Here is a 54,913-nt window from a genome sequence, read left to right as displayed (position 1 = left end):
AGAGCAACTCCTGAGCGAAGGCCCGTTGCGCAGACGCAAAAACGGGCAGTACACCCAATAGAGTGCCTGCCCGCTCAGGAATTCCAACAGCTCGTCAGAATCAGGTACGCGGCAGTGTCACACCGCGCTGGCCTTGGTATTTACCGCCACGGTCCTTGTAGGAAACTTCACATTCCTCATCGGACTCAAGGAACAACATCTGCGCCACGCCCTCGTTGGCGTAGATCTTCGCCGGCAGGGTCGTGGTGTTGGAAAACTCCAGGGTCACGTGGCCTTCCCATTCAGGTTCCAGGGGGGTCACGTTGACGATGATGCCGCAGCGGGCGTAGGTGCTTTTACCCAGGCAGATGGTCAGCACGTTGCGCGGGATGCGGAAGTACTCGACGGTGCGGGCCAGGGCGAAAGAGTTCGGCGGAATGATGCAAACGTCGCTCTTGATGTCGACGAAGCTCTTCTCATCGAAATTCTTCGGGTCGACGGTGGCCGAGTTGATGTTGGTGAACACCTTGAATTCGTCGGCGCAGCGCACGTCGTAGCCGTAGCTGGAAACGCCGAAGGAAATCAGCCGGTCGGCGCCTTCGCCACGCATCTGGCGCTCTACGAAGGGCTCGATCATGCCGTGCTCTTGCGCCATGCGGCGAATCCACTTGTCCGATTTGATGCTCATGGCGGGTTTCCTGAAATAGCGAGGTGGAAAAAACTGTCCGGCATCTTACCGGGCCGCGGGGCGGGTTCAAAGTGCGAGACGCAACTCTCGCCGATCCGCCTTGATTTCCGGGCTCTGACGGCTATCGCCATTGCCGTCAGTCATTAAAACCGAGAAACCTTCGCAAAGACCATTGGCACGTTTCGGAAAAAGGGGTAAGGTGGCGTCACTGTGTTGCTTGTGTCACTGAGAATCTCTACACGATATGTTGAATTTCGATCCAACCATCTACAAGAATTTTTCCTGCTCTTTGCACTCAGTCTCGGCCAGGGTTCTTCCTGAGTCGCAGTTATCTTTGTTCAAGGAGTTACACCATGTCTAATCGCCAAACCGGTACCGTTAAGTGGTTCAACGATGAAAAAGGCTTCGGCTTCATCACCCCACAGTCCGGTGACGATCTGTTCGTTCACTTCAAAGCTATCCAATCCGACGGCTTCAAAAGCCTGAAAGAAGGCCAACAGGTTTCTTTCATCGCTACCCGCGGTCAGAAAGGCATGCAAGCTGAAGAAGTTCAAGTTATCTAACTTGTCCTTGCTTTAGTAAAAAGCCCCGCCCTCAAAAGCGGGGCTTTTTTGTGCCTGGGTGTTTTTGGAAACCGAAACCAGTGTGGGAGCGAGCCTGCTCGCGAAAGCGACGGATCAGTTGCATCTATGGCAACTGGTGTACCGCTTTCGCGAGCAGGCTCGCTCCCACAGGGTCTGGTGGTGGAAACCGCGGGTTACCAGGTCACGCCAAACCCGGCGGTGTAGCGCGTCTTGCTCAGGTCGCTTTCTTCGGTCCCTTCGATGACATCCTTCTCGGCCTTGAGGTTGAGCGATGCCCAGTCAGTGACCTTGTAGCGCAACCCGATTTCGGCGTCATAGGCGTATTCAGCCACGCCGGACAGCGGCTTGCCCACTTCGCCGTTGGTAAACAGCTCGACGCGCTTGCCGATCAGGTAACGGTTGTAGTCCCACTTCATCGCCACGGAATAGAAGTTGTCCTTGCCGCCGTCGCGGTATTCATAATCGGTGCGGTTGAGCAGCGAACCCAGTGAGAAAGCGCCCAGTTCGTCGTCCCAGAACTGATAACCCGGACCAGTACCGACCACGCGCTGGCGTGCCAGGTCTTCGACCTTGTCACGCTTGTAGTTCAGGCGACCTTGCCAGAACCATTTTTCCGTGAGGAAGCGGTCGAGGGAATACTCCAGCCGCCAGTTGTCAGCCGACACCACATCATCCTGAAATTCGCGGTTGTATTCGCCTTCGGCGGTGTGCCGCCATCTGCCGTGGCGCGCCGAGGTCTTGAAGTCGATGTCGTAATCGTCGGTATCGGCTTCCGCGCGCTGGTAATCCAGTGCGGCGTCGACATTGCCTTTCCACACCAGATCCTCGACCACCGGCTTGGGCTTGAGGATCTGCTGGATGCTTGCCAGCTCGACGGTCTTGGGCGCATCACCGTTGGCCAGGGTCACCTTGCCATCCTCGGCCGCCTGCAACGCCTTGGCTTTTTCGCCGGTATAGGCATCCTGCTTGACCAGCAGTTGCTGGTCGCTTTCAAGCGTCTTGACCTGCTTCCAATCAATCGGGATCGCGCCCGCGTAATCGGTCTGGATCAACAATTTGCCGCCGTCGAAAACGGTTATCTTGCCACTGAGCTTGTCGCCGTTCTTCAACCAGACGGTATCGGCAAGCAAAGGCATGGAGGCACTGGTAACAGCTAGGCACAACAGGGTTCTGGACAACATAAGCGATAATGGGCTCAAGTTTGCGAGGAAAAGGCGGCATTATCCCCCAGGATGACACCTCAGCAACGACTGACCTGCATAAGGATGATGAGTTCATTTATCAATTGGCCCGGCAGGCACTAATCTACAGACGGACATTTCCAGGAATCCTCCACGTGACCGACACCCCAGCGGCCCCCGAGAACGCCGCCCAGATCCGCCGCACCACGCTTTACCTGACCCTGGCCCAAGTGCCGGCCGGCCAGGTCGTCACCTATGGTCAGCTCGCCGAAATGGCGGGTCTGGGCCGCGCCGCGCGCTGGGTCGGACGAACGCTCAGCCAGTTGCCGAACGACACGAAGCTGCCGTGGCATCGAGTCCTCGGTGCCGGTGGTCGGATCAGCCTGCCGGCAGGCAGCGCCTCGGGGGACGAACAACGCGCACGCCTGCGCATGGAAGGGATCAGTGTCCTGAATAATCGTGTTGATATTCAGCGTCATGGCTGGCGCCCGGTAGAGCACAGCGGTTAGAGTGCGCGCTTTGTTTTCGCAATTTTTGAGGCAGACTCCAGCCCATGCCCCGTAAAACCTGGCGCGCCGCCCTTGCCGCCTATGCCAGTCCTTCGACGCTCGTGCTGTTGCTGCTTGGCTTCGCCGCCGGCCTGCCTTACATGCTGGTGTTTTCCACGCTGTCGGTCTGGTTGCGCGAGGCCGGGGTGGCCCGCGAAACCATTGGTTACGCAAGCCTGATCGGCCTGGCCTATGCCTTCAAATGGGTCTGGTCGCCACTGCTCGACCAATGGCGCCTGCCATTGCTCGGCAAACTGGGGCGTCGACGCTCGTGGCTGGTGCTCTCCCAGGCCCTGGTGATCCTCGGCCTGGTCGGCATGGGCTTCTGTGACCCACAAAAACACCTGTCCTGGCTGATCGCGATTGCCGTCATCGTGGCCTTCGCCTCGGCCACCCAGGACATCGCCGTCGATGCCTACCGACTGGAAATCGCCGACGACACCCGCCAGGCCGCCCTGGCTGCCAGCTATATGTCCGGCTACCGCGTCGCCGCGTTGCTGGCTACCGCCGGCGCGCTGTTTTTCGCCGAGGGGTTCGGCTCCACCGGGTTCAGCTACAAACATTCGGCCTGGGCCGGTACGTACCTGCTGTTTGGCGTACTGATGGTCCCGGCGCTGCTGACCTCGCTGTTCATGCGCGAGCCGCCAGTACCGTTGCGTACTCAATTGCAAGCCGGGCGCTATACCTTCGTCCACCAGTTGGCCTCGGTATTCGTGTTGATCGTGCTGCTGGTGTCGGTCCCGGCGATGTTCACCCAGCTCTACAACACCGACTTTGCCAGCGTGCTGTTCGAAGGCGTCAGCCTGCTCGACCTGCTGCTCCAGGACCGCGCCTTCCTGCGCGCCATCCTCTATATCATCCTGACCGCCCTGTGCCTGTCGTCCATGGGGCGTCGCGGCCTGGCGCCGGTGCTGACGCCGGTCAACGATTTCATCCTGCGCTACCGCTGGCAGGCCCTGCTGCTGCTCGGCCTGATCGCGACCTACCGGATGTCCGACACGGTCATGGGCGTCATGGCCAACGTTTTTTATATCGACCAGGGTTTCACCAAAGACCAGATCGCCAGCGTCAGCAAGATCTTCGGGCTGATCATGACTCTTGTCGGCGCCGGCATGGGCGGGCTGCTGATCGTGCGTTTCGGCATCCTGCCAATCCTGTTCATCGGCGGCGTGTCGTCGGCCGCCACCAACATCCTGTTCCTGATGCTGACGGACATGGGTGCCAACTTGAAGATGCTGATCGTCACGATCTCCCTCGACAACTTCAGCTCCGGCCTGGCCACCTCGGCGTTCGTCGCCTATCTGTCGAGCCTGACCAACCTGAAATTCTCCGCGACCCAATACGCCCTGCTCAGCTCGATCATGCTCTTGTTGCCGCGCCTGATCGGCGGGTACTCAGGGGTCATGGTGGAAAAATTCGGCTATCACGATTTCTTCCTGATCACCGCGTTGCTCGGCGTTCCGACCTTGCTGCTGATCGCCTTGCACTGGTATCAGGAGAATCGCCGAGAGGGCTCGACGCCTGAATCGGCGCCAGAGTCGGAATCGCCGCCGACCCGGCCCGCTCAAGAGTTGTAGGAAATCTCAACAGGCGCCGACGAAAGCGGCGCCTGAATCCGGCGACCGGCCACGCGCCTGTACGCCAGGGCATCTCGCCCGTACAATGCTGCGTCACTTCTCGTCATCAGCAACCGACAACGGCCAACCATGCGCACCAGTCAATTTTTGCTCGCCACACAGAAAGAAACGCCTTCCGACGCCGTCGTGATCAGCCACCAGCTGATGCTGCGCGCAGGCATGATCCGCAAGCTCGCCTCCGGCCTGTACACCTGGCTGCCGATGGGCCTGCGGGTGATGCGCAAGGTCGAAGCCATCGTCCGCGAAGAAATGGACGCCGCCGGCTCTCTGGAAGTGTTGATGCCGAGCACCCAGCCGGCCGAGCTGTGGCAGGAGTCGGGGCGCTGGGAGGAATACGGCCCGGAGCTGCTGCGCATCAAGGACCGCCATGGTCGCGATTTCTGCGCGGGCCCGACTCACGAAGAAGTGATCACCGACCTGATGCGCAACGAGTTGAGCAGCTACAAGCAACTGCCAATCAACCTGTATCAGATCCAGACCAAGTTCCGTGACGAGATCCGTCCACGCTTCGGCCTGATGCGCGGTCGCGAATTCATCATGAAGGACTCCTACTCGTTCCACGCCGACCTGGCCTCGCTGCAAGTCACTTACGACCGCATGCACCAGGCGTACTGCAACGTGTTCACCCGCCTGGGCCTGAAGTTCCGCCCGGTTGAAGCCGACAACGGCTCCATCGGCGGTGCCGGCTCCCACGAATTCCACGTGCTGGCCGAGTCCGGCGAAGACGACATCGTCTTCAGCAACGGCTCCGACTACGCCGCGAACATCGAGAAAGCCGAAGCCGTGCCACGGGAAACCTCCCGCGCCGCGCCGGCCGAAGAATTGCGCCTGGTCGATACGCCGAACGCCAAGACCATTGCCCAATTGGTGGAAGGCTACAACCTGCCGATCGAACGCACCATCAAGACCCTGATCGTGCGCGCGGAAGAAGAAGGCAAGCTGATTGCCCTGATCATCCGTGGCGACCACGAGCTGAACGAAATCAAGGCCGCCAACCAGCCTGGCGTCGCCAGCCCGCTGGTCATGGCCACCGATGCCGAGCTGCGCGATGCCATTGGTGCCGGTGCCGGCTCCCTCGGCCCGTTGAACCTGCCGTTGCCGATCATCATCGACCGCTCGGTGGAACTGATGAGCGACTTCGCCATCGGTGCCAACATCGATGACAAGCACTATTTCGGCGTGAACTGGGAACGCGATCTGCCGGTCCCAACCGTCGCCGATCTGCGCAACGTCGTGGCCGGCGACCCGAGCCCGGACGGCAAAGGCACGCTGGAAATCAAGCGCGGCATCGAAGTCGGGCATATCTTCCAGCTGGGCGACAAGTACAGCAAGGCGATGAAGTGCGAAGTGCTCGGCGAGAACGGTAAGCCCGTCACGCTGCAGATGGGCTGCTACGGCATCGGCGTGTCCCGCGTGGTGGCTGCGGCCATCGAGCAGAACAACGACGAGAACGGCATCATCTGGAGCGACACGCTGGCGCCGTTCCAGGTTGCCCTCGTGCCGCTGCGCTACGAAACCGAACAGGTTCGCGAAGCGACCGACAAGCTTTACGCCGAACTGACGGCCGCCGGCTTTGAAGTGCTGCTGGACGACCGCGACAAGAAAACCAGCCCCGGCATCAAGTTCGCGGACATGGAACTGATCGGCATCCCGCACCGGATCGTCGTCAGTGACCGTGGCCTGGCCGATGGCAACCTGGAATACAAGAGCCGTACCGAGGCCGAGGCGCAAGCGCTGCCGGTCGCCGACGTGCTGTCCTTCCTTCAGGCCCGTATCCGCCGCTGAGACCAGATAGAGACGTCATGTTCAAGCGAAACACCTTAGGCCTCGGGGGCGCTGCACTGTGCGGCGCCCTGCTGGTCAGCGGCTGCGCCAACCAGATGTCGCAACGCAACGAGCACGAAGAACGGATCGAGCGCAAATTGCTCGACCATAGCCTGCAGATCGATGTGGGCGAACCCAAGGTGCTCGACCTGCCGCAGCGGCGGGTGCGGATCAACGAGCAGAAGACCTTCGAGGTCACCGAGTTCGAGGTCACCCGCCATTACGATCGCTACACGCCGTACCAGCCTTGGCGGGAGGTCTATGAGATCCCGCTGGGCGCGGTGGCGGTAGTGGCCGGCATCGGCGCGAACGTGGTCAATGTATTCGCCCTCGGCAGCTTGCCGGACAGTGCGACCCGCGACTGGATCAGCTACGGTTTTGCCGGACTCAATCCGTTCATGAACGTGCCTTCCAATGGCCGTGCCCAGCAGAACCTGGCAGGTATCGATGAAGTCCAGCGCGACAAACGCACGGAGCATTCGAGCCTGCCCTGGAGCGAGCGTCCGGTACAGGTGAAAGCCGCCCGGCAGACCTTCGAGCTGAGCACCGACCGTAACGGCGTGTTGCGCTTGAACCTGCTGGAAAGCCCGTTCGCCGAGCATGACCTGAGCCAGTTCGGCAAACTGCAGATCAGTGTGACGGATGCCCAGGACGAGGTGCACACCGACTCATCCCTGAGCGTCAGCAGTACGTTGCGCAGCAAACTGGTCGAAGCCCACGCCTTGATCTACGACGACCTGGAAGACGACGAAGTGAGCCAGTGGGTTCATCGGGTCAAGCGTCTCTCGGAACTGGGGCTTGAAGAAGAGGCCAGCGAACTCGAGCAGAGCCTGATCGAACTGACCCGCAACGATCCGGAACTGCAGGCCGAATTCATCAAGGCCCTGACCAAGGATGGCGGGCGGTTGGTGGCGGACCCGGGCGCGAGCTGACTCTGGAGTGCACCCAGTGGTGAGGGACTTGCTCCCTCAGCACTGGGTGTCATGTATTTCCTGAGGCCAGCGGCGTCACCGCTCAAACAACTCCAACTGCTCAAACCCGCCCCGCAAGTCCTCCAGCCGCACCCCTATCCCCAACAATCGCACCGGTTTGCCGCCGCGGTTGAACGCCTGGGTCAACAGTAGCTGGTAACTGCCCAGGTCCCGCCCTGCCCCGGCCTGCTCAAGGGTGGTCTGGGTGAAATCATGGAATTTCACCTTGACGAACGGCTTGCCCGGCCGATAGCTGCTGTCGATCCGCGCCATGCGCCCGCCCAGGGTCTCCATCAGTTCGGGCAGTTTGTCGAGGCAGCTCTGCAGATCAGGCAAATCGACGTCATAGGTGTTTTCCACGCTGATGGATTGCCGCCGGCTGTCGTTGTGCACCAGGCGCTCGTCAATTCCACGGGCGAGGCTCCAGAGTCGCTCGCCGAAACTGCCGAATTCACGCACCAGTGCCAACTTATCCCACTCGCGCAAGTGCAGGCAGTCAATAATCCCGAGCCTGTTCAACTTTTCGGCGGTGACCTTGCCGACGCCGTGCAGCTTGCTCACCGGCAGCGCCGAGACGAAATCTTCCACTTGGTCCGGCGTGATGACGAACAGGCCGTTGGGCTTTTTCCAGTCACTGGCGATCTTGGCGAGAAACTTGTTCGGCGCCACGCCTGCGGAAACAGTGATGTGCAACTGGTTGGAAACACGCCGGCGAATATCCTGGGCGATGCGCGTGGCACTGCCGCCGAAATGCGGACTGGCGGAGACATCCAGATACGCCTCGTCCAGCGACAGCGGTTCGATCAGGTCGGTGTAATCGCTGAAAATCGTCTGAATTTCCCTGGAGGCCTCCCGATAGGCGTCCATTCGCGGCTTGACGATGGTCAGGTCGGGGCAGAGCTTCAGCGCGTGGCCGGAAGACATGGCTGAGCGCACACCGTAGGCCCGCGCCTCGTAATTGCAGGTGGCGATGACCCCACGCCGGTCCGCCGAGCCACCGACCGCCAGGGGTATGCCGGCCAGCCGCGGATCATCGCGCATTTCGATCGCGGCGTAGAAGCAGTCGCAGTCGACGTGGATGATTTTGCGTTGCGTCATATAAGCAGCGGTACATGCGATGGATCGGAGCGCCAGTATCTCACTCGAACCTGTACATAGCACCAGTAGTTTGAAAGATCCTTCGACAGATCTGGAAAATGCCTACATGAATGTGTTTCTTCAATCGCAGCGAACCGCCCAATAGAGCGCCAGGCCTTGCCAGGCCTGCGTCACAGCGCTGTCATATTGCCTTGGCGCAGGCTAACCGATTGAAGCTGAACAGGTTTTTCCAGCAAAGGGGTTGACAGCCGGGCGATTCGCTGTAGAATGCCCCCACACAGACGCGGGATGGAGCAGTCTGGTAGCTCGTCGGGCTCATAACCCGAAGGTCGTCGGTTCAAATCCGGCTCCCGCAACCAAACATCAGAAAAGGCTACTCGAAAGAGTGGCCTTTTTTGTGCGCGCCTGTTTTCCCCTGCCGGTGCATTCCATGTCACTACGGCCATCGCAAAACGTGGAAGTTGTAGGACGATTTCCGTTTGTTTTCGCGCATTTAGGTGAACCGGCCGCTTATTTCATCCGGCGCTCTATTAACGGTTGACAGTCCGGCGTTCGCCTGTAGAATGCCGCCACACAGACGCGGGATGGAGCAGTCTGGTAGCTCGTCGGGCTCATAACCCGAAGGTCGTCGGTTCAAATCCGGCTCCCGCAACCAAATATCAAGAAAGGCTGCTCGAAAGAGCGGCCTTTTTTGTGTGTGCCAAAAAAGCCTCATTACAAATATTTTGTAATTATTTTCCGCCGCAGGGATTGGTAACTTGGCTGGATACCCCCATCCTGTCGCGCATAGCTCAAGAGGTGATTGATGCGCGCCCACTCGTCTGACCCACAAGACACTGTCAATGCGACACAACCGATCAAGGCCGAGCGATTGCGCTGGCTGGACCGGATCAGCCAGTACCGGCAACCGATCGGCCTCGCCGTCACGCTGCTGCTGTTTGCGATTGCCTTGATCGCCTGCCGTCACCTCCTGAGCGAACTCGACCTCTACGCCCTTCACGACTCGATCCTCGAGGTGCCGCGGCCGGCGCTGCTCGGTGCGATAGCCGCCACCGTGGCCGGTTTCATCATTCTGCTGGGCTATGAATGGTCCGCCACTCGCTACGCCGGCGTGAAGCTGCCCACCCAAACCCTGATCCTCGGCGGCTTCAGCGCGTTTGCGATCGGCAATGCGATTGGCCTGTCGCTGCTGTCGGGCGGTTCGGTTCGCTACCGCCTGTACGCCCGCCACGGCCTGGGGGCGGCGGATGTCGCCCACATGACATTGTTCGCCAGCCTGTCACTGGGTTGCGCGCTGCCACCACTGGCGGCACTGGCGACGTTGAGCAACCTGCCTGCCGCCTCTGCCGCCCTGCACCTTCCCGCCACTTTGCTGGGGGTGATCGCCGTTGCCGTGCTGCTGCTGACCAGTGCGCTGGCCATCGGCATCTATCGCCGCCGCCTGCCGGAACAACCCTATCGGGATGCCCTGCTGGTCAAGGCCGGTCGCCGCACGCTGCGTCTGCCGGGCCGCCGTCTGACGTTCCTGCAACTGATCATCACCGCGCTGGATGTCGCCGCCGCTGCAACGGTGCTCTATCTGTTGCTGCCGGAGGCGCCACCGTTCGGCCCCTTCCTGCTGGTTTACCTGCTGGCGCTGGCCGCCGGCGTCCTCAGCCATGTGCCGGGCGGCGTCGGGGTGTTCGAAGCGATCCTGCTGGCCGCGTTCGCCGACAAACTCGGGGCTGCGCCGCTGGCGGCCGCCCTGCTGCTGTATCGCCTGATCTACGTGCTGCTGCCGATGCTGGTGGCGTGCGTATTGTTGTTGATCAATGAGGCGCAACGGCTGTTCCAGACCCGCCAGACCCTGCGGGCGGCGTCCGGTTTCGCGGCACCGATCCTTGCGGTGCTGGTGTTCCTGTCTGGCGTGGTGCTGCTGTTTTCCGGCGTGACGCCGGAGATCGACACGCGCCTGGAGCACATCGGTTTCCTGATCCCGCATCGCCTGGTGGACGCCTCGCACTTTGGCGCCAGCCTGGTGGGCGTGTTGTGCCTGTTGCTCGCCCAAGGCCTGCGTCGCCGTCTGTCCGCAGCCTGGATGCTGACCACTGTCCTGTTGCTGGTGGGCGCCCTCCTATCGCTGCTCAAGGGTTTCGACTGGGAAGAAGCCACCCTGCTGACGCTGACCGCAGCCCTGCTGGCGGTCTTCCGGCGTTCCTTTTACCGCCCAAGTCGCCTGACCGAGCTGCCGTTCTCGCCGTTGTTCCTGATTGCCAGCCTCTGCGTGCTGGGCGCGTCGATCTGGCTGCTGCTGTTTGCCTATCAGGATGTGCCCTACAGTCATCAACTGTGGTGGCAGTTCACCCTGGATGCCGACGCGCCGCGTGGCCTGCGCTCGCTGCTGGGTGCCGCGGTGCTGCTGGTGGTGGTGTCCCTGACCTGGCTGCTGCGCACCGCTCGGCCGGTGATTCATCTGCCTACGGCTGAAGAACTGGAGCGCGCCCGGACGATTCTCATGGCGTCTTCGCAACCCGACGGCGGCCTGGCCCTGACCGGCGACAAGGCGCTGCTGTTTCATCCCAACGATGAAGCCTTCCTGATGTATGCCCGCCGTGGCCGCAGCCTGGTCGCGTTGTACGACCCGATCGGGCCGACCCAGCAACGGGCGGAAATGATCTGGCAGTTTCGTGACCTTTGCGACATCTACCACGCTAGGCCAGTGTTCTATCAGGTGCGTGCCGAGAACCTGCCCTATTACATGGACATCGGCCTGACCGCGATCAAGCTCGGCGAAGAAGCGCGGGTCGATCTCAAGCGTTTTGATCTCGAAGCCAAGGGCAAGGAGATGAAGGACCTGCGCTACACCTGGAATCGCGGCACCCGTGACGGCCTGTCACTGGAGATCCATGAACCGGGCCAGGCGCCGATGGACGAACTCAAGGTCATTTCCGATGCCTGGCTGACCGGCAAGAATGTGCGCGAGAAAGGTTTCTCCCTGGGGCGATTCAGCCATGATTACCTCAAGCACTTCCGCATCGCGGTGATTCGTTTCGAGGGGCGTCCGGTGGCGTTCGCCAACCTGCTGGAAACCCATAGCCATGAGCTGGCCAGCCTTGACCTGATGCGCGCTCATCCCGAAGCCCCGAAGCTGACCATGGAGTTCATGATGGTCGGCCTCATCCAGCATTACAAAAACCATGACTACGCCCGCTTCAGCCTCGGCATGGTCCCGCTCTCGGGCCTGCAACCGCGTCGCGGCGCGCCATTGACCCAGCGCCTGGGTTCGATGGTGTTTCGCCGTGGCGAGCAGCTCTACAATTTCCAGGGCCTGCGCCGCTTCAAAGACAAATTCCAGCCTGACTGGGAACCTCGTTACATGGCCGTGCCCGCCGGACTCGATCCGCTGGTGGCGCTGGCCGATACCGCCGCCCTGATTGCGGGCGGCCTGACTGGATTGGTGAAACGCTGATGATGCAACGCTCCTGGCGATACGTAGTGGCCGCCCTGCTGGTGATGGCGGTGATTCTCGGTGGCGGCTACTGGTACTGGAACCGCCCGGCCCCGCAACCGACCCTGGAACAACTGGAGCCGGCCGACGGCGTGCCGATGACCCGAGTCATCCCCGGCACCAAGGCACGCGCCCAGGTGCTGGTGGCGGTCAACGAGGACCAGAAGCTCAGCGACACCCAATTGACGACCCTCAGCCGCAGCGGCTCGGCGCAGATCGTCCAGGTGATCCTGCCCAAGGACTGCATGCTTCAAGGGCGCGCCTTGCAAGCCGGCCTGCGGCAGCTGCACGGCCCGGCCACGCTGGTCAGCGGCATCGGTCCCGGCGCGGTGCTGGCCTGGCGCTGGCTGGCTGAACAGAAGGACGACAAGGCCCAGGCCGTCTCGGTCGACCTAGCCCTGGAAAAACCCGGCTGCACCCACCTGCTGCCCAAAAGCGCCGCCCATGGTCGCTGGCTGGTGGCATGGAACGATAACCCCGACGATACCAGCGCCGCTTTCGTGCGCGACCAGAAGAATGCCGAAACCAGCATCAGCGACTACGACATCAACCTGGCGCAGGTACTCAACAACGAGCTGCGCAAGATCCTGGTGGGCGCCGACAAGGGCAAGGGCGGCCTGAGCATCCCGGTGGTGGAAGTCCCCGCCAGCCAGGCCCGGGACACCGTGACGCTGTTTCTCTCCGGCGACGGTGGCTGGCGTGACCTGGACCGCGACGTGGCCGATGAAATGGCCAAGGTCGGTTACCCGGTGGTCGGCATCGACACCCTGCGCTATTACTGGCAGCACAAGAGCCCCGAACAGAGCGCGACCGACCTGACCGAGCTGATGCAACACTATCGCCAGATCTGGGGCACCAAACGCTTCATCCTGACCGGCTATTCCTTCGGCGCCGATGTCCTGCCGGCAATCTACAACCGCCTGCCGGCGACAGAACAGCAACGGGTCGATGCGATTATCCTGCTCGCCTTTGCCCGCACCGGCAGCTTCGAAATCGAAGTCGAGGGCTGGCTCGGCAACGCCGGCACCGAAGCCGCCACCGGCCCGGAAATGGCCAAGCTGCCGGCGGAAAAAGTGGTGTGCATCTATGGCGCGGAAGAAGCCAACGAAAGTGGCTGCACCGACAAGACCGCCGTAGGCGAAGCCATAAAGCTGCCCGGCGGCCATCACTTCGATGAAAACTACCCGGCCCTGGCCAAGCGGTTGATCGATGAGATCAACAAGCGGCAGACCACACCTGCCGCGCAGTGAGCTGATACACAGCTGACAAAAAGCCCCTGCCACCTCACGGTGCAGGGGCTTTTTAGTCGGCCGCCTGGTATCTCCCTGTGGGAGCGAGCTTGCTCGCGATAGCGTCCGGTCAGCTTACCTTGATGTTGAATGTCCCTGAGCCATCGCGAGCAAGCTCGCTCCCACAAGGGGCAAGGAGCAGGGAGCTCGCCTTGCTATCGGGCCTTGGGCCTACATCTCCACCTGCGTACCCAGCTCGATCACTCGGTTCAACGGCAGATTGAAGAAGCGCAGGTTGCCGTTGGCGTTCTTCAGCATGAAGGCGAACAGCGACTCGCGCCAGCGGGCCATGCCTTCGAGCTTGGAGGCGATGACGGTCTCGCGGCTGAGGAAATACGTCGTGCGCATCGGGCTGAAATCCAGCTCGTCCAGATGGCAGAGCTTGAGCGCCTGGGGCACGTCCGGTTCGTCGGTGAAACCGAAGTGCAGGATGACCCGGAAGAAGCCCTCGCCGTAGGCATCGACCTCGAAGCGCCGCTGCGACGGTACGCGGGGAATGTCCTCGTAGACCACGGTCAACAACACCACTTGCTCGTGCAGCACCTGGTTGTGCAACAGGTTATGCAACAGCGCGTGGGGCACGGCATCCGAGCGCGCGGTCAGGAACACCGCGGTGCCCTGCACACGATGGGGAGGTTGCACGCGGATGCTGCTGATGAAAACCGGCAACGGCAACGCACCTTCGTCCAGGCGCTCCACCAACAGTTGTTTGCCGCGCTTCCAAGTGGTCATCAGCACGAACAAGGCGATACCGGCAATGACCGGGAACGCGCCGCCCTGGATGATCTTCGGCACGTTGGCGGCGAAGTACAACCCATCTACCAGCAGGAAACCGAACAGCACCGGCACCGCTAGCAACGGCGGCCATTTCCACAACAACAGGATCACGGCGGAGACCAGGATTGTGGTCATCAACATCGTACCGGTGACCGCCACGCCATAGGCTGAAGCCAGCGCTCCGGACGACTCGAAGCCCAGCACCAGCAGCACCACGCCGACCATCAACGACCAATTCACCGCACCGATGTAGATCTGGCCCTGTTCGGCACTGGAGGTGTGCTGGATGTACATACGCGGGATGTAGCCGAGCTGGATTGCCTGGCGCGTCAGCGAGAACGCGCCGGAAATCACCGCTTGCGAAGCGATCACCGTCGCCAGGGTCGACAGGCCCACCAATGGCAGTAATGCCCAGCTCGGCGCCAGCAGATAGAACGGGTTGCGCGCCGCTTCAGGGTCGCCGAGCAGCAAGGCGCCCTGGCCGAAATAGTTGAGCATAAGGCCCGGCAGCACGAGGATAAACCAGGCGCGAGCGATCGGCTTGCGACCGAAATGCCCCATGTCGGCATACAGCGCTTCAGCCCCGGTCAGCGCCAGCACCACCGCGCCAAGGATCGCCACGCCCATGCCCGGGTGGACGACAAAAAAACGCACGGCCCAGGCCGGGTTCACTGCGTTTAATACTTCCGGATGCTGGCTGATGCCATACACGCCCAGAGCGCCGAGCACGAGGAACCAGGTCACCATGATCGGGCCGAACAGGATGCCGATCCGCGCGGTGCCGTGACGCTGGATCAGGAACAACGCGACCAGCACCACCACCGAAAGCGGCACCACCCAGTGATCGATGCCTTCAAATGCCAGGCCGAGGCCTTCCACCGCCGACAGTACCGAGATCGCCGGGGTGATCATGCTATCGCCATAGAACAGCGCCGCACCGATCAGGCCGCAGATCACCAGCAACGTGCGCAACCGCGCCCTGCCGGCCGCCGCCCGCCGCGCCAGGGCGGTCAGGGCCATGATCCCGCCCTCGCCCTGGTTGTCGGCGCGCAGGACGAACATCATGTATTTGATCGACACGACCCAGATCAGCGACCAGAAAATCAGCGACAGAATCCCCAGCACCCCGTCATGGTTGACCGGCACGCCGTAGCCGCCGGAAAACACTTCCTTCAGGGTATACAAGGGGCTTGTGCCGATGTCGCCATATACCACTCCGACCGCCGCGACCAGCATGCTCAGCGGCTTCGTTGCCGAATGCTCGGCAGTCGCCGCCTGACTACTTGCATGACCCATCCAACACTCCTGATTCCCAGACCTGTCTTCTCTGTAAAAGAAGCCGTACGCTTTGTGCCGCAGCATGCGCTGTTTTACGCTTTGTTACAGACGTTTTGTTGACTGTAGCAATCGCCAGAAGGCAAAGGCGCGAAGCATAGCGCAGCACTCGTCGTTTTTCCCTGCATAAAGCTGGTCAAGTGCGCCCGCCATGGATAGAATTGCGCACTTTTTGATCAGAGGCGCGTCAGGCGCCCTGTCTCGCACGAGACGATCCCCCTTATACCGAGGTTAGACATGTCCACCACTCCCGCGCCAGCCAACCCGAAGGTTGGCTTCGTATCACTGGGTTGCCCGAAGGCTCTGGTCGACTCCGAGCGCATCCTGACCCAACTGCGCATGGAAGGTTATGACGTGGTGTCCACCTACCAGGACGCCGACGTGGTAGTGGTCAACACCTGTGGCTTCATCGACTCCGCCAAGGCCGAATCCCTCGAAGTCATCGGCGAAGCCATCAAGGAAAACGGCAAGGTCATCGTGACCGGCTGCATGGGCGTGGAAGAAGGCAACATCCGCAACGTGCACCCGAGCGTGTTGTCGGTGACCGGTCCGCAGCAGTACGAGCAAGTGGTCAACGCCGTGCACGAAGTCGTGCCGCCGCGCCAGGACCACAACCCGCTGATCGACCTGGTGCCGCCGCAAGGCATCAAGCTGACCCCGCGTCACTACGCCTACCTGAAGATTTCCGAAGGCTGCAACCACAGTTGCAGCTTCTGCATCATCCCGTCGATGCGCGGCAAACTGGTCAGCCGTCCGGTCGGTGATGTACTCGACGAGGCCCAGCGCCTGGTCAAGTCTGGCGTCAAGGAGCTGCTGGTGATTTCCCAGGACACCAGTGCCTATGGTGTCGACGTGAAATACCGCACCGGTTTCTGGAACGGCGCGCCGGTGAAAACCCGCATGACCGAGCTGTGCGAAGCGCTCAGCAGCCTCGGCGTCTGGGTCCGCCTGCATTACGTCTACCCGTATCCGCATGTCGACGAGCTGATCCCGCTGATGGCCGCCGGCAAGATCCTGCCGTACCTCGACATCCCGTTCCAGCACGCCAGCCCGAAAGTGCTCAAGGCGATGAAGCGCCCGGCCTTTGAAGACAAGACCCTGGCACGTATCAAGAACTGGCGCGAAATCTGCCCGGACCTGATCATCCGCTCGACCTTCATCGTCGGCTTCCCCGGCGAAACCGAGGAAGACTTCCAATACCTGCTGAATTGGCTGACCGAAGCCCAGCTCGACCGCGTCGGTTGCTTCCAGTACTCGCCGGTCGAAGGCGCACCGGCCAACGACCTGGACCTGGACGTGGTCCCGGACGACGTCAAGCAGGAGCGTTGGGAACGCTTCATGGCGCACCAGCAGGCGATCAGCTCGGCCCGCCTGCAAATGCGCATCGGCCGTGAAATCGAAGTGCTCGTGGACGAAGTCGACGAGCAAGGCGCCGTCGGCCGCTGCTTCTTCGACGCCCCGGAAATCGACGGCAACGTCTTCATCGACAACGGCAGCAACCTCAAGCCAGGCGACAAGGTCTGGTGCAAGGTCACCGACGCCGATGAGTATGATTTGTGGGCTGAGCAGATCGGTTGATTCAGGCCTGCACTTAAAAAATCATGAAGCCCTGCTCTGTAACAAGATGCGGGGCTTTTTTACGGCTATCGTATGCAGACATAACATTTCCACCATAAGGAACAGGCGGACATGCGTCAGCATTCGGTCATCCACACACCGAAACCGAGCGATTACGAGGAATTGACCCGGGTCTGGGAAGCGTCGGTACGCGCTACCCATGACTTCCTGCCGGACAGCTACATCGAGCTGCTGAAGAACCTGGTACTCACCCGTTACCTGGACGCGGTGATGCTGATCTGTACTCGCGACCACCGTCAACGCATCACCGGGTTTGCCGGTGTGGCGGCCGGCAAGATCGAAATGCTGTTCATCGACCCGCAACACCGTGGCCAAGGCCTGGGCAAACAACTGCTGCGCTATGCCATGGAGCACCTGAACGCCAACGAGCTGGACGTCAACGAACAGAACCCGCAAGCCCTGGGCTTTTATCTCAAGCAAGGCTTTGAAGTGGTCGGGCGTTCCGCACGGGATGGCATGAACCAGCCGTACCCGTTGCTGCACATGCGCTACAAACAAGCCGACCTGAAGGCCGGACGCGGCTAAAAGCTGCCTGAGGCAAATGGACCCGCGATTAACCGGCGCCAGACAGGTACAATGCCCACCCTCTTTTTGTTACGGCCCCGTCATGACTGACCCGATTCGTCTCTCCAAACGCCTCATCGAACTCGTCGGCTGCTCCCGTCGGGAGGCTGAGCTGTTCATTGAGGGCGGCTGGGTCACCGTGGACGGCGAAGTGATCGACGAGCCGCAGTTCAAGGTCACCGGCCAGAAGGTCGAACTCGACCCGCAAGCCAAGGCCACTGCGCCGGAGCCGGTGACGATCCTGCTCAACGTCCCGGCGGGCATGGACGTCGACACCGCCATGGCAACCCTCGGACCGGAGACCCTGAGCGACGAACATCGCTTCGGCAAGCGCCCGCTCAAGGGCCATTTCCTGCGCCTGACCGCCAGCGCCGACTTGCAGGCCAATGCCAGCGGCCTGCTGGTGTTCACCCAGGACTGGAAGATCCTGCGCAAGCTCACCGCCGACGCGGCCAAGATCGAGCAGGAATACGTGGTCGAAGTCGAGGGTGAAATGGTCGCCCACGGTCTTAATCGCCTGAACCACGGCCTGACCTACAAAGGCAAGGAATTGCCTGCGGTCAAGGCCAGCTGGCAGAACGAAAACCGCCTGCGCTTCGCCATGAAGAATCCGCAACCAGGCGCCATTGCACTGTTTTGCCAAGCGGTCGGCCTGAAGGTCGTCGCTATCCGCCGCATCCGCATCGGCGGCGTGTCCATCGGCAAGGTGCCGTTGGGCCAATGGCGCTATCTGTCCGCCAAAGAAAAATTCTAGACACGACTTTACTGGCGCCGCACCGAGCTGGGGCGCCCACTGCCGATTGATCAGGACTGCACACATGATTCACAACGACGTACTGCGCAGCGTGCGCTACATGCTCGACATCAGCGACAAGAAAGTCATCGAGATCATCAAGCTGGGCGGCCTGGACGTTTCCCTGGAAGACCTGACTGGCTACCTCAAGAAAGACGAGGAAGAAGGCTTTGTGTTCTGCCCGGACCTGGTCATGGCGCATTTTCTCGATGGCCTGGTGATCTTCAAGCGCGGCAAGGACGAAAGCCGTCCGCCGCAGCCGATCGAAGTGCCGGTGACCAACAACATCATCCTGAAGAAACTGCGCGTGGCGTTCGAGCTGAAGGAAGACGACATGCACGCCATTCTCAAGGCCGCCGAGTTCCCGGTGTCCAAGCCAGAGTTGAGCGCGCTGTTTCGCAAGTTCGGCCACACCAACTATCGCCCTTGCGGCGACCAGTTGCTGCGCAACTTCCTCAAGGGCCTGACGCTGCGCGTGCGCGGCTGATCCATGAGCTACAACGTCTCCCCCATCGGCTTCGTCCGCTCCTGCTTCAAGGAGAAGTTCGCCATTCCGCGCCAGCCACACCTGGCCCCGGCCGCGCGTGGCGTGCTGGAGCTGGTGGCGCCGTTCGACCAGGGCGAAGCGGTGCAGGGCCTGGAGCAGGTCAGTCATGTCTGGCTGCTGTTCCTGTTCCACCAGGCCCTGGAGGAGAAACCACGATTGAAGGTGCGTCCGCCCCGACTGGGCGGCAACAAATCCATGGGCGTATTCGCCACCCGCGCCACCCATCGCCCCAACGGCATCGGTCAGTCAGTGGTGAAGCTGGAACGGGTCGAAGCAGGTCGGCTGTGGATTTCGGGCATCGATCTGCTGGACGCGACGCCAGTGCTGGACATCAAGCCCTACGTGCCCTACGCCGACATCATCGGCTCGGCGACGAACAGCATCGCCAGCGCAGCGCCTGCATTGATTCCGGTGCAATGGGCGGACTCAGCCCTGCTTCAAGCCCGCGAGCATGCCCTGCGCCTCGAAGAGCCGTTGGTGGAGTTGATCGAACAATGCCTGGCCCAGGATCCACGTCCGGCGTATCAGGTCCCCGCAGCCGAACGGGAATACGGCGCGCAGTTCTGGGACCTGGATGTGCGCTGGCATTATCCGCAGCCGGGGTTGATCCGGGTACTGGAAGTGATCCCGGCGCAGGAATAATCGCCGGAAACAAAAAAGCCCGCGCGGCCTTGATCAGGCGGCGCGGGCTTTTTTGTGGGCTACTGCCGAACCGAGTTGCTTTCTTCGCGAGCAGGCTCGCTCCCACATTTGGTCGAATTGTTACAAAACCTTGTGGGAGCGAGCCTGCTCGCGAAGGCGGTAGGTCAGCCACCGCATAAATCGCGGTTTATTTCTCTACAAACGCCCGCTCGATCAGGTAATCACCCGGCTCACGCATACGCGGCGAAACGGTCAGGCCGAAGCTGTTGAGCACTTCGCTGGTCTCGTCGAGCATGCTTGGGCTGCCGCACAACATGGCGCGGTCGTCCTGCGGGTTGATCGGTGGCAGGCCGATGTCGCGGAACAGCTTGCCGCTGCGCATCAGGTCGGTCAGGCGGCCTTCGTTCTCGAAGGGCTCGCGGGTCACGGTCGGGTAGTAGATCAGCTTTTCGCGGAGCGCTTCGCCGAAGAATTCGTTCTGTGGCAGATGCTCGGTAATGAATTCGCGGTAGGCGACTTCATTGACGTAACGCACGCCGTGGCACAGGATCACTTTCTCGAAACGCTCGTAGGTTTCCGGATCCTGGATCACGCTCATGAATGGCGCCAGCCCGGTGCCGGTACTGAGCAGATACAAATGCTTGCCAGGCTTGAGGTCGTCGAGCACCAGCGTGCCGGTAGGCTTCTTGCTGATGATGATCTCGTCGCCTTCCTTCAGGTGCTGCAGCTGGGAAGTCAGCGGACCGTCGGGAACCTTGATGCTGAAAAATTCGAGATGCTCTTCCCAATTCGGGCTGGCAATCGAGTAAGCGCGCATAAGCGGGCGGCCGTTGGGCTGCTGCAGGCCGATCATCACGAACTGACCGTTCTCGAAGCGCAGGCCCGGATCGCGGGTGCACTTGAAGCTGAACAGAGTGTCGTTCCAGTGATGAACACTGAGGACACGCTCGTGGTTCATGTTGCTCATGTACGGGGGACTCCTGGAAATGATGCCTGCGCCGATAATCTGCGCAATTGCATCGCATTCTAATCGCGGCGACAATATCTGTTAAATGGATTATTAAGATAAGGGTTATCGGTTATATCGATATGCGATTTACTCTACGTCAACTTCAAGTCTTCGTCGCCGTCGCCCAGCAGGAAAGCGTGTCCCGTGCCGCGGGCCTACTCAACCTGTCGCAGTCGGCCGCCAGCACTTCCATCACCGAATTGGAGCGCCAGTCCAGCTGCCAACTCTTCGACCGCGCCGGCAAACGCCTGAGCCTCAACGCCCTCGGCAAGCAATTGCTGCCCCAGGCAGTGGCGCTGCTGGACCAGGCCAAGGAGATCGAAGACCTGCTCAACGGCAAATCCGGCTTCGGCTCACTGGCGGTCGGCGCCACCCTGACCATCGGTAATTACCTGGCGACCCTGCTGATCGGCGGCTTCATGCAGCGCCATCCGGAAAGCCAGGTGAAGCTGCATGTGCAAAACACTGCCAACATCGTGCACCAGGTTGCTCATTATGAAATTGATCTGGGTCTGATCGAAGGCGACTGCAGCCACCCGGACATCGAGGTGCAGAGCTGGGTCGAGGATGAATTGGTGGTGTTCTGCGCGCCCCAGCATCCGTTGGCCAAACGCGGCCAGGCGACTATGGAGGAGTTGACCCGCGAAGCCTGGATCCTGCGTGAACAGGGTTCCGGCACTCGCCTGACCTTCGACCAGGCCATGCGTCACCACCGTAGCGCGTTGAATATCCGCCTGGAGCTGGAACACACCGAAGCGATCAAGCGCGCCGTGGAGTCCGGCCTGGGGATAGGCTGTATCTCGCGCCTGGCCCTGCGTGACGCTTTTCGCCGCGGCAGCCTGGTGGCCGTGGAAACCCCGGACATGGATCTGGCGCGGCAATTTTATTTCATCTGGCACAAACAGAAATACCAGACGTCGGCCATGCGTGAGTTCCTGGATCTGTGCCGCGCATTCACCGCTGGAGTGCAGCGCAGCGACGAGATCGTCCTGCCCGCCATCGCCTGAAACTCAGAGCAGTACCAGGCCCCACACCAGGGCAATCATCGTCAGGGCGACCAACTGGGCGGCGCTGCCCATGTCCTTGGCATTTTTCGACAGTGGGTGCAGCTCCAGGGAAATGCGGTCGATGGCCGCTTCCACCGCGGAGTTCAGCAACTCCACGATCAGGGCCAGCAGGCACACCGCAATCAGCAAGGCCTGCTCGACGCGGCTGACGTTAAGGAAGAACGACAGCGGAATCAGGATGACATTGAGCAGCACCAGTTGACGGAAAGCGGCTTCGCCAACGAACGCCGCACGCAGGCCGTCCAGGGAATAGCCGGAGGCATTGAGGATGCGTTTCAGGCCGGTTTGGCCTTTAAAAGGTGACATAAGGTAGGCACTGATCGAAAGGAATGGAGAAGCTAATGGAACCGCAGTCAAAAAAGCGTGAATTCAGACACTACGACTGCGGCGAAATTGACTCGAGTTGTTGCAGCAACAAGGCCGCCTGCGTTCGGGTGCGCACGTTGAGTTTACGAAAGATCGCCGTAACGTGGGCCTTGATAGTCGCCTCGGACACATTCAGCTCATAGGCAATCTGCTTGTTCAGCAGGCCTTCGCAGACCATGGTCAGCACCCGGAATTGCTGTGGCGTGAGGCTGGCCAGCCCTTCGCTGGCGGCCTTGGCTTCCGCGGAAACACTCACCGCCTCGAACGCCTGGGGCGGCCAGGATACATCGCCATTGAGGACGGCCTTCACCGCTCTTTGAATCATTTCCAGGGAACTGGACTTGGGGATGAACCCGCTGGCGCCGAACTCGCGGGCCTTGACCATCACCGAGGCCTCTTCCTGGGCCGAGACCATCACCACCGGAATTTGCGGGTATTGCCCACGCAACAGCACCAGGCCAGAAAAACCATACGCACCAGGCATGTTCAGATCCAGCAGCACCAGGTCCCAGTCGGCCTTTTCAGCCAATCGGCTTTCCAGTTCCGCGATGCTGGCCACCTCCGTCAACCGGACATCCGAGCCAAGGCCCAGGGTCACTGCCTGATGCAACGCGCTGCGAAAGAGCGGGTGGTCATCGGCAATCAGGATTTCGTATGTGGCCATTTTTCCAATGATCCTGTTTTTAGTGGCAGGCCCGATGCATTCGCGCCTCGCCGAACAACTCAAGACACCGCCATGCAGCGGTATCAACAGGGGGCACGTTCAACGCCAATCACAGCGTTTCAAACTCCAGCCGCACCCTGGTCGGCGCCAAGCATGCCCAGCGAAGCCGGGGTGGTCAAGCAGCACGGTCACGGCCTTATCCAGTATGGGCCACTACTCGTCCAACAGCGCAGGAGCCGCGCGAACGAAGGGCTGCAGCTCGGCATGGGCCGGCGTGGACTCGTTCACCTCCTGCTGGCGCTTGGCGCCGAGGTAATGCTGGCTGAACACATCGAAATAGGCGTCCAGGGCCGACGCCGCGTCGCTGTCCCCCGCCAGTTCCAGACACAGCGCCGCCACTTCGGCGGTACACAGGTGTTCGCTGCGGGTCGAGCGACGCAAGCGATAACGAGACAACTTGTCGGGCAACAGGCTCAGAATGGGCAATCGGTCAAAATACGGGCTTTTTCGAAACATCTTGCGCGCTTCCGTCCAGGTCGCGTCCAGCAGAATGAACAACGGACGCTTGCTCTGATCGAGCGCCACCGTGTGGGTGACACGGGACGGTTCGACATACTCGCCTGGAAACACCAGATAAGGCTGCCATTGCGGGTCGTTCAGCAAAGCCAGCAATTGCCCGTCGACCTCGGTACGCGACCAGATGAAGGCATGGTTGTCGCGCACCACATCGGCGATCAGCCAACCGGTATTGCTCGGCTTGAAGACTTCCTTGTTGGTCATGATCAGGCAGACCCCGGAACGGGTCTCGACGCTCGGGCGCCAGGCACACAGGCAATGGCTTTCGATCACCCGACACGCGCTACAACGAGGCGCGCGCCAGCCACGGGCCTGGAGCGGCTTGATGCCCTCGTCGACGCGCTGGTCGCGCAGGCGGGCTACGGCGTTGGGGGCATGGATCATAGCGGGCGACGCCCACGGACAAGAGAATTCGACACGAACAACACTCGGCAGGACAACAAAGCCCGGCAGTCTACCAGAGCGCGCAAGCCTGTACCGTCTACCCGGGCTCCCCTATAATCGCCGCCACTGAACGCACAGTCACGTGACCGGTCGAACCCCCTGTCACTGAACCAGGAGAGTTTCATGCTGCGCCTTATCGTCCCAACCGTTGCCGTTCTGCTGGCGACGTCCATCAGCGCTCAGGCCGCGTCGCTGAAAGAACTCGAACTGAACAAGATGCTGCAGAACGTGGCCACGCAAAGCAGCGTCGGCACTCCGCGCGCCATCAACGAAGACATTCTCGACCAGGGTTATACCGTCGAAGGCACCGAGCTGATCAACCATCTCAGCGTGCAAAGCAGCCACGCCCAGAAAATGCGCGCCGACCCCAAGGCGGTCTACTTCCAGCTGGGCTCCACGGTGTGCACCAACCCAGGCTTTCGCAAGTTGATGGCCAAGGGCGCAACCATGCGTTACGAATTCACCGAAGTTAAGACCAATCGTCCGGTCGCCACCGAACGCTTCCAGGAATCGGACTGCCCGAAACCGGCCAAGACCAAGAAATAATCAACCCGAGCTGGCGCGCCGCTGCTCATCGTCGGCGCGCAGTTCCGCCACCAGCGCCTGCAGATAGCGCGAGCGCCATTCCCTGCCCTCCAGCCGACGGCAGCACTCCTCTTCAAGGCTCACCTGATTGGCCTGAGCCGCTTCCAACAGCATCAGGTACAACTGCTTGTCGAGCTCCAGAATTACCCTGGTCATTTGTCCCGCCTCCCTGCCCCGAAATGCTTAACTCCGGCGTGGACGCCCAACCCTGGACGTCGAATAACGTCGGCACGCTTGTTATTGAGTAAATCAGAGCGGGACGTAGCCAGTCGGTGAACTGACGAGCGGCGCATTACCCACTATCAGAGCTGGAAACGCCGGACGGCTTCGCGAGCAGGCTCGCTCCCACAGGAGTTTGCCGAACGCACACCTGATGTTCACTGAAGATCAATTGTGGGAGATTCTATGGTGCAGGACTAGCCCCTAAATGCCTTTTGGTAAGTATTCGCTCTGGTTCTTCAACAGAGCGAATACCACTCGGGCAAGCTTGCGGGCCAGCGCTACCAATGCCTCGGTTGTGCTGAGCCCTCGGGACCTCAAACCCTCGTAAAATCCCTTCCACGCCGCTGTGCGACTCGCCGACATCGCGGCGTTGTGCATCAATCGGCGTGCCTCCGGATCACCTCGCTTAGACAGGCAGCGGCGTCCCTTCTTTTTTCCCGAGTCCGATATGCGCAGGTCCAGACCCAGAAAAGCGATGAAGGCATCGGCATTTCTGAAATCTCCACGTTGAAACGACGTGAGCAAACGGGCACCGCTTAACAGACCGATGCCTTCGACTTTCATGCAGCGCTTGAGCTGACTGCCCAAACCGGCTGCATCCAACTGCGTCTGGATTGTTTTCTCAAGCAAAATTTCGAGTCTTTGCATGGCCTTTATCTGGTTCTCAAAGGCCGTTTTGAGCAACGGTTCGTTCGACCAGCTTTGCTTGAGGCTGACACGCGCCTGAACCAAGGCTGCCCGTCGCCGGAAAAGGCTTATAAGCCTGCAATACAGGGGCGATGGCGGGGACCAAGGGTGCAACTGGTGGCCTTCGTTGTTCAAGTAGCGAGCCAACAACCGAGCATCCAGCGCATCGGTTTTAGCGCGCACTTTCACCCCTTTGCGGTAATGACTGAGTTCGTAACCGCCGATCATATAAATCACACAGCCATGCGCATAAGCCAGATCGGCGAAGTCCTGGTGATAGATATTCGTGGCTTCGATGGCGACATCCACTGGCGCAGGTAATGCCTTGAGCCACTTCTTGATATCAGCTTTGGTGTTGGGGATCGTTTCGAGTCGATCGGATTGGGCGTGATAAATCACCAACTCATCTTTGGCGACATCCACACCTACGATCGGCTGGGCGGTGGCGACGGGCATTGCCATTGAAAATCCTCCGGGCTAAGGTTTGAACACTTGAAGGGTTCACCCAGAGGCGCAGGCTTGTTCCTATCGTCGGTCTAGGCCAGATGCATTCTTTATCGGCGCTTGGGTGAAAGGAGGAGGGGCGAAATCTCCCACGGTCTGTACTGCGGCTAACAGTCAGAATCGAGCCTAGTCCCTCCTCCTCCCTTCAAGTCCTACCATACAAGCGAGCCTGCTCGTGATGACGGGTTCCAACAAGGCCAGGTGACGGTTGCAAACCGTCATCTGCGAGCGCCATGATCAACAAGAGGCTAGATTCAAAATATCGCCTGTTACCGGGCAGAACGAGGCTGCCCTTGCCAATACCCTGACGCTTGATTTTTTTCATCCAAGGGAAACAGCAGAATCCGTTGGCTGGCTTGATCGCCTTGCTGCAATTTGCGTCGAGCCAGGTTGAATGCCCGGGCATACGCCGGGCTGACGACGGCACAGGAAGTGCCGTGGCCCTGACGAATATCTCGTTCGGGCCAGGTTCTGTTCAGAAGGAGAAGCTGAATGCCTTACAAACCGAATGACCTGCTCAGTCGGCATTTTGAGAACCATGGCCACGACCTCACCCGCAAGGTCGAAGAGCAACTCAACCTGGTATCACCCAACAGTCCCAATCTCCCCATTTACCGCGACATGATCCTGACCGTGCTGCGCATGGCCCAGGAAGATCACAACCGCTGGAACGCCAAAATCACGCTGCAAGCACTGCGCGAACTGGAACATGCCTTCCGCACCCTCGAACAATTCAAGGGCCGTCGCAAAGTCACGGTCTTTGGCTCGGCCCGAACGCCCATCGAGCATCCGCTGTATGGCTTGGCGCGAGAACTGGGGGCGGCGCTGGCCCGGTCGGACATGATGGTCATCACCGGCGCAGGCGGAGGCATCATGGCCGCCGCCCATGAAGGCGCAGGCCGCGAGCACAGCCTGGGTTTCAACATCACCCTACCCTTCGAACAACATGCGAACCCGACCGTTGAAGGCACGCAGAACCTCCTCCCGTTCCATTTCTTCTTCACCCGCAAGCTGTTCTTCGTCAAGGAAGCAGACGCGTTAGTGCTCTGCCCAGGTGGTTTCGGCACCCTTGATGAAGCATTGGAAGTCTTGACGCTGGTGCAGACGGGCAAGAGCCCATTGGTGCCGATAGTGCTGCTGGATGTGCCGGGAGGTAAATTCTGGCAGAGCGCCCTCGACTTCATCCATGAACAATTGGGAGAAAACCGCTACATCCTGCCCACCGACATGAAGTTGATGCGCCTGGTGTACACCGCCGAGGATGCGGTGGAAGAAATCAATCAGTTCTATCGCAACTTCCACTCCAGCCGCTGGCTCAAGCATCAGTTCGTGATCCGCATGAATCATGCGCTCACCGAACAGGCGATGCAGCAGATGCAGGTCCAATTTGCCGATCTATGCCTGAACGACTGCTTCCATCAGCATGCCTACAGCGGCGAGGAGCCGGAGGAGGCGCCTTTCAGCCACCTGACGCGCCTGGCATTCACCTTCAACGCCCGCGATCACGGTCGACTTAGAGAACTGGTGGACTATATCAACCTGCCGGAAAACTGGGCCCAGCCTGCCGCCCAGCCCCACCCGCTGACCTGGGAACCAATCGAGGTGACTTGAGCCAAAAAAAAACGGCCCGCTATCGAAATAGCGGGCCGTTTTATCTAGTCATCCATGCTACGACCGCTGAACAGCCGATTGATCATTTCCATGGAGTATCCTCGATACGCCAGGAAACGCCCTTGCCTGGCCCGCTCCTTCGCATCAATGGGCAGATGCCCTGAGAACTTGCGACGCCAGGTATCGATTAACTGTTCCTGCCAATCGATATCGCTTTCACGCAAGGCAAGTTCGATATCCGGTCGTTGCAAGCCACGCTGGCCAAGTTCTTCGCGAATACGCATCGGGCCATAACCAGAGCGGGCGCGATAGGAGACAAAGCTTTCGAGGTAGCGCGATTCCGACAACAGCCCCTCTTCCGTCAAGCGGTCCAGGGCTGTGTCGATCAATTCATCAGAGGCACCGCGCTGGCGCAGTTTACGCGTCAGCTCGACTCGACCGTGCTCGCGTCTGGCGAGCAGGTCCATTGCGGTTCGCCGCACTGCGACGAGGGTATCGAGTACGGCGGTCATCGGATCGATCAGATGTCAGCGTCAGCCAGATTGTCTGCAGTCTCGCGGTTGGCCACGGCCTTGACGTCTGCAACCGGACTCAACAATTTGTCACGCAGTTGCTTCTCGAGAGCTGCCGCGACTTCCGGGTTGTCCGCCAGGAACTTGGCCGAGTTGGCCTTGCCCTGACCGATCTTGGTACCGTTGTAGGCATACCAGGCGCCAGATTTTTCGACAAAACCGTGCAGCACACCCAGGTCGATCATTTCACCGTTGAGGTAGATGCCCTTGCCGTACAGGATCTGGAATTCGGCCTGACGGAACGGCGATGCCACCTTGTTTTTTACGACCTTGACGCGGGTTTCACTGCCGACAACCTCATCACCTTCTTTCACCGCGCCGGTACGACGGATGTCCAGACGAACCGAGGCGTAGAACTTCAGCGCGTTACCACCGGTGGTGGTTTCAGGACTGCCGAACATCACGCCAATTTTCATGCGGATCTGGTTGATGAAAATCACCAGGCAGTTGGCATTCTTGATGTTACCGGTGATCTTGCGCAGGGCCTGGGACATCAGGCGAGCCTGGAGGCCCACGTGCATGTCGCCCATTTCACCTTCGATTTCCGCTTTGGGTACCAGTGCCGCTACGGAGTCGACGATGATCACGTCAACCGCGTTGGAGCGCACCAGCATGTCGGTGATTTCCAGGGCCTGTTCGCCAGTGTCCGGCTGGGAAACCAACAGGTCATCGACGTTGACGCCCAGCTTGCCGGCGTATTCCGGGTCCAGGGCGTGTTCGGCGTCGACGAAGGCGCAGGTCGCACCGGCTTTTTGAGCCTGGGCGATCACGGACAGGGTCAGCGTGGTTTTACCGGAGGATTCAGGACCGTAGATTTCAACAATACGACCTTTTGGCAAGCCGCCGATGCCAAGCGCGATGTCCAGGCCCAGGGAGCCGGTAGAGATGGAAGGAATAGCCTGGCGGTCCTGATCGCCCATACGCATTACGGCACCTTTGCCGAATTGACGTTCGATCTGACCCAAGGCCGCAGCCAAGGCTTTCTTCTTGTTGTCGTCCATTAAAGTCCTCACGTAATCAATAAGGCCTGACGGCCAACACCTGTATAAGTAGCCAGTATTATTCCACAGCGATTCAGGATCGCCTACCCCTGATTTGAGATTTCTGTGGCGGCATGTTGTAACAGCCCGTCTAGCGCGGCCTTCACCGTTTGTCGGCGGACCTCGTCGCGATTGCCTGGAAAGAAGCGCCGCTCGCTGAACACCGCCTCGCCAACGCCCCAGGCGAGCCATACGGTGCCCACCGGCTTGCTCGGCGAGCCTCCGTCCGGCCCGGCCACGCCGCTGACCGCCACGGCGAAACGCGCCAGGCTTTTCTGCTGGGCGCCCCGCGCCATCGCCTCCACCACCTCGCGGCTGACCGCGCCGACCTTGTCGAACAATTCGGGGGACACACCCAACTGCTGGGTTTTCTGGCGATTGGAATAGGTGACGTAACCGGCTTCGAACCAGGCCGAACTCCCCGGGATCCGCGTGATCGCCTCGGCAATCCCGCCACCAGTACAGGATTCGGCGGTAGTGACATGGGCATTGAGCACCTGCAAGCGCCTGCCCAACTCAGCGGCCAGTCCGGTAATGTCATCCATGCTGCTCTCCTGATTCGACGCGGTTGGCGCCTACCGTACACCAGCAGTCACAGCTTGCAAGGTCCGGCAGATTACCGGACCAACGCTCTTACATAAGCCTGGCAGGCCTGCAAGGCGATCAGTCCACGGTCGCCCTCGTCGGTGATGGCGATAATTCGTTGAGCATGCGCCGGGTCAAGTCGGGCGCGTGGGGCGCCATTATCCATGCCGCCGGCGGCGGTGGCGGCAGGCACTGCACAACCGGCGGCAACATCGTCGGCGTCGAGGAGGACTGACAGCCGGACATCGGCAGTAGCAAGGCGATCGCGCAGGCGATCCTGGTCACGTTGGGCATCGCTCAAGGCTCGGTAGTGGGTTTGTTCGCTGGCGGAGAGTTGCCGTTCCAGGACGAGCCGTTTGTCCTGCTCGGCCTTTTGCTGCATCGCTGCCGCCAGGGTCATCCGATTGAGCGTCTCGGACTGCGACTGCGCCAGTTGCGCCAGTTGCCTGCCGTACCGCCAGTCCTGGAGCCGCCACGCCAACATGGCCGGACCACCGATCAGCAGCGCCACCAATACAACGACACCTAGCGTCCGGCAGGAAAACGGCATCAGGCCGAAGGTTGGCATAACACTTCCCTCGCCCGCGCCCAGAGTTGCAAGCGATCCTGCAAGCCATTCAGGCCACCATTGATGCGGCGGGTAATACGGTTGAACTGGTCACGATCAGCCAGCTCATTCAAACCGTTCTGCGCCCAGAACCAGGCGGCGGATTGCGCCGCCCATTGCGGTTGTTCGAGCAGTTCGGGTAAGGCCAGCAAACGTTCGTCGCCGAACAGCCCCAGGCTGCAACGAAGGTAATTGTCGTGGCCGGTAATCTGGATCAAGCCCCGGCCGCGATACTTTTGTCCGTCACCGTCGGGCTGGGTCGAGTTGCCCAGGCGAACGGCCAGGGCTCCGGTGTCGTATTTGCTCAGGTATTGCTCCCCACCCAGCTCCCGTACATAACGCAACTGCCCCGATTCGTGACCGACCTGGGCCAGGAATGCGGCGATGCGCTTGGGAGTGTCAATGCGATAACGAGACATCGCGGTGTTCAACGCTGGAATAAAAACGCCCGCTTGGGCGCGGGCGTCGGGCATGATCTTGATAAGTTGCTGTTGCGTAAGGTCCATGTTCGGGTCATCGCATATACATGATCAAAGCTGCCCGGCCAGCCAGGACGGCGCGGCCGGACGGTGTTCGGCGGCTGGAAAGTACTCGTCCTGTGGCCATTCCCTAAGGGCCCGGCGATAAGCCTGCAACTGCGTGTACTGCGCCTGGTCCAGCGTCGTGCCACCGCCGTCGTCCATTTCGTCGCGGTCGCGCGCTATGAGGCGGTCGGTTGCGGTGAGCTGGGCGTTACGCCACGCATATTCATTTTCCGAAGCCTGGGCCAATGTCAGAGCAGGGGGATCTACGAGAATGGGATAACCGTTGTCGGGGTTGGCTGAAACACGCTTGGGTGAAATGGCAAGTTGCTGAAGCAGCGACAGCCAGTAAGCCTTGGGGATTTCAATCACGTCGCCCGGGATATCGGAAACATTGATTCCAGGAGCATAGGCTCCGCACGTGCTTGGACTGAACAGCAAAATCAAGTCGTTCATTCAATAACCCTTCGCAAAATAGTAAACGCCCCATCCAGCGCTGACGTGCCCAGAATAGTCCCGGACTTTCAGGCGCACGCCTTGGCGGGTAGCGGTTCCACTTACCACCATCACCATCGCTCCATCACCGCCCACATGGTTCGCCACAACCGAAACAAAAGTATTGGGGAATGAAATCGGGAACGTAACAAACACCTCCCCATTGACGTCAGTTGTACCGTAACCCCACTGGTCGATGTTTCCGCTCGCGTACCTTTGGTAACCCGGATTTCCCAATTGACCTGAAAACAACGAGGTGTATTTCAAAAGAACGGTGCCGCCGATCAACCGCCATTGATTGTCCAGCTTGACGAACTCTGCCGTTTCGCCACGGCCCAGATCGATGGGTCCAAGAGCTGAAGATGAAGGTCCCAGAGTATCGGTAGGCGAGGCTGTCGATACCTTCACCGCGGTCCCTACGTTGATAAGCGTGAGCGTCGCCCCATGCAAGATTCCCACTGTGTTGGGGAGCGTGACGTCGATTGCGGTGGCACTGGAAAAGCTGACGGCACCGCCGACATGGGCCGGTGTCAACGCGGTACTGACTGCGTACGCGAAAAAACCGGAGTATTGAATCCCGCTACGCCTTACGAACTCCGTCGTCGCCACGGATCTGTCGTTATCGAATTGCGGCGCGGTGGTGAACAATTCGCTGCCACGCAAGGCCGTTAACAATTGATTGTTCAATTGTTCCGACGGCGTCTGCCCGGCAGCTTGAATAACATTAAGCAACTCCAGCGTTACACCATTGCCCCAGCTGGCAGGAATCAACGATCCCGGCGTTCCCGCCAAAGGATCTTCATCCACGAACCTGCCATTCGATAGACCTGCGCTGGGCACACTTTTTGGATAGTCCACTTTTCACTCCTGATGGGCCAAAGATAAAAAACAGGCGAGACAAAGCCTCGCCGGCAATACGCGGTGGCGCGATTGATTGAGAAAGTTTGAGAGCCTGCCCCAGGCTGGTTAAACGGCAGGCTCGGGCATGACAGGCCAAGTGATAGCGGCTGGAAAACCAGCTTGATGCTGGATACGATTCAACTCGACGCTATAAAGCTTCCACTCCATCAGGGCCAGTTGCTCCTGGTCGCTGGCGTCGCCGATGTCTTCGGCGTACTGAAGCGGGGCTATACGCAACATTGCGTCGCGCAGAAGCGCATCCCGTTGGGCCAGAACCTGGCCAGTGATGTCGCTCAACTGCAAGTCAACGTCGAACTCCCAGGTGTGATTTTTCCAGGTATGGTAATTACCTGGCCATGGCTCAGTTGTGAACGCTTCCGGCAATTCCCCCAGTTCGTTCCAAATCTGCTGGCCGCCGTCTTTCTTGCGGTAGACCAAGCCGCGACGGTCAATAACCTCTCGGGGCACATTGCTCACCAGCGCCCATGTGCGGCCACCTTCCGGAGGGGGTAGTTCAAAGGAAATTGCCACCGCATTACTGGGGATCTGAACGCCAATACCTGGCGTTACGGGAAACTCCACGGGTCCGGACAACGCGCCGGCTTTATCGAAAAGATAATAAAACACAGACACCTCAGATGAGTTTGATCCGCGCCGGATAAGCGACATTGCGCGGGCGCGATTTGAATGAGTAGAGCAGCGTGTTGGCCGTATCTACCTGGAAACTGGTCCCGGTAGGAAATATCGGACCACCGTTTACAAGGTCTCCAATGATTTTGATTTCCTCACGGGTGTTGGAACCGAATCCGGTAAGGCTGTCGGACCATCTTGATCCAACCGCACCAGCCCCTTGGCCCCCCAACGCATAGGAGTGAACAGTGCCGGTTTGAAAGGCCCCCATCGCCCGTCCAGGATCCACGGAGCGCCCTTCGTCCAAGATCCGCAAGAATTCACCTCGTCCTTCCGGGGCTCGGAAAGTGAGAACACCATCACCAGAACTCCATTTGCCTTCACTGCCTTCCCGAGTGGCCTCGGTGCCGAGCATTCCGGACTGTTGGGCGTGATCCCACAGCCAGGGCCACTCAGCACGTTTCATGACCGTGCCGTTTAGCGCACCGTAACCACCCGGGCTGAGTTGGATAGTTGTTTCAAAAAACGGCCGCCCCAAAGCTGTGTTGTCAAACCTTCCCATGGGCCACCAACTGCCGGCACCGTCACTACGTAGATGCCACCAGTCACCACTGCCCATCAGCACGAGAAATGGATAACCGGCGGCCGAAAGATGGGTGTGAAATCTGATCCGATCAGCCCCGCCGGCCTGAACCACAAGACGATTGCCGCTGTTGTCCAGGCGCCGAACGACGACATCTCGAACACCCAGCGCAGCGTTGGCCGAGGGTAACCCGATGGTCGTAGCGCCAGCGTTGGCGTCAATCAATACAAGGCCAAGCTCATTTGCCATCAGCGTTTTCGACAGGGCCAACCGCGTGATTACCGAACGCATGGGGTTGGTCATACCGATGATCTTCTGAATAGCTTTGAAAAGCTGATTGGTGTCCGCTTCGGAGGGCGCGATATCGGCGCCAGAAATCACACCGAGGATTTCTTGGGTAACGCTGTTACCCCACACAGCCGGAATCAAGGATCCCGGCGAGCCTTCGACAGGATTTTCATCCACGAACCGACCGTTCACCAGCCCGACGCTGGGAACACTTTTTGGATAATCCATGTTTTGTCTCTCTATGAGATGAGAATCAAGCCCGAAGGCGTAGCGTCCGGATGGCCGTGAGCGCGTCATCGGCGGCTTGAGTGGCAAGATCCGTTTTGCCCTTGGCTAGGCGCGCGCGAATCTGCGCCTTGGCCTTGAGGCGCAACTCGCGGAGCGTCAGCAGGTTCGCGTCGAATTCGGCGGCCTTGGCGAGGATCTGATCCGCTGCCTGCCTGGCTGTGCGGCCCTTGACGACCCAGGCAGAAACCGACAACGGAACAGCTTTTTTCGGGTAGCCCTGATCCTTGAACGCCTGCGCTTCAAGGGCCGCTTGTTGATATTCCAGGGCCCGTAACGGATCACCGGCCAAAACGCGACGGGCGCTGTCGGCTGCGGCATCAATCTTTTCGCACAGGCGCTCGCCTTCCAGGCGCAGCAGTTCAGCGGCGCTCTCGTCGGTCAGTATCCATGTACCGTCCTCCCAGATATGGGCCGCAGAAGGTGGAGGCGAACGCAGCCCTTCTTCGTACTGGTGCAATTCTTGGATGACTTTCATCGGATCAGTTCCCAGGACAGATGGACATTAACTGCGTTGGTGAAATTGATGCCGATGCCCACGCTGTAGTCTGTCAGCGCTTGGTGCCCTTTGATTCCCATGCTCAAGAGCAACTCATCGCTGTCGGCAATGGTTGCACCCAATGTATGTTCGGCCTGATATGACTGCCACAGCGAGCGCAATTGGGTATGGTCGAAACTGGCCGTGGCTGTAGAGACCGTCACGTCGTTGACAACGTTGCTGGAGAAAATCACGCACATTGCCATTGGTACACTGGTAGGGTTCGCCCATCCACCTGCGTTGTTGCCAGGGTTTTCCGAAATGGGTGACAGATAGCTGTAATTGCCTCCGACCCATCCAGCCGGAGCGAACATAAGTGATGTCACCGCGTTCGGTGGAGGTGTCGGATTACCCGCCACAAGCCGCGCCGCACGCGCATGCGGATCCAGCGGTAGATACACCACCCCGGTGCCATTTACCGTTTGCGTCCAGGTCAATTGAGCACGGTTGTAAATCGTGCGGATCGTCGGCAGGGAGCCAGGCGTCCCGGTCACCACCCAGGCCAGGCACATGTCCAGGGGGGTCGATGGGAACCCACCGCCTGCCGTTCCGTTGACGGTGCCTTTCAGGGATTCCGGAGCAAGGTCATACAGGCTTCCCCGCTGCACATAGAACGTCAGCGCATCACCGACTACCTGCGTTCTTAAAAAATAACTGGCGCTGGGCAACAGATCGGCGCTGCTCCAGGCCGTCGTCACGTAGGTACGTGTCCGCCCCAACCGTCCTGCTACCACCTCTTGCCCGATGCTGACGTACACACCCGCCGGAATCGAGACACGTCCGCCACTGGTGGGCAGCGCTGCTGGAGTGACGGCCAAACGGTTGTCCGCCGTGGCAATCGTCGGCAGCGGCAACGCTGTGATCGGCAGAGCGAAGTCCTGGTTCCAGCCCTTGGCGGTTACCGTCCGAATCGCCGCGAGCAATTGATCGCTGCGGGTTTCATCCGGCGTCAGATCTCCCGCCTTGATGACGTTCACGATCTCCTGCGTCACCCCATTCCCCCAATCCGCCGGAATCAACGATCCCGGCGTCCCGGTCAACGGGTTTTCATCGACGAACCTCCCATTCACCAATCCGGCGCTGGGCACACTTTTCGGATAATCCATCCGTCTACTCCCTAGTCATAATTGATGTGAACCTTGGTATGCGCCGGCGCGCTGCGGTGAATCAGGCATTCCAGCGCCGAGCCCGGATTGACGCCAAAACGTTCGCCCCAATAGCTCGCACCAAAGCGCCGTCCGAGCAGCAGCCGGCCGCCGGTGTTGAGGGTCCACATGAACTGCGCCTGCCACGTTCCGAAGTGCGCTTCGCCAAACCGTGCGCGGCCCATGCGCGGCGCCTTGAGTTCGGTAATCGTTGCGTTGGGGTAGCCCTGGCTCCTGGCGATTTCCACGTAATAGGCGATGGCCTGGCTGCCCACCGCCAGCAACCGCCGTCGCACCGCCAGACGGCGATCGTCATACAGCGGCGTGGCGCCAAGGCACGGATCCGGCAGCTCCATCACCCGTTCCCAATCCGGCACCAGCTCGCTCACTCCCGCCGGGTCCATCTCGTTGAGCAGGTCGGCGGCGCGGGCATCCAGGCGCGCCAGCTCCTGGGCGATGCCTTGCAGCACTTCGTCCAGTTCCGGCACGCGCTCCGGGTCCCACGCCGGGCCGCTGGGCAGCAGGCTGCGCAGTTGGGCCTGGTATTGTTCGGCGGTTCTTATCCCAGCCATGTGCAGCCTCCGAAGGTCAGCAACTGGTTGCTGGCGGCGACCACATCGGCGGCGGGTGCGCTGAGCTTGTGGTCGGTTTCGCCGGTGGCGCTGCTGATCGCTTCGGCGATATGACTCAGCAACAGCGTTTCGCCGAGGCCGGCTTCGCGGTTATGCAGGTCGCGCAGTTGGGCCTCGATGGCGGCGCGCACCGCGCTGGTGTCCGGGGTGATGCGCAGCTTGTAGTTCACCGGCACCTGCGTCGGGGCCAGCACATGCAGTTCGGCGGTCACCGGGCGCAAGGGCTCGATGTAGGCCCGCACTTCCTCCAGTTGCTCGGCGTTGGGGATCGGTTGCGGATCGTCGTCGCGCATCACGAACAGGCCAACGGTCCCCGGCCCCAGGTAACTGCCGCGACACCAGGCGCGGGTAACGCCGGGACATTCCAGGGCCCAAGTCTCGTAGTCCTGGGCCGAACCGCCGTGAGGGATGACCCGATAGGAACGGATCACCCTCGACCGGAGGGATTCAAGGCTTTCCCGGGCGACACCGCCGGTCAGCCCTGGCGCCAGCACGGTGAAGCTGTTGCCGATGCCCAACAGCGGCTGCACCGGCGTGAGTACCAGGCCGGCATCGGCATTGCCCAGGCTACCGGCCTCCAGCGCCGCAATGGCAGTGGTGTTCAGGCCATTGCTGGTGGTTCGCGCGGTGGTCACTTTATAAGTACGGCCATCGGCCGCTTGCAGCAGCGTGTCGGCATCCAGCACGGCACCCGCCGTGGCGGTGAAGCTGACGCTGCCACTGGCTACCTGGGCGGCCTTGCGCGCCTGGTTCAGGCGCAGGGCGGCGATGCGTTCCAGGGTCGATTCATCGGCCTTGTCCGGCAGGATCTGCTCGGCGATCCAATCCAGATAGCCATACAGGCCATAGGCGGCGCCGCCGAGGGTACGCGCCAGGACCTGGGCGTCGGACTGGCGCAGCGAATCGCTGGCCAGGTCGCTTTGGGCGCGCTTGATCAGCACCGGCAGCGAAGGGGTTTCAAACGGCATAGGTCACCTGCCAACTGTGGTCGGGGTTGATGTCCAGGCGCTCGCCATTGGCCAGGGTCAGGACCGTGCGCAGGTTCAGACGCTGGGCGTCGAGGCGTTCGCTGATGATGTCGATGGCGCTGCAATGACCGTCATCGATCAACCATTGCAGCGCCTCGCGGGCATAGAATTCGGCGTCGAGTTGGGTCTGGCGGGTCAGCTTGACCCGCCGCAACAGCCACAGCCGTGAGCCGATGCGATCGTCGGCGACCGTGGGAAAGGTGTCGCCCCACCAGCCGAAACGCTCGTCGTCATCGACAGCATCGCCCGCGGCGGCGCGGCGCCAGGTGAACAGGCTGATCAGCACCGAGCGGGTCAGCGCGGCGTGCAGGTTCTGGCTGATGAACATCACTGGCCTCCCGCCGGCGCACCGGTCTGGCCGTTGCCGGCCTGTACGCCGACGTGCACGTGCTTGATCTGGCTGATACCGCCGGCGATCTGGTCGCCCTGGGAAACGATCTTGCCGGTGTGGTTGATGACCGGGCTGTCGATGTTCACCGCGCTGCTGGCGCGGATGTTCAGCGTCGCGGTCTCGATGTCGATGACACGGCCACGCTTGAAGTGAAGCTTGTCACCTTCATCGGTGTAGAGCGCGACTTCGCCCGGGGCCAGGGCCTTGAGACGAAAGCGCCGATCGGCGACCACCAGCACCACCGCGTGGGAGCGGTCGCCGCCGAGAAACGTGGCGATGCCCTCGGCGCCGGCCAGCGGGTTGCTGGTGAAGCCGTAGGGCTCGAAATGCTCCATGTCGTCGCTCACTTCGCCAGCGGTGAGGCGCATTTGCAGTGATTGCAATTTATTCGCCGAATGGGCGAGCACGACAGTGCCGCGCGCCAGGAGGCGGGTCAGTAGGCTCATTGAGTTTTTCCTTCGGAATCGGGTTTAACGGCAGAGCACTGTGGGAGCGAGCCTGCTCGCGAAGGCACCGGCACATTCAACATCGATGCAAGCCGAACCACCGCTTTCGCGAGCAGGCTCGCTCCCACAACGGATTTGCGCAGGGCGGGTATCGGCGTCGGGCTCAGGTCTTGGGTGGCACCGGGTTGGCGTCGAAGGTGTGCGGCGGGGCGACTTGCAAGGTGGTGATCGAACCCTGGGCGGACAGCGAATAGGTGACCTTGGAGATCAGCATGTCAGCGTCAAACCCCAGCACCGGATCGATCACCCGCACCAGGGTGTTGTGCCGCCAGAGATCGCCGTTGGCCTGGCGCCAGCCCTGCACGCGGTAGGTGGTGGTCAGGGCGCGGCCGCTGCGAATCGCGCTTTCCCAGTCGGCCCGTTGCTGGGCCAGCGCCGGGGTCAACTGAGCACTTTCGCTGATGACGGTCACCCGCTTGCGCTTGAAGCCCAGGTCAGTGGCGGTGCCCGAGACCTCGCTCACCGCCGCCCCGCTCTGCTGGTCATTGCCTTTGTGCTGGCCGATGACCCGGTATTCGGAAAATACCTGGCTGTAGTCCATCGGCGCGTTGCCCGAAAGAATATTCTTGCCCAGTTCCAGCACATCGCTGGCCCGCCCACCGCTGCCGGGCTTGGCCAGCAGCACGCGACCTTGCGGGTCATCGGAGGAAAACACCCGGAACAACGTCAACAAACGGTCGATGGATTGAAACACCGTTTCTCCAGGCACGATGCTGTGCTCGCTCAGGCGCGCGGTTTCCGGGATCTCGCTGACCACCCCCACGGCATAGGGCGATGCCAGCGCCTGGACGATGCTCAGCAATGTTTGCCCGCGCCATTGCGTCGGGCGGTTGATCGCCGCGCAGTCCACCAGGTCCTGAGTCTTGGAGCCGCCTTCGATGCTCAGGCTGATCTGCCGGCCGTCGTAGCTGATGGGCGCCTTGAACACGTAGCCGCTGAGCAGCAGGTCGGCGCCGATGCGCACCTGGCATTCGTCACCGGGACGAATCGGCACCGCCTGGGTCTGCCCCGGCCATTGCCAGGTGATGTCGAGTTTGAAGGTGCGGAACTGGCGCTCCAGGTCCGCACTGATTTCCACGCTTTTCCAGCCGCCGTAATCCAGCCCGCCGACGGTGAGCGTGACAGCGTTGTCGAGCTCATTCATGGCTCACTCCCCGGAGACTTTCAGGTCGTTGGGCGGCAGGAAGCCAGGATGCGCCACGCCGTTGCGCTGGGTCACCTCGGTCACCCGGGTAGCGTCAGCAAATTGCTGATACGCCACCACCAGCGCCGGCAGGCTTTGCTTGAACGACAGGTTGATCAGCCGGACACCGGACGACGCCACGGCCGTCAAGTGCGCGGCCATTTGCTGACGCAGGTTGTTCATTGCCTGGTAGTGATCCGGAGCGGCCTTGAGGGAAGCCTGCCAGATGGCTTCGTTGAGGGCATCGCGCAAGGCGAGCACGTCATCGGCCACCGGCACGTCTCGGCGCTGGACCGGCTGCACCGCCTGTTGCGCCACCGATGGAGTGGCGTCCAGCTTGACCACCGGCGCCGCCACTGGCATCGCCGCAATCCATTGCGCCGCTTGCACCAGCAAGGTGTCCTGGACCAGATCGGCAACCGCCTGGGCCGCCGCCGTGGTGTCCTTGCCGGTGGTGAGTTTGGGCGCGTCCGCCTGACGGATGGCTTCCACCTGTTGCGACACGCTGGCAATCACGCCGCGATAGCCGTCACGGGCAAAATCCTTCAGCTCCCGAATGTCACCCAGCAGTCCCTTGAATTCCGCCGCCACTTCCTTGGGCAGCTCCTTGACCGCCTTGACCAGATCGCTGAGTTGCCGATAGGTCTCGATCAATGGTTTGAGCTCCTGCTCGATGACGCCATAGACCTCCTTGAGGCTGTTGCGCAGATCCGCGATGCCGATCCGCGCCGCCTTGATCAGGCTCATGGCGTCTTCGAAACGCCGCACCGCCGAGCCAAGGAAACTGTCGGCCGAGACCAGCAGCAGTTTCTGGCTGTTGACCGCCGCCGAAGGAAACTGCAGCGGCTGGTCGGGGTAGAACTTCAGGGCAAACGTGACCAGCCCGCCGTCCTGGCGGGTCTGGGTCATGTCGCATTCGCCCACTTTGACCTGCAGGCGCCCCAGCCATGGATGCACCAGTTCGCCGCTACCCTGCTCCAAGGCTGCGAGCAGTTTGTCGCGCTGCTCCAGGCAATCGGGGCCGACGATGAACGCCGTCAACTCGTGGATGCGTGCCTGCCGGCCGAGCCCTTCGAAATACGGTTGGTCACGCTGCGGGTACTCATGCAACTGGCCTTTATGACCGATCGGGGTTTTCGCCTGGTCGACCCAGAACCCGACGCCACGAAACGACGCCGGCAACAAACGATCACGCCAGCTCATTGGAACCTCCTGCGGAAAGTGAGCGATAACCGATGCGCGAACTCACCGCCAGGCCCGGTTGATTGGTCTGGGGCGGGTCGGCGCGCAACCCCGCCGGCGCGTTTTCGAAGCGCACCGTCAGGCCGCCTTCCAGTTGCGTGCGGTTGTTGGCGGCGCTTTGTTGCACCAGGGCTCCGGAAGTTTGCGGCAATGCCCCTGGGGTCAAGGACGCTCTGGGAGACGCCGTGGCAGGTGTCGGCGCAAGGCTTGAAGACAGCCCCGAAGGCTGCTCGCTGGCCCCGCCAAAAAACGCCGGTGCCAGCTCACCCTTGCCTTCGGCATTGGTGGCGCGCTGCGCCTCGGCCAGTCCCTCGACCTTGCCGGTGAACGAGGCAATCACCTCGCCGAAGCCGCCGTTGAAGAACGCCTTGATTGGCGCGATTACGCCCTGCAGCTCGTCCCACCATTGGCTGAACCATTCGCCCACCGGTCCCCACTGCCGGGTCAGGCCCTCGATGGGCGACCAGTCGAACAGGCCGCTGAACACCGCCAGCATGATCGAAACCTGATTGCGAATGCCCTCCCAGATCCCGGCGAAGACTTCGCCAATCGTGCCCCAGTTGGCCATGATCAGCCCCAACGGCGTCCAGTCGAACAGGCCTTTCAGCGCGTCCATCACCGGCACGGTCAAGGCCTTGAGCAAATCCCAGATCGCCGCGAACATCCCGCTCAGGGGCGTCCAGTTGGCAATGATCAACCCCAGGGGCGACCAGGCGAACAGCGTCTGCATGAAACCGATGATCGGCGTCGCCGCCGCCACGATCACATTCCAGAGGGCGCCAAAAAAGCTGCTGATCGGCCCCCAGTTGCTGATCACCTGCCCCATCGGGGTAAAGGCGAACAGCGTCTTGAAGAACTCGACCATTGGCAGGACGATCGGCGCCAGCCGTTGCCAGAGCCCGGCAAAAAACGCCGAGATCGGCGTCCAGTGGGCGATAATCATCCCTGCCGCCAAGGCGATGCCCATGGCAATCAAGCCGATGGGGTTCATCTTCAAGGCCAGGTTGATCACTTCCATTGCCTGGCTCGCGCCGCTGACTGCCGCCTGGATCGCGTTGAACGCGACGACGCCATTCGCCAGGCCTTGTACCAGTTGCGGGTTGTCCTGCAGCACCTGGGCCACGCCGTTGACCATCGGCTGCAAACTGACTGCCACCGCGTTGACCGCAGGCCCCAGCGCCGAGCCGAACTGCACCGACACGTTGCTGATGGAAGTCTTCAATCCCTCCAGGTTCTGTGCCGCTACGCGAGGCGCTTCCGGCGCCTGGACGGCACTGGCTGCCGCGCTCGCTACGCCAGCTTCGTCCTTGAAGGCCAGTGCCGACTTGAGCCCGTCCATGAACGGTTGGGCCAGGCCGCCGCTGGGCAGCAGCCCGGAAATATCCAGGCTGCCCAGGCCCGTGGCGTCGAGGTTCTGCTTGAAACTCGCGACCTTCGCTCGCAGGCTGGCGAGCTTGGGCGACAGCTCGTCGATACCGGTCAGCAGTAGCGCCTTTTTCTCTACCTTCTGTGTCTCTGCCATCACTGCACCTGCTGCATCGCATTGATCCGTTGCGCGTGCTCCAGGGATTCGCGGAGCACATCCAGTGGCCTGGCCATCATCTGTTCGGGGTCAACCTTCCAGAACCAGGCCAGGTCATAGGTGGCGGTGATCAGGTCGCCGATGGCTGCGACGCCGCACTCATGAAAAAACTCGCGACGGCCCAGCTCAGCGCGTTGAGGTCAGCCAGGTCCAACTGGTTGACCGACGACGGTGGAATCCCGGCGCAGACCGCGATGTATCTGGCCGCGACGTCCATGTCCAGGCTGACCTCCTCGCTCTTGTCGATCTTGTACGGCAGCGCCTTGATCGCACGGACCTCCTGCACCGTCGGACGGCGCAAGGTCAGTTCGCTCAACGGCTCGCCGTGGGCCTCGATGGCCACGCGCAACGCCACGACACCAGTCATTGCCAGGTCCCCTTGATGCCTTCGAATTTCAGCTCGATGGTGGCGTCGTCACCTTTGGATACCGGCTCTTCCACCAGATACGCGCCAGCCAGCACGTAGACCTTGCCGTTGCTGAATTCGCAGGTGACGGTCATGTCAGTGCCGGCGACCAGCTGCTTGAGCGGGAAGTCGGCGGTGTGCAGCGCGGTGACCTTGAACGACGGCGCGATGTCGGTTTCCTTGTAGAAACCCGGTACGACGGTTTCGCGTTTGGTAAACATCAGTGGTGCTTCACAGCCGCCACTGATGGTCAGTTGAGCGCCGTCCACTTTGACGTAGCAGGTGCCCGCAATCAGTTGACCCATGGTGTTTCTCCCTTCAATAAAAAGCCCACGCGAGGTGGGCTGAATTCATGCAACTGAGTACCACTGTCAGGCGGCGGCGTCGTATTGCAGGCGGAATTGGTTGAGCAGCGCGAACACGCGCAGTCCGTTGATGTAATCCGGCGGGAACAGCACGTTGACCCGGCTCGGGTCCTGGCTGTCGCGTTCGACGATCAAGTGCTCGGCAAACAGCTCGGCGTTTTCCACATGACCTTCCAACTCAAGCTTGGCGTACTGGGCGATCAACTCACCGCGAATGGTGCTCGGGGTGACGATGGGCTGGCCGGCGCCGAAACGAGTACCGTCGGAGGCCAGTTTGTGGCGACCGTATTTGCTGGTGATCACGCTTTGCAGGCGCCGCACGATGAACGCCGACTGGTGCATGGTTTCGCTGTCCAGGTAGGAGTTGTCCGCCTGGCCGAAGGCATTCTTCTGATAGGTCGTGATGGAACGCTGGATACGAACGTAGCCGCCTTCGTAGTAAGCGGTCGCGATGCCGTAGTTGAGCAACGACTGTCGCTCGGTCAGGGTGAAGCGCTCGCTGGCCGGTGCCGGATCGAGCCCCGGCAGGCTGCCGCTCTGGGTCGGGCGGCTGGCGTCGGCGGAAATGAACACGGCAGTGCGCGCGGCCAGCGCAGCGGCCTGAACCCAGAACGGTTGCGGCACGCCCGGCTCCAGGGCCTGGATGGTCATGTGCTGGTCGTTGCGGGCCTGGCCGGCGGCGACAAGAGTGCCAAGAGTGCCGCGCTTGGCACTGTAGACGTGGCCGAACAACTGCTTGGCCCAGGACCAGCGACCGGTGCTGTCATCCATGACCGCTTGCCAGGTGTCGAGGCTCGACACGTCGGACCACGGCATGGCGATGAATTCGAACGGCTCATCGCCCAGGGCGGCGACGGCGGCGGTCTGGTCCGGCACACCGGCGCCGCCGGCCATGGCAGTGATGGCCGTGGTCAAGCCGGCCGGGGTGTCTTCGCCGTTGCTCTTGCCCAGGCGATTGAATTGCAGGCTGATGTCATTGCCGCTGGCGCCGGTCCATTTGGCACTCAGGGTCACCACGCCTTCGGCGGCCGCGGCGGTCACCGGCAGGTCGGCGGATGCGTTGATCTTGAGGGTCAGCGCCGTGGCCGCCTGGGCAGCGCTGGCACCTTTGACGACGGCGGCCTGGACACGCACACCACCGACGTACAGGTTGAGCACGCTGCTCTCCGCAGCGCTGCCGGTCAGCGTCAGCGTACCTTGGGCAATCGCCCCTTCGACGTTATGCAGCGGCAGGCACCAGATCTCACCGATCGGGTCGGTCTTGCGCCAGGTTTCGTACATCGACGCCAGCATCGAGCCTTGCCCGCCAATGCTCTTGGCCAGCGCGACGCTGGACACCAGCACCAGCTTGCCGGCTTCGGCCGGGGCGATGTTGTCGTTGACCTGGGCGACGATCAACCGGCGCATCGCCGACGACGCGCTATTGGCGGCCGAATTGTCCATCTCGGCGTAGAACAGCGGAACACGAATGTCCGCGGGAATGTTGCTGAATCCAATCGCCATTATTTGGCTCCCTTTGGTTTTGCCGCTTGCACGGCTTTGGTAGTGATATCGCCATCGGCCAGACGTCGACGCCACCAGGCGTTGTCCGGCACTTCACGGCCTTCGAGGGGCAACAGATCGCCCGCTTCCGGGTCCGGTACGGCGCGGCCAGGGGCCGGCAGCACGGTGATGCGTTTGCTCATGGGGTTACGTCTCCAGAGAAAGTCAGTTCCAGGCGCCCGTCGGGGCCGGGACGTTTCAGGTTGGGGTCCGCCGGGTCGATGGCATCGACGCGCACGGTGGCCCCGGTAAAGGACGACAAGCCGTCCAGTTCACGCTCATGCCAGCTTTCGGCAGGCTGGCCCGGCAGATTGCGGCCCAGCTGGAACTCGACGAAAAAGCGCAGCCGGTACAACACGCGACTGCTATTGATGGAAACCAGCTCGCTGCCGTCGTACTCGACTCCGGTGTACTCAGCGCCCGGCTTGAACCCCACCAGCGCGCGCCACAGTTCAGCCCGCAGGTCGTGCAACAGATCCAGCGCTTTTGTCGCGTCAGTCGCGTCGAGCACCAGCACGGCATCGAAACGATCGCGTACCGCTTGCAGCGTGACGTTCTGCGCCGCGTTCCTACTGGCACCGTCGGCGGTTGCCAGGACATAGGCGCAGGGGGTTTGCAGCGGGGCCTGGGCTTGCAGCGTGGCAAGGTCAAAGCCTGCCACCACACGTTGGGCGAGCGTGGGGCATTGCTCACGCAGTTGCGTGAGGATCGGGGTGATTTTCATGGGGGAATTCCAGTGGTATGGAAGGTAGCGTCAGGGAAACCTGTGGGAGCGAGCCTGCCCGGGAAAGCGGTGTATCAGGCAACACCAGTGTTGAATGTCAGACGGCTATCGCGAGCAGGCTCGCTCCCACAAGAGGCCAGTGTCAGGCCCTGGCATCCAGGCAGGTCGCATCGATCTTGCAGCGATAGCTTTTTTCCCGGCTGCCACTGGCGGTGACTTTGTCGATCGACCAACGCCCGCGCATGAAATCCGGCCAGGAGGGGTCAAGCAGCACGATGCCCTCAGCGGACAAGGCCGGGTTGCCCGGGCACTCGATGGCGACCTTGAGGGCTTCGCGCATCATCCGCCGTGTCTCGCCCTCAGCGGCGGCGCGGGCGTCGTCGGCGCTCTGGAAGCGCTGGCGCAAGGTCTTGAAAGGTGCAATGCCGCCCTCTTCGACCCGCAGCTTGCCCGCCGCCGCATCCCACCAGGTGGTCTTGCAACCCTGGTATTTGGCCCGGGCGGTCTCATCGAGGATCGCCGACGTAAACGCCTGGTCGCCTGGGCGATTGTTCGTCGTCACCGACAGCTTTACCTCAGGCAAGACTTTGCCCGACAGCGATTTCGCCTGCCCGCGCCGGGCCAGCACATACAGCTCGTTGACCGGCTTGGCGACCGCGTCATAACGATGGGCCAGACGGGTCAGGAAGCCCATGTCGGTTTCGTTGGTTTGGTCGATGTGCTCGATTTTTATCAGTGACAGTTCCGGCGCCACCCGGGGGGAAAAACCGTGCCTTGAGGCCAGTGCCCGAAACAGCGCGCCCAGGGTCGTCGGGCCATGGCTGACGGATCGGCGCTGCTTGAAACCAGTCTGGTCCGAGGCGCTGAACGGCGCGGCTGTCGCCACCAGTGTCAGGCGCAAGGGGAACAGGGTCGGTGTACGCCGGGTCACGACGAATTCGCCTTTATCCACAAGTCCCGACTCCAGATAACCGACCCGCAGGCCGATCTTGCCGCCCAGGCTGGGCATGCCTTCAAGCCCCTCCAGGCTGATGGTCAGTGTCAGTTGATCGGACTCGATGCCCGCCGCGTCGATGTGCGTCCAACTGAGCAGGCGTTCGTTGAGCAGCGCGGCGTTCGCGCCATAAATTTCCACTGCAGGCGTAAAACCCAATGACATGGCGCCTCCTTAATCCCAGGCTGAAACCGCTGGGATTGCAACAGGCCTGAGGTCCACCTCAGGCAAGACAACCCAAACGCCCGCAGGCAATACCGGGCCCCATTCGGCCAATCCCGGATTGAGCAGCCAGAGCGCTTCTTCGGCGGCGTCATCACAACGCCCGAGCTCGCGGTACAGCAGCAGATTCACCGAGTCACCGGCGATACTTCGTACTCTACGCATTGGCGAACTCCGTCAATTCAACCACCCAGCCGACCACCATGGCCGTGCCGTCATCAATGACCTCGGTCTGAGTTTCCGTGACCTTGTTGATCTGCCACAGGCCCCAGTTGCGACCGATGCCATCCACCAACGGCAGTGGGGTGCGCAGGGCTTGCAATGCGCGCAGCTCATCAAGTCGATCCATGGCGGTCGAGTACATCGATTTGCCGGTGATCGTCAGCCCCTGCAGGCCTTGGCCGATCTGGCTGGACTTGGGTTTGCTGGTAAGGATGTCGATGCTTTTCCAGCCACCGTCCGAGGTGCGGACCAGGGAGTGGTAGGCGAAACTGCGGGACAGCCCGAAAATGAAACTGCCCAGGGCCATTTGCTGACGCATCAGGTCACTCCGTCGGTCAGGGCCGCGTCACTGCGCATGGCGAGCGAGTTGGGCATGAGTTGGAATTGGCTAGTGATCTGTTGCACAACCAGGTTCGCCAACTGGGCGGCACTGGCCTGATCCTGGCCATTGATGTAGATGTTCGCGGTCAGGTTGTTTTGCTGGCCGGTCGCCGGGGTGCCGCTCAGGTCTTTGCTGACCTGCTCGGGAGCGGCGAGCTTATCGACGGGCGAGGCGAGTTTTTCGCCCAACCAGGAGCCCGACTCACCGCCGAGCCAGCTTCCCGCCAGACCGCCGACAATTGCGCCGAGTGCTCCGCCAATAGCGGTGCCGATACCCGGACCAAAGAACGTGCCAATCGTCGCGCCCGCGGTGGCGCCTGCCGATGCTCCCGCCCAGCCGCCGCCAGCGGCGCCCAGGCCAGCGCCAACCTTGCGAGCGTCGCCGCTCAGCGCCCCCTCCAGCACTTCAGGGGCTGCACTTAACGCGACGGCTCCCGGAGCAAAACGGCTGAACGGGCGCAACGAAGCACTCATGCTGCGAAGGGAACCGTTGACGGTCACTCCCGCTTCGGCCTTGGCAACGCTCGCCGGTCCGAGCCGGCTGACGCCCTTGATATCCGGACTGGCGTTACGATTGTCGTTTCTGAAGTCTTCAGAGAACACTTCTCCCACGCGCCTGGGAAGACGCTTCGCCACGCCGCCCAATACGCGTTTGGCCGCTTGATTGCTCATTTCATCCGCGACGGCTTTGAGCAGCGCCCCCACCAGCGGCTTGAGCGCCGCGCCCACCAGCACAATGGCAGCTGTGGTCTTAGGTGAAGTCTCGGCCAACTCGCTCATGCCATCGTTCAGCGAACCCAGCCATCGCAGCGAGCTGTCCGCCACGGGCGCTACCGCATTGCCCGTGGCCAGTGTCAAACGCTCATTGCTGGCGTTGAAGACGTTCCACCGACCTTGCCGGGTATTCGCCAACGCCAACGCGTCCTGTCGCACCGAGCCCTTGTCACCCAATTGCGAGGTGGCGTACTGGGCCGGGTCTTTCACCTGCAAGAACGCGTCATTCACGTCGGTCAGTTTCTGCGCCATCCGCAGCACCGCCTCATCGCGCGTGCCAAACAGCGAAGAGGCAAGGTCCGAGCGTTTTTCCGCCGGCTGCGCGTTCAACGCCGCCAGCACCGACATCACTGTCCCCGGCGCGGTGTCCTTGTCACGCAACCCACTCGCGACTTCCTTGGGATCAAGCCCGAGTTGCGTCCAGGCCGCTTGTTCGATCGCCGAGGCCTGATTGCCCTTACCCAAGGCCATCGTGAAACCAGCCAGCGCTGCGCCGGCTTCAGCTTGTTGCGTACCGGTGTTGAGCAACGCCGCCGTCAACGCAGCGGCCTGTGCAGGTTGCAGGCCGGCCGAGGTCGCGGCCGCACCGTCACGCTGCAACACCGTGCCGATCTCGCTCGCTTTCGCACCGCCGGGAATCTTGCCGAGGTGGTTGGTTGCGTCCGCCAGGTCAAAGGCTTTCTCGGCGCTGAGCTTCATGGCGGTGCGCCAACCAAGCAGCATCTCGGCGGCTTCCACGGCTGGCATCTTGAACGTCGATGCGGTGACACCCGCATCGCTGGCAAAGCGCAACAGCGCCGATTGTCGGTCCGAGGCATCGGGCAGATCGCTGCCGATGCCTGCCCTGGCAGCCAGGCCTTCGATTCTCGCCAACTCAACCGCTGTTGTCCCGCCAGCCGCCACCAATGGCGCGCTGGCGATACGCTGGGTTGGCTCAGCCATCTGCTGGATCTGCCGCGGCGTAAACCGGCCGGCCTGCTTCAGATCGGCCATGGCCGAATCCATTGCTATCGCCGGTTTGAGCAGTTCCGGTGGTTCGATTCCACGACCCGACTTCGCTTTTGGCTCTTTGGCTGAATCCCCCTTGGCACTGGCGCCCATAACCTGAAACAACGCGCGCTGTGCCGAGAGTTTTAGGGTCAACGACTCGATTGCCGTAGTCAGCAAGCCGAGCTTGAGCCCGAGGTTTTCCAGCGCCTGATCGAGTCCGGGCAGCTGGTCCCCAGCGGAAACGATCACACTGTTCTTGGCGCTGGCATTGGGGACCGCCAACCCACTCCCATCGAAGGCTGCATATCTGAGCGAATATCTATCGTCCGCCATTCCGCTCTACTCCTGTTTCACGCCAAGGCGAGCGATCGCGATGTCGTATCGGCGCAAGGCCTTGCCGGCGTCCCACTCCAGGATTTCCGCTTCACTTACCGGGTAAATGAGCGGCACCACATCGAGGATCACCTCGATGTCGCGCTCCGAAAGAAGTCCGCCGGTTTGTTTAAAAAATCGTCGATGCGTACCTGAAGTTGCGTCCAGTCAGGCACGCTCAGCGAGGCCAGGTCCGGCAGCATCAGCCCGGTGCAATGGGCCGTGATGAACTCGGCGCGTTCCTTGGCCGTCTTCAGTTTTTTCATCGCCTTGGTGGCCCGCAGCACCGGCATTTCCAGGGTCAGCGAGGTCAGGCTGCGGCCCGCCACATCGATCGGTTGCAGCAATTGCACCTGGTCGGGATCACCTGGGGCTCCCTCGGTCTGATCCAGAAAGTGGGATGCCGGGCGCGTGGACATTTCATGCACGTATTGCGCAATGCTCACGTAGTCCGGGCGCTTGAGCTGGTCCAGCTCCTTGGCCGACAGGCCGGTCGCCAGTTTGGCCAGCTCGAAGAACTGGTCGTCTTCATCATCGCCGGCACGGGCCAGGGCGTCTTTTTGCGCGGCGTAGTACAACGGTTTGAGTTGCAACTGCTCGATCTGCGAACCGTCGTCAGCGGTGATCGGTGACAGCAGCTCATGGGTAGGAGGCATCCAGGACATGAAATCGATTCCTTGAAAAAACGGGGATCCGCTGTGGGAGCGAGCCTGCTCGCGAAGGCGCTGGGACATTCAGCATGGATGACGGCTGATGTTCTGCCTTGGCGAGCAGGCTCGCTCCCACAGGGATTGGCGTTGGCTTAAGGCAGCAACACCGCGCGACGCGCATCGCCAAGAATGTCGACGCCGTTGAGCACGAACTTCTGGGTGCGCACGTCAATGTCGATCACCGGGATGCCGCTTTCCAGGCGGTTATAGGTGCGGCAGGCCAGCTCGAGGGTGGTGGTGGGTTTGTCGTTCATCTTCAGGGCGGCTTCGTCGAGGGATTTCAGCTTGCCGCCCACCGTGTGGTAGGTGAACCAGGTGTTGCCGTCCTGATCCTGACCGGCCTCGCGCACGTTCAGCAGGATGTCGTCACCGACGCTTACGCCCAGCGCCAGCATGATTTCCGGACCGACACCTTGCAGCACCAGTTTGGCCGTCAGCGCCTTGCCGCTCTTGGCCATCTCCTCGCCGATGAAACGCCCGCCGCGCATTTCTTCCATTTCGAATTCGATTTTTGGCGGCGTGAATTCTTCCACGGTCGCCGACAACGGCAGGCCCTGCAGGGTGGCCGCAATGGCCTGTCTTACGCGGTTGGTAAACATTAGAGAACATCCTCCAGGAACTGCTCGATGATTTCATCGCGGGCGTTGAGTTGATAAATCATGTGTTCGTTCGGCGCGTAGCGGCCATAGTCGATGACCACGTACCAGGTGCCGTTCTTGTACTTCTCGACGCTGTTCAATTCCGGGTGCAGGTACACGCTGCCGCCGGGAATGGTTTCGTCGGCGACCAGGGTTTGCAGCCAGTCGTTGATGCGCTTCACCTCCTGGTCCATGAACGACTTGGTCAGGTTCTTCGCCATGGCTTTCTGGCCGGCTTTCACCAGCTTGCGGCTGATGGCATCTTCCAGGCCGACGTAGCTGATGAACTTGCCGGTGATGGAGCGGTTGCCCAGCAGCGAGAAGCCGCCGAGGATGGTGCGGGCGTAGTAGCTGACGCCGTAGCGGTTGAGCAGATCGCCTTCGGTGGAGGTGTCGAGGATGTTGTATTCCACGGTGCGGGAAACGTCTTCGGCGTAGGTCACCTGATTACCCGGGCTCTCCCATTGCTTGACCTTGGCGAGCGCGGCAATCGCCAGGCTTGACGGCGCGAGGAAAACGTTTTTCTTCGCCGCCTTGGAGTACACAGCCGGCATGTTGTGCACCACCAGGCAACGGTCGAAACCGAGGTCGGCGCCGCCCAGCTCCTGGCTGTAGGTCACTTGATCGGCGACCGAGGCGTCTTTGCCGTCGAGCACCACACGGGCCTTGATGCGCTTGCCGAACGAGGCGAACTCGCTCGCCACCGCCTTGGTGCCGGTGAAGCCAGGCGCGCCGATGATGGTCAGGTCCTCAGCGACGCCACTCAACGCCGCCAGACCCAACTTGCGTCCGGTCTGCGCCTCGATGCCGCCAATCACATTGTTCTGCGTGTCGGCCAGGGTCGCGCCCTCTTCGACGATAACCACATACACCGGTACCTTGACCACTTTGAGGATCTGGTAGACCGCGTGGAACAACGTCCCCGCCTCGGCACCGGTAGGGTCCAGCTGGGCCTGGGTGGTGAAGCTGTTGATGCGAAACGGGGTGTTTTTCGGAATCAGCGCGTTGGCATTCGGCGCGGTGCCGACCAGCCCGATGACGTTGTCCCCCAGGCCACCCATGGCCTCGGGAGATTCAGTGGCATTGACGGTGATGCCGTTGTGCTCGAAGTTCAAAACCTCAGCCATGGTTATTCAGCCTTTTTGGTGGCGGCCTTTTTGGCCGGGGTCGATGTGGAAGCCGACTCGACGGCTTCGGTTTTTTTCAGTTCCAGGCGACCGGCGCTACGCAAGGCACTGGCCTCGACGTCGAGCAAGTCGAGCTGCTGGCCGACGCTCGACCAGTGGCCGCCACCGGTAGGAAATGGGAGGAGCACGGTGTAGGTTTGGCGGTTAGACATTTGCGAGTTTCTCCAGACGCAAAAACGCAAAAGCCCCATCTAAAGGGGCTCTGTACGGGCAAAAGAAAACCGCTTTCGCGGTGAGGGTTACTTCACAAATGTTGGCGGCTCAGGCCACACCAATTGGTCAGGATGTTCCACCGTTTCAGGAATATCCCGCAACGCCTTACGGTAGGCGGTGACCTGGGCTAACTGGACAGCAGTGGCCGGGTAATCCGGTAGTTGGGTAAAGTCAGTCGCTCGCAGAAGCTGATCGCGACGGGTACGAACTGCAGCCCATTCGATGTCAGGCGAAGGCACAGCGAGCGCAAATTCTGCGTTGTTATCTTCAGGGAAATCAGACATATCAACTCCTTAACTAAAAACCACTGTTTCAGCCAGCGATAGTTTTGTTTTCAAATCACCGAGTTTAAACAAACGGCCGTTTCCTACACGCATGGTGTCGATACGTATAGTGGTGTAATAAATACTCGGAATCAGAATACGCATCACAACATTACCGTTCGTATCAACGTAACAAGCAGGTGTCATGTTGCCAAACGTAGCAACATTCTGCAGGGTACGAGTGGGTTGATAGCAATAGCCGACCAGCGTTTCTTCGATGATTTTCGCAGTGCCGTAACTGTAACCTTTTATGTTGAACCAGAACATTTCCGAGTTCACATTGATGTTCAGTGGAACTTTGAAATGTATATAGACGTTTGCACTGGCACCCAAGTCGGTTAGCACAAAATCACCTTGCGCGCCCACCCCCTGTACACCTCCGGTACCTGAGACAAAACCTTGTAGCAGATTACGACGAATCGTCCCCAGCGCTGCTGGATCGCCTTCAACGTCCTTGAGACTCCTCCATTCATTAAACTGCTCCAGTGCGGTGGCCATGGTACTGTTGATACTGCCGATCTTTCCATTGACCGCCGTGGTCAAGTTATTGGCCGCTGATACCAGCGACGCGATAGTGGTTTCCAGGCTCACATTCAGGTTCCTTGTACTATTTGATTATTTAGCTTCGAGCGCCATCACCCGAAACATCAGGCCAACGTGCCGCGCCATATTGTCGATATTGGCGGTAGCCAACGTGGCGATTTCTTCACTCAATAGAATGTTCAGGTTGTCGGACCCGATCACCACCGTGACGCTTTGCGCCGGCAATGGTGAAATATCCAGCGTGAACTTTTGCAATACTCGCGCGGCCGCCGCTTTGTAGGTCAGCAACTTTCCAGCCACCGAATACACCGCTAACAACGTGCCGGTAGAAAGATAGAAACCGAACTCGCCAATCTCATATTCATCCGCCCCCTCAAACAAAGCGGCCATTCTCAGCTGCCCTGGATCAAGGTCCTCGTAATCCACGATCGGCACACGCTGCCGCTCATTGCGAAGCGCCGTTTCCGATCCGCTGGGATCGTAGCGAGCGGTGCCGGCACCGATGTGAGTGATCTCACCTTTCAAGCCTTGGTTCTTTGCCTGCAACACTTCGGCCAAGCCGGCGGAAGTGAAGCGAACCAAGCGCGTAATGTCTTCTGTCATGGCTGCGCCCTGAGGTCGTAATCGTTAATGGTGTAGGGTTGAAAAAAACCGGTACTGATAAGGCGCACATCAAGATCAATTGATGGCAGCGCTCCGTCCAGGAACAGTTCCCCTTCGCTCAAGGCTCCGTCTGCGACTGATGCCAGCGCCAGGCTGCCGTTCGTTTGATGTACAAGCGTGATGGTGGCCTGGTCACGCTCGCTCTTGGCGGCATTGATTCGCCGTATCAAGCGATTGTGATCGCCACTGGACCAACTGCGACCGATGACCGCTTGCACATCAAAGGTGTAGGGCTGAGCAAGCGGTTGTTGCTCATACCAAGCGGTGACCTTGGGTGTGAACCCCATAGATTCGACGGCATGATTCAGCGCCTGACGCGTGCCGGCCTGACGCTGGATCTGCCAGGACAACGAAACGGTCAAGCGCTTTTCCAGATCATTGGCTGCCGCGTCCCATTCACTGACCCCACGATCCGCCGCCAGATACGGCAGGAACGTCAAAGGCGTTCCGCGCGGATTCATCAGCTCGGGAAACGGTGGATCGATGCGTTCGAGCAACCGGGCGAAGCCGAGATCAAGTGCCTTCTCCAGCGGTGAGCTGTTGACCGGCAGCAGGCTTGGGCGATGTGTGTCGTCACTCATAACGTATCCACCTCAACCTCGACGCCCGTGCAATACGGGGCTTGGAAAGCCGTCGTGACAATCGGCTCCAGCGGTTCGAGAATTTCAAGCTGGACCGCGCCGGCGCTGTGCAGCGTGTAGTCGATCCAGCTCGGATCCACGCGGCCTTCCAGGCGATGACAGGCCTCGGCGTATTCGCGCAACTGCTGCTGTGCGGCAGCCTGGGTCAGGCCTGAATCAGGACCGGGGTTGATTTTTGCCACGACGCGGATTCTGTAGTTCTTGATCTGCGCGGGCTGGACGATGACCCGGTCCGTTTCCGGTCGCACATCGGGCCGGGCGAAATGCTCGCGAACGCCGGCGAGCAGCGCCTCGGACGGCGTGCCGTCGCCCGCTCGGGACAGCACCGTGACCGTGACTTCGCCGGGTGCCGTACGGCGTCCGTTGCCGTCCTTGATCTGGGCTGCATGGCTATCCGGGTCGAAGGTGTAGCTGACTGTCACCAGCCCCGCCGAGGCGCTTTCAACTTTCACGACGGGACGTTGCCCCAGGGTGAAAATCTCCCGCCGATACTGCATGCGGGAACCGGCTGCCGGGGCGTGGGGCGCCAGGTAATAGCGCAACCGGGCGTCCTCGTCGCTCTCGTAGACCGGAGCGATGGGCGGGAATGCCGCGGGGTCGCCCGGGTCGAGCAATTGACGTTCAAGCCCCATGTCCGCGAGGCGAGCATCGAGATTGCTGCCCGTGGCCCACCACGCCAGCATCTGCTTGATGCGGGCGTTGTATTTGCGTTCGTGGGTTTGCAGCCGGACGCAGAATGCCTCAAGGGCAAGGGTCAGCAACTCACTTTCGTTTTCGAGACTGTCGACCAGCCTCGCGGCGCTTGCGGGAGAGCGCGCGGCAACGTACTCAACCACGAAAGTCTTGAACTCGGCGAGCAGGTCCTCGAACGCTTCGACGGTAACGATAGCCGGTTCGGCCAGTTGGTTCTGGCCGGGAATCAGCATGCTCATG

The 54,913-nt window shown here is 60.9% G+C and carries 63 protein-coding genes and 2 tRNA genes (1 of these 65 cut by a window edge); 18 read left to right on the top strand and 47 right to left on the bottom strand.

The window, feature by feature from the left end; translation table 11 throughout:
- Positions 1-100: 100 nt before the first annotated feature.
- On the bottom strand, positions 101-667 hold the full coding sequence (gene dcd / locus J3P96_RS06660; protein WP_017126297.1) for a dCTP deaminase: 567 nt from the start codon (positions 665-667) through the stop codon (positions 101-103).
- 353 nt (positions 668-1,020) lie between these two features.
- Between dcd and J3P96_RS06655 the strand changes: the two genes are divergently transcribed.
- Positions 1,021-1,230, top strand: coding sequence for a cold-shock protein (locus J3P96_RS06655; RefSeq protein ID WP_002554837.1), 210 nt, complete (start codon positions 1,021-1,023; stop codon positions 1,228-1,230).
- 194 nt (positions 1,231-1,424) lie between these two features.
- Here J3P96_RS06655 and J3P96_RS06650 read toward each other — a convergent pair whose 3' ends face one another.
- Positions 1,425-2,432, bottom strand: coding sequence for a DUF481 domain-containing protein (locus J3P96_RS06650; RefSeq protein WP_434656147.1), 1,008 nt, complete (start codon positions 2,430-2,432; stop codon positions 1,425-1,427).
- Between the two features lie 146 nt (positions 2,433-2,578).
- Between J3P96_RS06650 and J3P96_RS06645 the strand changes: the two genes are divergently transcribed.
- The 4 genes from J3P96_RS06645 (at position 2,579) to J3P96_RS06630 (ending at position 7,373) form a co-directional block, all read left to right on the top strand.
- The gene (locus J3P96_RS06645) at positions 2,579-2,941 is read left to right on the top strand and encodes an MGMT family protein (RefSeq protein WP_434631171.1); all 363 of its coding nucleotides are present in this window, start codon (positions 2,579-2,581) and stop codon (positions 2,939-2,941) included.
- Positions 2,942-2,985: 44 nt separating this feature from the next.
- The gene (locus J3P96_RS06640; protein ID WP_434572208.1) at positions 2,986-4,557 is read left to right on the top strand and encodes an AmpG family muropeptide MFS transporter; all 1,572 of its coding nucleotides are present in this window, start codon (positions 2,986-2,988) and stop codon (positions 4,555-4,557) included.
- A 129-nt stretch (positions 4,558-4,686) separates the two neighbouring features.
- Positions 4,687-6,402 carry a proline--tRNA ligase gene (locus J3P96_RS06635; RefSeq protein ID WP_434601678.1) on the top strand — a complete coding sequence of 572 codons (1,716 nt, stop codon included), beginning with the start codon at positions 4,687-4,689 and terminating at the stop codon, positions 6,400-6,402.
- Between the two features lie 17 nt (positions 6,403-6,419).
- On the top strand, positions 6,420-7,373 hold the full coding sequence (locus tag J3P96_RS06630; protein ID WP_434656144.1) for a hypothetical protein: 954 nt from the start codon (positions 6,420-6,422) through the stop codon (positions 7,371-7,373).
- Between the two features lie 75 nt (positions 7,374-7,448).
- On the opposite strand, the gene dinB is transcribed toward J3P96_RS06630, so the two are convergent.
- On the bottom strand, positions 7,449-8,510 hold the full coding sequence (gene dinB / locus J3P96_RS06625; RefSeq protein WP_434656142.1) for a DNA polymerase IV: 1,062 nt from the start codon (positions 8,508-8,510) through the stop codon (positions 7,449-7,451).
- Positions 8,511-8,792: 282 nt separating this feature from the next.
- On the opposite strand from dinB, the gene J3P96_RS06620 reads away from it, so the two are divergent.
- The 4 genes from J3P96_RS06620 to J3P96_RS06605 all read left to right on the top strand — a co-directional run bounded on the left by J3P96_RS06620 (position 8,793) and on the right by J3P96_RS06605 (position 13,247).
- Positions 8,793-8,869 (top strand) — tRNA-Met (locus tag J3P96_RS06620).
- A gap of 219 nt (positions 8,870-9,088) precedes the next feature.
- Positions 9,089-9,165, top strand: a tRNA-Met gene (locus tag J3P96_RS06615).
- A gap of 150 nt (positions 9,166-9,315) precedes the next feature.
- The gene (gene mprF / locus J3P96_RS06610) at positions 9,316-11,958 is read left to right on the top strand and encodes a bifunctional lysylphosphatidylglycerol flippase/synthetase MprF (RefSeq protein ID WP_434601680.1); all 2,643 of its coding nucleotides are present in this window, start codon (positions 9,316-9,318) and stop codon (positions 11,956-11,958) included.
- A complete protein-coding gene (locus J3P96_RS06605; RefSeq protein ID WP_434656139.1) occupies positions 11,958-13,247 on the top strand; it encodes a virulence factor family protein in 1,290 nt (429 codons plus the stop codon). Before mprF ends, J3P96_RS06605 begins: the two co-directional genes overlap by 1 nt.
- A 210-nt stretch (positions 13,248-13,457) precedes the next feature.
- Here J3P96_RS06605 and J3P96_RS06600 read toward each other — a convergent pair whose 3' ends face one another.
- On the bottom strand, positions 13,458-15,299 hold the full coding sequence (locus tag J3P96_RS06600; RefSeq protein WP_434658105.1) for a potassium transporter Kup: 1,842 nt from the start codon (positions 15,297-15,299) through the stop codon (positions 13,458-13,460).
- Positions 15,300-15,635: 336 nt separating this feature from the next.
- Between J3P96_RS06600 and rimO the strand changes: the two genes are divergently transcribed.
- The 5 genes from rimO (at position 15,636) to tsaA (ending at position 19,582) form a co-directional block, all read left to right on the top strand.
- Positions 15,636-16,976: a 30S ribosomal protein S12 methylthiotransferase RimO gene (gene rimO / locus J3P96_RS06595; protein WP_434572201.1), complete on the top strand. Its 1,341-nt coding sequence runs from the start codon at positions 15,636-15,638 to the stop codon at positions 16,974-16,976.
- A gap of 111 nt (positions 16,977-17,087) precedes the next feature.
- Entirely contained in the window at positions 17,088-17,561 is a 474-nt protein-coding gene (locus J3P96_RS06590) for a GNAT family N-acetyltransferase (RefSeq protein WP_434628805.1), read from the top strand.
- An 82-nt stretch (positions 17,562-17,643) separates the two neighbouring features.
- Complete coding sequence (locus tag J3P96_RS06585) at positions 17,644-18,354, top strand: rRNA pseudouridine synthase (RefSeq protein ID WP_434628803.1); 711 nt, start codon at positions 17,644-17,646, stop codon at positions 18,352-18,354.
- Positions 18,355-18,418: 64 nt separating this feature from the next.
- Positions 18,419-18,880 carry a DUF1456 family protein gene (locus J3P96_RS06580; RefSeq protein WP_305499176.1) on the top strand — a complete coding sequence of 154 codons (462 nt, stop codon included), beginning with the start codon at positions 18,419-18,421 and terminating at the stop codon, positions 18,878-18,880.
- A 3-nt stretch (positions 18,881-18,883) separates the two neighbouring features.
- Entirely contained in the window at positions 18,884-19,582 is a 699-nt protein-coding gene (gene tsaA, locus J3P96_RS06575) for a tRNA (N6-threonylcarbamoyladenosine(37)-N6)-methyltransferase TrmO (protein ID WP_434656137.1), read from the top strand.
- Positions 19,583-19,769: 187 nt separating this feature from the next.
- Here tsaA and fpr read toward each other — a convergent pair whose 3' ends face one another.
- Entirely contained in the window at positions 19,770-20,549 is a 780-nt protein-coding gene (gene fpr, locus J3P96_RS06570) for a ferredoxin-NADP reductase (RefSeq protein WP_003198368.1), read from the bottom strand.
- Between the two features lie 122 nt (positions 20,550-20,671).
- Here fpr and J3P96_RS06565 point away from each other — a divergent pair, with 122 nt between their 5' ends.
- Positions 20,672-21,598 (top strand): LysR family transcriptional regulator, encoded by a 927-nt coding sequence (locus J3P96_RS06565; protein ID WP_181289263.1) that lies wholly within the window; start codon positions 20,672-20,674, stop codon positions 21,596-21,598.
- A gap of 3 nt (positions 21,599-21,601) precedes the next feature.
- Here the strand turns inward: J3P96_RS06565 and J3P96_RS06560 are convergent, their stop codons facing one another.
- The 3 genes from J3P96_RS06560 to J3P96_RS06550 all read right to left on the bottom strand — a co-directional run bounded on the left by J3P96_RS06560 (position 21,602) and on the right by J3P96_RS06550 (position 23,648).
- Positions 21,602-21,964 (bottom strand): diacylglycerol kinase, encoded by a 363-nt coding sequence (locus tag J3P96_RS06560; RefSeq protein WP_420764289.1) that lies wholly within the window; start codon positions 21,962-21,964, stop codon positions 21,602-21,604.
- A gap of 70 nt (positions 21,965-22,034) precedes the next feature.
- Positions 22,035-22,688 (bottom strand): response regulator transcription factor ErdR, encoded by a 654-nt coding sequence (gene erdR, locus J3P96_RS06555; RefSeq protein ID WP_434656134.1) that lies wholly within the window; start codon positions 22,686-22,688, stop codon positions 22,035-22,037.
- 213 nt (positions 22,689-22,901) lie between these two features.
- Positions 22,902-23,648: a tRNA-uridine aminocarboxypropyltransferase gene (locus tag J3P96_RS06550; RefSeq protein ID WP_434656131.1), complete on the bottom strand. Its 747-nt coding sequence runs from the start codon at positions 23,646-23,648 to the stop codon at positions 22,902-22,904.
- Positions 23,649-23,831: 183 nt separating this feature from the next.
- Between J3P96_RS06550 and J3P96_RS06545 the strand changes: the two genes are divergently transcribed.
- Entirely contained in the window at positions 23,832-24,254 is a 423-nt protein-coding gene (locus J3P96_RS06545) for a quorum-sensing-regulated virulence factor family protein (RefSeq protein WP_305499165.1), read from the top strand.
- On the opposite strand, the gene J3P96_RS06540 is transcribed toward J3P96_RS06545, so the two are convergent.
- Both J3P96_RS06540 and J3P96_RS06535 read right to left on the bottom strand, forming a co-directional pair.
- Positions 24,255-24,449: a hypothetical protein gene (locus tag J3P96_RS06540; protein ID WP_434656129.1), complete on the bottom strand. Its 195-nt coding sequence runs from the start codon at positions 24,447-24,449 to the stop codon at positions 24,255-24,257.
- Between the two features lie 267 nt (positions 24,450-24,716).
- Positions 24,717-25,664 carry an IS110 family transposase gene (locus J3P96_RS06535; RefSeq protein WP_434623735.1) on the bottom strand — a complete coding sequence of 316 codons (948 nt, stop codon included), beginning with the start codon at positions 25,662-25,664 and terminating at the stop codon, positions 24,717-24,719.
- A gap of 250 nt (positions 25,665-25,914) precedes the next feature.
- Between J3P96_RS06535 and J3P96_RS06530 the strand changes: the two genes are divergently transcribed.
- A complete protein-coding gene (locus tag J3P96_RS06530) occupies positions 25,915-26,100 on the top strand; it encodes a hypothetical protein (protein ID WP_434601687.1) in 186 nt (61 codons plus the stop codon).
- Between the two features lie 98 nt (positions 26,101-26,198).
- Positions 26,199-27,317 (top strand): TIGR00730 family Rossman fold protein, encoded by a 1,119-nt coding sequence (locus tag J3P96_RS06525; protein WP_434601688.1) that lies wholly within the window; start codon positions 26,199-26,201, stop codon positions 27,315-27,317.
- Between the two features lie 44 nt (positions 27,318-27,361).
- Here J3P96_RS06525 and recX read toward each other — a convergent pair whose 3' ends face one another.
- The 37 genes from recX to J3P96_RS06340 form a co-directional block, all read right to left on the bottom strand.
- A complete protein-coding gene (recX, locus tag J3P96_RS06520) occupies positions 27,362-27,829 on the bottom strand; it encodes a recombination regulator RecX (RefSeq protein ID WP_434656126.1) in 468 nt (155 codons plus the stop codon).
- A gap of 8 nt (positions 27,830-27,837) precedes the next feature.
- The gene (recA, locus tag J3P96_RS06515; RefSeq protein ID WP_434656124.1) at positions 27,838-28,890 is read right to left on the bottom strand and encodes a recombinase RecA; all 1,053 of its coding nucleotides are present in this window, start codon (positions 28,888-28,890) and stop codon (positions 27,838-27,840) included.
- 83 nt (positions 28,891-28,973) lie between these two features.
- On the bottom strand, positions 28,974-29,474 hold the full coding sequence (locus J3P96_RS06510) for a CinA family protein (RefSeq protein WP_434656122.1): 501 nt from the start codon (positions 29,472-29,474) through the stop codon (positions 28,974-28,976).
- Between the two features lie 71 nt (positions 29,475-29,545).
- Positions 29,546-30,082, bottom strand: a complete 537-nt coding sequence (locus tag J3P96_RS06505) for a lysis system i-spanin subunit Rz (protein ID WP_434656120.1) — start codon at positions 30,080-30,082, stop codon at positions 29,546-29,548.
- Entirely contained in the window at positions 30,064-30,627 is a 564-nt protein-coding gene (locus tag J3P96_RS06500; RefSeq protein ID WP_434656118.1) for a glycoside hydrolase family 19 protein, read from the bottom strand. The genes J3P96_RS06505 and J3P96_RS06500 overlap by 19 nt, the downstream gene beginning before the upstream one ends.
- A 24-nt stretch (positions 30,628-30,651) precedes the next feature.
- On the bottom strand, positions 30,652-31,098 hold the full coding sequence (locus J3P96_RS06495; protein WP_434656116.1) for a hypothetical protein: 447 nt from the start codon (positions 31,096-31,098) through the stop codon (positions 30,652-30,654).
- Positions 31,099-31,995 carry a gp53-like domain-containing protein gene (locus tag J3P96_RS06490; RefSeq protein WP_305499150.1) on the bottom strand — a complete coding sequence of 299 codons (897 nt, stop codon included), beginning with the start codon at positions 31,993-31,995 and terminating at the stop codon, positions 31,099-31,101.
- Positions 31,996-32,103: 108 nt separating this feature from the next.
- On the bottom strand, positions 32,104-32,664 hold the full coding sequence (locus J3P96_RS06485; RefSeq protein ID WP_434656114.1) for a tail fiber assembly protein: 561 nt from the start codon (positions 32,662-32,664) through the stop codon (positions 32,104-32,106).
- Between the two features lie 7 nt (positions 32,665-32,671).
- Entirely contained in the window at positions 32,672-33,766 is a 1,095-nt protein-coding gene (locus tag J3P96_RS06480) for a phage tail protein (protein WP_434656112.1), read from the bottom strand.
- A gap of 25 nt (positions 33,767-33,791) precedes the next feature.
- Positions 33,792-34,301 (bottom strand): phage tail protein, encoded by a 510-nt coding sequence (locus J3P96_RS06475; RefSeq protein ID WP_434656111.1) that lies wholly within the window; start codon positions 34,299-34,301, stop codon positions 33,792-33,794.
- Positions 34,298-35,467, bottom strand: coding sequence for a phage tail protein (locus J3P96_RS06470; protein WP_434656109.1), 1,170 nt, complete (start codon positions 35,465-35,467; stop codon positions 34,298-34,300). The genes J3P96_RS06475 and J3P96_RS06470 overlap by 4 nt, the downstream gene beginning before the upstream one ends.
- 11 nt (positions 35,468-35,478) lie before the next feature.
- Positions 35,479-36,078, bottom strand: a complete 600-nt coding sequence (locus J3P96_RS06465; protein ID WP_434656106.1) for a YmfQ family protein — start codon at positions 36,076-36,078, stop codon at positions 35,479-35,481.
- Complete coding sequence (locus J3P96_RS06460) at positions 36,066-37,106, bottom strand: baseplate J/gp47 family protein (protein ID WP_434656103.1); 1,041 nt, start codon at positions 37,104-37,106, stop codon at positions 36,066-36,068. Before J3P96_RS06460 ends, J3P96_RS06465 begins: the two co-directional genes overlap by 13 nt.
- Positions 37,096-37,494 carry a phage GP46 family protein gene (locus tag J3P96_RS06455; protein ID WP_434572167.1) on the bottom strand — a complete coding sequence of 133 codons (399 nt, stop codon included), beginning with the start codon at positions 37,492-37,494 and terminating at the stop codon, positions 37,096-37,098. Before J3P96_RS06455 ends, J3P96_RS06460 begins: the two co-directional genes overlap by 11 nt.
- A complete protein-coding gene (locus tag J3P96_RS06450; protein WP_434656101.1) occupies positions 37,494-38,003 on the bottom strand; it encodes a phage baseplate assembly protein V in 510 nt (169 codons plus the stop codon). The genes J3P96_RS06455 and J3P96_RS06450 overlap by 1 nt, the downstream gene beginning before the upstream one ends.
- 163 nt (positions 38,004-38,166) lie before the next feature.
- Complete coding sequence (locus J3P96_RS06445) at positions 38,167-39,207, bottom strand: phage baseplate assembly protein (RefSeq protein WP_434656099.1); 1,041 nt, start codon at positions 39,205-39,207, stop codon at positions 38,167-38,169.
- A 3-nt stretch (positions 39,208-39,210) separates the two neighbouring features.
- The gene (locus J3P96_RS06440) at positions 39,211-40,449 is read right to left on the bottom strand and encodes a DNA circularization protein (RefSeq protein WP_434656097.1); all 1,239 of its coding nucleotides are present in this window, start codon (positions 40,447-40,449) and stop codon (positions 39,211-39,213) included.
- On the bottom strand, positions 40,436-42,010 hold the full coding sequence (locus J3P96_RS06435; protein WP_434656095.1) for a phage tail protein: 1,575 nt from the start codon (positions 42,008-42,010) through the stop codon (positions 40,436-40,438). Before J3P96_RS06435 ends, J3P96_RS06440 begins: the two co-directional genes overlap by 14 nt.
- 130 nt (positions 42,011-42,140) lie before the next feature.
- Positions 42,141-42,437, bottom strand: coding sequence for a phage tail assembly protein (locus J3P96_RS06430; RefSeq protein ID WP_434628765.1), 297 nt, complete (start codon positions 42,435-42,437; stop codon positions 42,141-42,143).
- The gene (locus J3P96_RS06425) at positions 42,434-42,781 is read right to left on the bottom strand and encodes a phage tail tube protein (RefSeq protein ID WP_434656093.1); all 348 of its coding nucleotides are present in this window, start codon (positions 42,779-42,781) and stop codon (positions 42,434-42,436) included. Before J3P96_RS06425 ends, J3P96_RS06430 begins: the two co-directional genes overlap by 4 nt.
- 66 nt (positions 42,782-42,847) lie before the next feature.
- On the bottom strand, positions 42,848-44,344 hold the full coding sequence (locus tag J3P96_RS06420; protein WP_434656090.1) for a phage tail sheath subtilisin-like domain-containing protein: 1,497 nt from the start codon (positions 44,342-44,344) through the stop codon (positions 42,848-42,850).
- Positions 44,344-44,526 carry a DUF2635 domain-containing protein gene (locus J3P96_RS06415; protein ID WP_434601704.1) on the bottom strand — a complete coding sequence of 61 codons (183 nt, stop codon included), beginning with the start codon at positions 44,524-44,526 and terminating at the stop codon, positions 44,344-44,346. The genes J3P96_RS06420 and J3P96_RS06415 overlap by 1 nt, the downstream gene beginning before the upstream one ends.
- Positions 44,523-45,107: a phage tail terminator protein gene (locus J3P96_RS06410; protein WP_434656088.1), complete on the bottom strand. Its 585-nt coding sequence runs from the start codon at positions 45,105-45,107 to the stop codon at positions 44,523-44,525. Before J3P96_RS06410 ends, J3P96_RS06415 begins: the two co-directional genes overlap by 4 nt.
- Positions 45,108-45,249: 142 nt before the next feature.
- Positions 45,250-46,266, bottom strand: a complete 1,017-nt coding sequence (locus J3P96_RS06405) for a phage late control D family protein (protein ID WP_434656086.1) — start codon at positions 46,264-46,266, stop codon at positions 45,250-45,252.
- A 9-nt stretch (positions 46,267-46,275) separates the two neighbouring features.
- A complete protein-coding gene (locus tag J3P96_RS06400) occupies positions 46,276-46,488 on the bottom strand; it encodes a tail protein X (protein WP_434656084.1) in 213 nt (70 codons plus the stop codon).
- Positions 46,481-46,864 (bottom strand): phage tail protein, encoded by a 384-nt coding sequence (locus J3P96_RS06395; RefSeq protein ID WP_434628754.1) that lies wholly within the window; start codon positions 46,862-46,864, stop codon positions 46,481-46,483. The genes J3P96_RS06400 and J3P96_RS06395 overlap by 8 nt, the downstream gene beginning before the upstream one ends.
- A complete protein-coding gene (locus J3P96_RS06390; protein WP_434656082.1) occupies positions 46,864-49,023 on the bottom strand; it encodes a phage tail tape measure protein in 2,160 nt (719 codons plus the stop codon). The genes J3P96_RS06395 and J3P96_RS06390 overlap by 1 nt, the downstream gene beginning before the upstream one ends.
- Before the next feature lie 128 nt (positions 49,024-49,151).
- Entirely contained in the window at positions 49,152-49,727 is a 576-nt protein-coding gene (locus J3P96_RS06385) for a phage tail assembly protein (protein ID WP_434656081.1), read from the bottom strand.
- A 137-nt stretch (positions 49,728-49,864) separates the two neighbouring features.
- The gene (locus tag J3P96_RS06380) at positions 49,865-50,371 is read right to left on the bottom strand and encodes a phage major tail tube protein (protein ID WP_434656079.1); all 507 of its coding nucleotides are present in this window, start codon (positions 50,369-50,371) and stop codon (positions 49,865-49,867) included.
- The gene (locus J3P96_RS06375; RefSeq protein WP_434656078.1) at positions 50,371-51,537 is read right to left on the bottom strand and encodes a phage tail protein; all 1,167 of its coding nucleotides are present in this window, start codon (positions 51,535-51,537) and stop codon (positions 50,371-50,373) included. Before J3P96_RS06375 ends, J3P96_RS06380 begins: the two co-directional genes overlap by 1 nt.
- Positions 51,538-51,539: 2 nt before the next feature.
- Positions 51,540-51,749: a hypothetical protein gene (locus J3P96_RS06370; RefSeq protein WP_434656076.1), complete on the bottom strand. Its 210-nt coding sequence runs from the start codon at positions 51,747-51,749 to the stop codon at positions 51,540-51,542.
- 87 nt (positions 51,750-51,836) lie between these two features.
- Positions 51,837-52,094 carry a tail fiber assembly protein gene (locus tag J3P96_RS06365; protein WP_434628744.1) on the bottom strand — a complete coding sequence of 86 codons (258 nt, stop codon included), beginning with the start codon at positions 52,092-52,094 and terminating at the stop codon, positions 51,837-51,839.
- 9 nt (positions 52,095-52,103) lie between these two features.
- A complete protein-coding gene (locus J3P96_RS06360; protein WP_434656074.1) occupies positions 52,104-52,724 on the bottom strand; it encodes a hypothetical protein in 621 nt (206 codons plus the stop codon).
- A 24-nt stretch (positions 52,725-52,748) separates the two neighbouring features.
- The gene (locus J3P96_RS06355; RefSeq protein WP_434628740.1) at positions 52,749-53,279 is read right to left on the bottom strand and encodes a hypothetical protein; all 531 of its coding nucleotides are present in this window, start codon (positions 53,277-53,279) and stop codon (positions 52,749-52,751) included.
- Positions 53,276-53,920, bottom strand: a complete 645-nt coding sequence (locus J3P96_RS06350; protein WP_434628738.1) for a phage tail protein I — start codon at positions 53,918-53,920, stop codon at positions 53,276-53,278. Before J3P96_RS06350 ends, J3P96_RS06355 begins: the two co-directional genes overlap by 4 nt.
- Positions 53,917-54,912: a baseplate J/gp47 family protein gene (locus J3P96_RS06345; protein WP_434656073.1), complete on the bottom strand. Its 996-nt coding sequence runs from the start codon at positions 54,910-54,912 to the stop codon at positions 53,917-53,919. The genes J3P96_RS06350 and J3P96_RS06345 overlap by 4 nt, the downstream gene beginning before the upstream one ends.
- Positions 54,909-54,913: the end of a phage baseplate protein gene (locus J3P96_RS06340; RefSeq protein ID WP_434628734.1), read on the bottom strand. It continues 328 nt past the right edge of the window; only the last 5 of its 333 coding nucleotides appear in the window; its start codon lies off the right edge, out of view; it ends in the stop codon at positions 54,909-54,911. Before J3P96_RS06340 ends, J3P96_RS06345 begins: the two co-directional genes overlap by 4 nt.

It is taken from the genome of Pseudomonas sp. R3-56 (assembly GCF_051132075.1).
In the GTDB taxonomy this organism is placed as follows: Bacteria; Pseudomonadota; Gammaproteobacteria; order Pseudomonadales; family Pseudomonadaceae; genus Aquipseudomonas.
The sequence above is the reverse complement of the archived record's forward strand: the minus strand, read 5'-3'. Positions and strand labels throughout refer to the sequence as shown.

Coding starts and splice junctions, on each gene's coding strand:
- dcd (WP_017126297.1), bottom strand. CDS start 667: ATGAGCATCAAATCGGACAAGTGGATTCGCCGCATGGCGCAAGAGCAC.
- J3P96_RS06655 (WP_002554837.1), top strand. CDS start 1,021: ATGTCTAATCGCCAAACCGGTACCGTTAAGTGGTTCAACGATGAAAAA.
- J3P96_RS06650 (WP_434656147.1), bottom strand. CDS start 2,432: ATGTTGTCCAGAACCCTGTTGTGCCTAGCTGTTACCAGTGCCTCCATG.
- J3P96_RS06640 (WP_434572208.1), top strand. CDS start 2,986: ATGCCCCGTAAAACCTGGCGCGCCGCCCTTGCCGCCTATGCCAGTCCT.
- J3P96_RS06635 (WP_434601678.1), top strand. CDS start 4,687: ATGCGCACCAGTCAATTTTTGCTCGCCACACAGAAAGAAACGCCTTCC.
- J3P96_RS06630 (WP_434656144.1), top strand. CDS start 6,420: ATGTTCAAGCGAAACACCTTAGGCCTCGGGGGCGCTGCACTGTGCGGC.
- dinB (WP_434656142.1), bottom strand. CDS start 8,510: ATGACGCAACGCAAAATCATCCACGTCGACTGCGACTGCTTCTACGCC.
- mprF (WP_434601680.1), top strand. CDS start 9,316: ATGCGCGCCCACTCGTCTGACCCACAAGACACTGTCAATGCGACACAA.
- J3P96_RS06605 (WP_434656139.1), top strand. CDS start 11,958: ATGATGCAACGCTCCTGGCGATACGTAGTGGCCGCCCTGCTGGTGATG.
- J3P96_RS06600 (WP_434658105.1), bottom strand. CDS start 15,299: ATGCTGGTCGCGGCGGTCGGAGTGGTATATGGCGACATCGGCACAAGC.
- rimO (WP_434572201.1), top strand. CDS start 15,636: ATGTCCACCACTCCCGCGCCAGCCAACCCGAAGGTTGGCTTCGTATCA.
- J3P96_RS06590 (WP_434628805.1), top strand. CDS start 17,088: ATGCGTCAGCATTCGGTCATCCACACACCGAAACCGAGCGATTACGAG.
- J3P96_RS06585 (WP_434628803.1), top strand. CDS start 17,644: ATGACTGACCCGATTCGTCTCTCCAAACGCCTCATCGAACTCGTCGGC.
- J3P96_RS06580 (WP_305499176.1), top strand. CDS start 18,419: ATGATTCACAACGACGTACTGCGCAGCGTGCGCTACATGCTCGACATC.
- tsaA (WP_434656137.1), top strand. CDS start 18,884: ATGAGCTACAACGTCTCCCCCATCGGCTTCGTCCGCTCCTGCTTCAAG.
- fpr (WP_003198368.1), bottom strand. CDS start 20,549: ATGAGCAACATGAACCACGAGCGTGTCCTCAGTGTTCATCACTGGAAC.
- J3P96_RS06565 (WP_181289263.1), top strand. CDS start 20,672: ATGCGATTTACTCTACGTCAACTTCAAGTCTTCGTCGCCGTCGCCCAG.
- J3P96_RS06560 (WP_420764289.1), bottom strand. CDS start 21,964: ATGTCACCTTTTAAAGGCCAAACCGGCCTGAAACGCATCCTCAATGCC.
- erdR (WP_434656134.1), bottom strand. CDS start 22,688: ATGGCCACATACGAAATCCTGATTGCCGATGACCACCCGCTCTTTCGC.
- J3P96_RS06550 (WP_434656131.1), bottom strand. CDS start 23,648: ATGATCCATGCCCCCAACGCCGTAGCCCGCCTGCGCGACCAGCGCGTC.
- J3P96_RS06545 (WP_305499165.1), top strand. CDS start 23,832: ATGCTGCGCCTTATCGTCCCAACCGTTGCCGTTCTGCTGGCGACGTCC.
- J3P96_RS06540 (WP_434656129.1), bottom strand. CDS start 24,449: ATGACCAGGGTAATTCTGGAGCTCGACAAGCAGTTGTACCTGATGCTG.
- J3P96_RS06535 (WP_434623735.1), bottom strand. CDS start 25,664: ATGGCAATGCCCGTCGCCACCGCCCAGCCGATCGTAGGTGTGGATGTC.
- J3P96_RS06525 (WP_434601688.1), top strand. CDS start 26,199: ATGCCTTACAAACCGAATGACCTGCTCAGTCGGCATTTTGAGAACCAT.
- recX (WP_434656126.1), bottom strand. CDS start 27,829: ATGACCGCCGTACTCGATACCCTCGTCGCAGTGCGGCGAACCGCAATG.
- recA (WP_434656124.1), bottom strand. CDS start 28,890: ATGGACGACAACAAGAAGAAAGCCTTGGCTGCGGCCTTGGGTCAGATC.
- J3P96_RS06510 (WP_434656122.1), bottom strand. CDS start 29,474: ATGGATGACATTACCGGACTGGCCGCTGAGTTGGGCAGGCGCTTGCAG.
- J3P96_RS06505 (WP_434656120.1), bottom strand. CDS start 30,082: ATGCCAACCTTCGGCCTGATGCCGTTTTCCTGCCGGACGCTAGGTGTC.
- J3P96_RS06500 (WP_434656118.1), bottom strand. CDS start 30,627: ATGGACCTTACGCAACAGCAACTTATCAAGATCATGCCCGACGCCCGC.
- J3P96_RS06495 (WP_434656116.1), bottom strand. CDS start 31,098: ATGAACGACTTGATTTTGCTGTTCAGTCCAAGCACGTGCGGAGCCTAT.
- J3P96_RS06480 (WP_434656112.1), bottom strand. CDS start 33,766: ATGGATTATCCAAAAAGTGTTCCCAGCGTCGGGCTGGTGAACGGTCGG.
- J3P96_RS06475 (WP_434656111.1), bottom strand. CDS start 34,301: ATGAAAGTCATCCAAGAATTGCACCAGTACGAAGAAGGGCTGCGTTCG.
- J3P96_RS06470 (WP_434656109.1), bottom strand. CDS start 35,467: ATGGATTATCCGAAAAGTGTGCCCAGCGCCGGATTGGTGAATGGGAGG.
- J3P96_RS06465 (WP_434656106.1), bottom strand. CDS start 36,078: ATGGCTGGGATAAGAACCGCCGAACAATACCAGGCCCAACTGCGCAGC.
- J3P96_RS06460 (WP_434656103.1), bottom strand. CDS start 37,106: ATGCCGTTTGAAACCCCTTCGCTGCCGGTGCTGATCAAGCGCGCCCAA.
- J3P96_RS06455 (WP_434572167.1), bottom strand. CDS start 37,494: ATGTTCATCAGCCAGAACCTGCACGCCGCGCTGACCCGCTCGGTGCTG.
- J3P96_RS06450 (WP_434656101.1), bottom strand. CDS start 38,003: ATGAGCCTACTGACCCGCCTCCTGGCGCGCGGCACTGTCGTGCTCGCC.
- J3P96_RS06445 (WP_434656099.1), bottom strand. CDS start 39,207: ATGAATGAGCTCGACAACGCTGTCACGCTCACCGTCGGCGGGCTGGAT.
- J3P96_RS06440 (WP_434656097.1), bottom strand. CDS start 40,449: ATGAGCTGGCGTGATCGTTTGTTGCCGGCGTCGTTTCGTGGCGTCGGG.
- J3P96_RS06435 (WP_434656095.1), bottom strand. CDS start 42,010: ATGGCAGAGACACAGAAGGTAGAGAAAAAGGCGCTACTGCTGACCGGT.
- J3P96_RS06430 (WP_434628765.1), bottom strand. CDS start 42,437: ATGACTGGTGTCGTGGCGTTGCGCGTGGCCATCGAGGCCCACGGCGAG.
- J3P96_RS06425 (WP_434656093.1), bottom strand. CDS start 42,781: ATGGGTCAACTGATTGCGGGCACCTGCTACGTCAAAGTGGACGGCGCT.
- J3P96_RS06420 (WP_434656090.1), bottom strand. CDS start 44,344: ATGGCGATTGGATTCAGCAACATTCCCGCGGACATTCGTGTTCCGCTG.
- J3P96_RS06415 (WP_434601704.1), bottom strand. CDS start 44,526: ATGAGCAAACGCATCACCGTGCTGCCGGCCCCTGGCCGCGCCGTACCG.
- J3P96_RS06410 (WP_434656088.1), bottom strand. CDS start 45,107: ATGAAAATCACCCCGATCCTCACGCAACTGCGTGAGCAATGCCCCACG.
- J3P96_RS06405 (WP_434656086.1), bottom strand. CDS start 46,266: ATGTCATTGGGTTTTACGCCTGCAGTGGAAATTTATGGCGCGAACGCC.
- J3P96_RS06400 (WP_434656084.1), bottom strand. CDS start 46,488: ATGCGTAGAGTACGAAGTATCGCCGGTGACTCGGTGAATCTGCTGCTG.
- J3P96_RS06395 (WP_434628754.1), bottom strand. CDS start 46,864: ATGCGTCAGCAAATGGCCCTGGGCAGTTTCATTTTCGGGCTGTCCCGC.
- J3P96_RS06390 (WP_434656082.1), bottom strand. CDS start 49,023: ATGGCGGACGATAGATATTCGCTCAGATATGCAGCCTTCGATGGGAGT.
- J3P96_RS06385 (WP_434656081.1), bottom strand. CDS start 49,727: ATGTCCTGGATGCCTCCTACCCATGAGCTGCTGTCACCGATCACCGCT.
- J3P96_RS06380 (WP_434656079.1), bottom strand. CDS start 50,371: ATGTTTACCAACCGCGTAAGACAGGCCATTGCGGCCACCCTGCAGGGC.
- J3P96_RS06375 (WP_434656078.1), bottom strand. CDS start 51,537: ATGGCTGAGGTTTTGAACTTCGAGCACAACGGCATCACCGTCAATGCC.
- J3P96_RS06370 (WP_434656076.1), bottom strand. CDS start 51,749: ATGTCTAACCGCCAAACCTACACCGTGCTCCTCCCATTTCCTACCGGT.
- J3P96_RS06365 (WP_434628744.1), bottom strand. CDS start 52,094: ATGTCTGATTTCCCTGAAGATAACAACGCAGAATTTGCGCTCGCTGTG.
- J3P96_RS06355 (WP_434628740.1), bottom strand. CDS start 53,279: ATGACAGAAGACATTACGCGCTTGGTTCGCTTCACTTCCGCCGGCTTG.
- J3P96_RS06350 (WP_434628738.1), bottom strand. CDS start 53,920: ATGAGTGACGACACACATCGCCCAAGCCTGCTGCCGGTCAACAGCTCA.
- J3P96_RS06345 (WP_434656073.1), bottom strand. CDS start 54,912: ATGAGCATGCTGATTCCCGGCCAGAACCAACTGGCCGAACCGGCTATC.